Source organism: Amycolatopsis minnesotensis (assembly GCF_039529815.1).
Taxonomy (GTDB): Bacteria; Actinomycetota; Actinomycetes; order Mycobacteriales; family Pseudonocardiaceae; genus Amycolatopsis; species Amycolatopsis minnesotensis.
Window position 1 is genome coordinate 1 of sequence record NZ_BAAANN010000036.1, and the last position, 57,671, is coordinate 57,671.

Consider the following 57,671-nt stretch of genomic DNA (forward strand, 5'->3'; position numbering starts at 1 on the left):
ACGCCGGAGGGCCAAACCTCCATCTCCCACACAGCATCACTTCAAGTACCCGCACCTACCAAACGACTCCTCTCCATGTTCGCGACACAACAAAGCCATCTTTAAACCGCCACCCGTCGTGGCGACCGGCACCGAGACCTGAAGAAATGCCGTTTGAAGAAGAACGAATCACGCTCGCGCGTGCACGACCTCGACAACCCCGTTACGCGACTTGACCCCCAGCTTACCCAGCAGCCGAGCCACATGCGCCTGCACGGTCCGCCGGGGCAGCGCCAATTCCGAGGCGATGTCGGGATTGGATCGCCCCTCCGCCACCAGGTGCGCGATCTCGACTTCCACATCGGACAGTGACGCCCAGCCGGAGCTGGGCCGCACCTCGGGCCGCGCGCGTCCCGCGGTCACGCCGAGTGCGGACAGCCGGGTCTCCGCGCGCCGGATGTCCCATCGCGCGCCGAGCCGGGAGAACTCGCTGATCGCCTGTTCCAGCGCCGAGCGCGCGTTTTCCGGCCGGTTGTCGCGGGCGAGCAGCACCGCGGCGTCTTCCAGCGCCGAAGCCATTTCCAGGTACCTGCCGACCCGCCGGTAGTGCTCCGCGACGTCGAGCATCGGTTCCTCGTCGCCGGAGAGCAGGGCGCGGCACCGCGCGGCCGCGGCCGCCGCCCTCGCGGGGTGCACTTCCTTGGCCGCTTCCTCTTCGCAGACCCGCAGCGCGTGCTTCGCGGTCTCGATCTCACCGGTCTGGAGCGCGAGCCTCGCCAGGTCCGGCAGCCACTGGTGGCGCAGCATCATCTGGGCGTAGGTCGGGTCGAGTATCGGCGCGAGCAGCTCGATCGCCTTGCCGGGCTCGCCGCGCTGCTCGGCCGAAAGTGCCTGTGCGACAAGGAGGAAGTCGCAGCTTTCGCGTTCGGAGGAGGTGACGGGGGCGTACTCCTCGGCGGCGTCGAGGTGACCCGCCGCGATGAACGTCTCGTCGCGCCTGCCCGCGATCAGCGCGGCGACCCCGTGCAGCAGCAGCGCCGCGGGCCCCGGTTCGCGCAGGCCGTGGAAGGTGATGGCGGGGCCGTCCTCGGTGACGGTGTCGAGTTCGACCAGCGCCTCGTCCCACCTGCCCTGCCAGTAGTGCTGGACGGCCGCCGAGACCTGCAGCCCGTGCGGGAGCCGGTAGCGCTGGGCGACCTCGCGCGCCGACCGCAGGGTCGCTTCGGCGTCGTCGAGGCGGTCGAGGTTCTGCAGCGTGAAGATCCGGTTGTCCAGCAGGTCGAAGTGCAGCCCGGCGACGCCGGGACTGCTGTTCACCACCGAAAGCGCGGTGTCCACGTGTGCGAGCGCCTGCGGGTGGTCGCGCCGGATCGACTGCACCAGCCACAGGGTCTGCTGCGCGTGCGCGATCGGGTAAGGCTCCGCGCTGACCAGTGCGGCCTCGTACGCCCGGTGCGCGGCCTCCTCGGCGGCGTTCAGATCGCTGAGGTCGCCACGGCCGAAGTTGGCGGCCAGCGAGCGCCGCCGCTCGTTCCAGAGCGCGGGGACGTCCGGGTCGTCCTCGCCGAGCACTTCGAGCGCGGTCTTCGTCTCGCCGCGCCGGTGCAGCAGTGCGGCGAGGAGGTGCCGCAGCTCGATGGCGCGCACCGGATCGGTGACGACGGCGAGTGCCTGCCGCGCCAGGGTTTCCGGGTTCCGCTGCAACCGGAACAGCACCCGCACCAGCGCGAACAGCAGCACCTCGCGGCGGGGGTCGTCGATCCGGCCGGCGTCCAGCACCTGCTTGAGCAGTTCCGCGGCGATCAGCGGCGCCCGCGTCGCCACCGCGGTGTGGTTGTGCGCCAGCCAGTCCAGCACCCACGGGTCGGCGAGTGCGGGCACCGTGACGAGTTGCTCGGCGACCTGGCGGACCGGTGCGTCGGCCCTCGCGAGCGCCTCCGCGGCCTGCCGGTGCCACGAAACCCTGATGGCGCCGGGAATGCTGTCGTAGAGCGCCTGCCGCAGCAGCGGGTGCCGGAAGGTCAGCCTGGCGCCCGCGTCGATCACCACCCTGCCGGACACCGCTTCGTCGAACGCGCCGACGAGTTCCGATGGCAGCTTGCCCAGCACGGTCGCGACGTCGGACACGGCGAACTCGACCCCGAGCAGCGCCGCCCAGCGCAACGCGTGCTGCGTGCCGGGGGACAGGAACTCCAGGGTCCGGCCGACCGCGCCGCTGACCGATTTCGGCAGGGTGTAACCGGTGGGGTCCTTCAGATCCGCCGCGCCGCCGGTGAAGTCGACCGCATCGCCCTTGACCAGTGCCTCGGTGGTTTCCCTTACGTACAAGGGGTTTCCGGGTGCGCGGGCGGCGAGCGCGCGCAGGCCGGGCCCGAGCGGCGCGCCGATCACCGCCGTCATCAGCTCCTCGGCGTGCTGCTCGCTGAGCGGGTCGAGCAGGAGCACCTTGCCGTCGCGCGCTTCGACGCCACGGCGTAGCTGCGCCAGCTCCGGCCGGTCCGCGGCGGGCCTCGTCGCGGCGACGAGCAGGAGCGGCTGCTGCCTCGTGGCGGCGCAGAGCCGGTGCCACATAAGCACACTGGCCTCGTCCGCCCACTGCAGGTCGTCCACGACGAGCACCAGCGGCGCACGCGCGCACAGCTCGTCGACCATCGCCAGCAGAGTATCCACTGTGGACATGACGGGGTCGCCGTCGTCGTGGTCCCCGGCGAGCGGGCCGTCGGCGGTGTCCAGCCCGAGGCAGGCCGAGATGACCTGGAGCGGGAACCGCCTGCCCAGCTCCTCGGCGACCGCCCAGGCGAGCTGGCAGCCGCGCTCGCCCGCGTCGGCGAGCGCTTCGGCGAGCAGTTCCGACTTGCCGATCCCGGCCTCGCCCTCGATCCACACCGCCCGGCCCGTGCCGAGGAGCACGTCGTCGACGAGCTTCCGCAGCACCTCCGACTCGCGGCTCCTGCCGACGAAGAGCTGGTCCTGCGACGCCTTGCGCCCGCGCGCGACGTGCGTGGGGAGCACCTGCAGGTGACCGTCTTCGCCCGGGGTGAGCGCGGGATCGTTGGTGAGGATGCGTTCGTGGACGCGGCGCAGCGCTTCACCTGGCTCGGTGCCGAGTTCGGCGAGCAGGACCTGACGCGCGCGCTGGAACGTTTCCAGCGCTTCGGTCCGGCGCCCGCCGCGGTAGAGCGCGAGCAAAATGGTCTCCCACAACGATTCCCGCAGCGGGTGGCGCTGCACGACCGTGGTCAGCTCGGCGATCACCTCGGTGGTGCGGCCGAGTTCGAGCATGCTCGCGGCCCGGTGCTCGAAGACGTCGACGCGCTGCCCCGCGAGCCGCGTGCGTTCGGATTCGGCGTAGGGCCCGGGAATTCCGGAGTACGCCTCGCCCTGCCACAGCGCGAGCGCGGCGTCGAACGCCGCCACGGCACCGGCGTGATCGCCTTCTGCGGCAAGGCGTTCCGCGGCACGGCGGTGCTCGTCGAACTCCACGACGTCGGACGTGGCGACGTTGAGCAGGTAACCGGCGCCCTCGGACAGCAGGACGGCGCCAGCGGACCAGCGCGAGCGGTCGGGGTCGAGGCAGCGGCGGAGCCCGGAGACGTAGGTGTGCACACTGCCTTCCGCGCTCGCCGGCGCGGCGGAACCCCATACCGCGTCGATGACCTCCGCCCTGGTCACCACGTGGTTCGCCCGTGACGCGAGCACGGCGAGCACCGCGCGCTGCCGGGCGGGCCCCAGCGTCAGCTCGGCGCCGCCGCGCCAGGCCCGTACCGGCCCGAGCAGCGCGACCTCGAGTTCGGTGTCCGCCGGTTCAGCCATCGGTCCCCGTAGCGGCGACGGTGGCGATCGAGGTGACGGCGGGCGGGGTCATGCCGAAGGGGCGCAGCCTGGTTTCGGCGCGGCGCGCGTCCCAGCGCGCGCCGAGCCGGGTGTAGGCGCGCAGCGCCTTGCGGAAGGCGGCTTCGGCGCCCTCGTGATCGTCGCGTTCCGCCATCAGTACCGCGGCGTCCTCCATCGCGGTCGCGAAGGACAGCGGCGCGCCCTGCCCGAGGTAGTGCCCCGCCGCGGTCAGCACGCGCGCGGAATCGTGTTCGAGCAGGCCGCGGCAGTGCGCCGCCTCCGGTCCCGGGGTCGTTTCGCACAGCATCGTCGCATACCTCGCCCGCGCGCGGTCGCCGGTCTCCTGCGCGAGCCGCACGAGCACGGGGAGCCAGTGGTGGCGGTACCGCGTCGGCTGGAACCGCTTCTCGAAGCTCGCGGACAGCAGGTCGAGCGCTTCCTCGGCGTGCCCGAGCTGTTCGGCGACGACGGCGTTCGCGACGAGCAGGAAGTCCGCGCCCTCGAAGTCGGCGGTGCCGAGCCGCGGCTGCTCCTGCGCGGCGAGGAGATGCGCCTTCGCGGTGCCGACCTCGCCGCGGTGGCCCGCGATCAGCCCGGCGACGCTGTGCAGGAGCCGCACCGAACCCGGCGGCCCCAGCAGGTACGACGCGACCGCGGCGCCGTCGTGGACGACGTTCCCGAGTTCGGTGAGCACGGAATCCCACGAACCGTGCCAGTAGGCGCGCGCGGTCCGGCCGCACGAAAGGTCGTCGTCGGTGACGGCCCGCAGCGTCGGCATCATGTCGTCGAGCAGCAGGCGGTGCAGCGTGGCCAGTTTCGGCACCACGGACACCACTTCGAGCGCCCTGTCCAGCCCGGCGTCCGAGGCGGCCTGCTGGGCGGGAAGGAACGTGGCGAGCAGCGAGCCCGCGGGCATGACCAGCGACAGCAACGACTCGTGGTGCTGCCGCCACGACGACGGCATGGCCGGATCGCGCAGCGCGTCCTGCACCCCGGTGATCGCCGCGGGGATGTCACCGCGGCGGTAGTGCAGGTACGCCACGATCCACCGCAGTTCGGCCGCGCGGCCGGGATCGGTGGTCCTGGCCGCGGCGGAAGCGGCTTCGGCCATCGGTTCCCCGCCGAGCCAGAACCGCAGCCGCGTTTCGACCGTGGTGAGCGCGTCCCGCTCTTCGACGCCCGCGGCGGCCGACCCGGCGGCGAGGCGGAGCAGGCGCAGCGCCGACTGGGGCGTGCGGGTGGCTAGTGCGCCGATCTCGGCGGGAACCCAGTCCAGCACCCACGGTTCGACCGGTGCCCCGGCGGCGAGGAGCTGCTCAGCGACCCGGTCGGCGCGGCACCCGAACCGGGCCATCGCGTCGGCGAACTGCCGGTGCAGCGCCACCCTGACCCCGGCGGGCGTGTGGTCGTACAGCGCGCGCCGGACCACCGGGTGCCGGAATTCGAGGCGATCGTCCGGCGAGGTGAGCACCCCGCCGACGAGCGCCTCCAGCACCGCCGCCGTGGTGTCGATCTCGCGGTCGCCGAGCGCGGCCTCCAGCTCGGTGACGGTGAACCCGTCGCCGAGCAGCGCGGCGAGGCGCAGCACCTCCCTGGTGTCCTCGGTGAGGAAGGTCAGGTACTGCGCGGCCGGGAACACCGGTGACTGGCCGCCCGCGAAGTTCTCGGCGATTTCCTTGACGTAGCGCGGGTTTCCGGCCGCGAGCGCGCTGGAGGCGAGCAGGTCCGCGCCGGGCTCGGCGCCGAGCGATTCGACGAGGATGCCGTGCACCGCGTCGTCGTCGAGCGGGCCGAGGCTGATCCTGGCCGTGGTACTCGACAGCGTCGCGCGCAGGCGTTCCACCTCGGGGCGGCGCGGCAGCGGGCGGCAGGCGCCCGCGAGCAGCAGCGGCAGCCGCCCGGTCTCCCCGGCGAGGCGTTCCCACACCAGCAAGCTCGCGGGATCGGCCCACTGCATCTCGTCGCCGACGAGGACGAGCGGACCGTCTTCGCACAGGCGCTCGACGAGATCGAGCACGTCGTCAACGGCCTCGGTGATCGCTTCCGCGCCGGATTCGGCGAGATCGCGCACGCGTTCGGCGAGCTTCACCCGCCGCGGGTCGTCGCTCTGGAGCGAGACGCCGAGCCCGTCGAGCAGGAACCGCAAGGGAAAGCGCTGCCCGAGCTCGTCCGCGACGGCCGAGGCCACCGGGATCCCGCCGGTACCGGAAAGCCCTTCGGCCAGCAGCGCGGACTTCCCGATCCCGGGTTCGCCGTCGACCCAGACCGAACCGCCCCGGCCGGCGGACACGGCCTCGGCCGCGGCGCGCAGCACGGACAGCTCGGCGTCCCTGCCGACGAAGGACGGGGCCTCGTCGGGGGCGGTACCGGCGAGCATCTGGTCGTACAGGTGGGTCAGCGCGGTGCTCGGTTCGACGCCGAGCTTCGCCACGGTGGTGGTGTGGAAGTCGGTGTAGACGCCAAGCGCGTCCGTTCGCCTGCCCGCCCGCCACAGCGCCGTCATCAGCAGGCCGCGCAGGCCCTCGCGCAGCGGATGCCTTGCCACCAGGTCGAAGAGGTCGGTGAGCACGGTGGCGTGCTCACCGGCGTCGAGCGCGACCTGCGCGCGGAGTTCCTTGGTGTCCAGCCACATTTCGGTCAGCCGGTCGCGCTGCGCGGCGGCGAACGGGCCGGGGGTGCCGTCGAGCGCCTCGCCCTGCCACAGCGTGAGCGCGGCGTCGAGGTTTTCCCGGCGCCGGGCGGTGTCGGCGTCGCGGGACTGCTCGCGCAGCGCGACGAACCGGGACACGTCCAGCGCCTCCGGTTCGAGCCGGAGGCGGTACCCCGATCCTTCGGACACCAGCACGGTTCCCGCGGACCGGCGCGAGCGCCCCGGTTCGAGCGCCTGGCGGAGCCCGGAGACGTAGGTGTAGATACTGCCGCTCGCGCTCGCCGGCGCCGACTCGCCCCAGATCGCGTCGATCAGCTCGGCCCGCGGCACCACGGTGTTCGCCCGCAGGGCGAGCACCGCGAACACGGCGCGCCGGTGCGCGGAACCGAGCGCGATCTCCGATCCGTCGGGCTGCCACGCGCGCACGGGCCCGAGCAGCTGGGCCTTCACCGGGACTGCGCCCTAGATGCCACGCTCGTGGCGAGCGTCATCGGTCGTTCCTTCCGCGATTGTGTGGGGTCGCGGACCCTGGAGGAGTCCTGGTTCGCTCCAAAGTTAGCAGGCACACACCGGAATGGCGCCGGTACCGGCGACGCCTGCACATTTGAGCGCTTTTGACACTTAACAGGCCGACCGGAAGCGCCGGGGTTCGGTCGCTCCCGGTCGCGCTCAGTGGCGTCAGGCCCCGCGGAACCGGTTGATGCCGTCGAGATGCCGTTCGCGAAGCTGCTGGTCCCGCACGCCGAGACCCTCCTCCGGCGCCAGGCACAGCACGCCGACCTTGCCCTGGTGGGCGTTGAGGTGGACGTCGAGCGCGGCCTGCCCGGTCTCTTCGAGCGGGTAGGCCTTCGACAGCGTCGGATGGATGTGGCCCTTGGCGATCAGCCGGTTCGCTTCCCACGATTCCCGGTAGTTCGCGAAATGTGAACCTATTACTCGTTTGAGGTTCATCCACAGATAGCGGTTGTCGTACTGGTGCAGGTATCCGGACGTCGACGCGCAGGTGACGATCGTGCCGCCGCGCCGTGCGGCGTAGACGGAGGCGCCGAACGTCTCACGGCCCGGATGCTCGAAGACGATGTCCGGGTCGTCGCCGCCGGTCAGCTCGCGGATCTTCGCGCCGAAGCGCTGCCATTCCTTCGGGTCCTGCTCGTGCTCGTCCTTCCAGAACCGGTACCCCTCCGCGGAGCGGTCGATCACCAGCTCCGCGCCCATCGCGCGGCAGATGTCGGCCTTCTCCTGGCTGGAGACCACGCAGACCGGGATCGCGCCACCGTTGAGCGCGAACTGGGTGGCGTACGAGCCGAGCCCGCCGGAAGCGCCCCAGATGAGCACCACGTCGCCCTGCTTCATGTCCGCGCCGTTGCGCGAAACGAGCTGCCGGTAGGCGGTGGAGTTGACCAGGCCGGGGGAGGCGGCCTCCTCCCAGGTGAGGTGGTCCGGCTTCGGCATGAGCTGGTTCGCCTTGACGAGCGCGATCTCGGCGAGGCCGCCGAAGTTCGTTTCGAAGCCCCAGATCCGCTGCTCGGAGTCGAGCATCGTGTCGTTGTGCCCGTCCGGGCTCTCCAGCTCGACGTTGAGGCAGTGCGCGACGACCTCGTCGCCTGCCTGCCAGCGGTGGACGCCGGGGCCGGTGCGCAGCACGACGCCGGACAGGTCCGAGCCCACCACGTGGTAGGGCAGGTCGTGGCGCTTGGACAGCGGCGAGAGCTTGCCGTACTTCTTGAGGAACTTGAACGTCGGGATCGGCTCGAAGATCGACGTCCAGACGGTGTTGTAGTTGATCGCGCTGGCCAGCACGGCGACGAGCGCTTCGCCGGGACCGAGTTCCGGTGTCGGTACCTCGTCGACGTGCAGCGACTTGCGGGGATCCTTCTCCTTCGTGGGCAGGCCCTCGAAGAGGTCCACCTCGTCGGCGTGCACCGTGACGCCGCGGTAGTGCTCGGGGACCGCGAGCGATCCCAGCGAGGCGGGATCGCCGGACAGGATGGCCTGCCGGATTTCGCCGAGTTCGTCGTTGGCCATGGCGCCTCCGCGTGGCTTGGGTCGGGCAGCTGGTCTTCGAGGGAACTGCCGATGAAATTACTGGCCGGTAACTAGTGGCACAACTCTACGAGACGAGCGGCACTCGCACATCCGGAAGCTGTACCCGGGCCGTGTTCGACCGGCTGGCACGTCGTGGTCGCGGAGAGCCCGCACCGCCTCGTCGCGCAGGTGCGCGCGGTCGTCCTCGGCGCCGCCGCGGGCGGGGCGGGGGGCGGGGGGCGCTCGCCGTCGGCTACGCGGGCTTGTCCCCCGGCTGGACGAGTTCCACCAGCACGCCGCCGGTGCTCTTCGGGTGCACGAAGTTGGCCTTCGAGTTGGCCGTGCCGGGGCGCGCCTCGTCGTAGAGCACCTTCAGGCCCTTGCCGCGCAGGCCGTCGGCGGCCGCGGCGATGTCGGGGACGCGCAACGCGACCTGCTGGACGCCGGGGCCCTTGCGCTCCAGGAACTTGGCGATCGTGGAATCGGGGCCAAGCGGGGCCAGTAGCTGGATCGCCGTTCCGGTGCCGTCGTCGCCGGGGGCGCGCAACATGGCCTCGTGCGTCCCCTGGTCTTCGTTGACCTCGACGTGCCTGAGCTCGAACCCGAAGGAGTCGCGGTAGAACTCGATGGCTTCGTCGAGATCGGGCACCGCGATGCCGACGTGGTCGATGGCGCTGAGGGGGTGGGGGGACTTCGCATCCATTACCGAAGAGTAAGCACAGGCGGTCCGTTCGCACCGGTTGCGGAATCGTTGCAGCACCCGGTTGTGCCCCTACTCACAGCGCTACGGGCGCGACGAGGACAGAATATGGTGGCACCACGACGTCGCTTGGAGGCCTATTGTGTCCGGTTCCGTGATCCTGGGTGCCGCCCGTACCCCGATCGGTCGATTGCTCGGGTCCCTGAAGGACTTCTCGGGCGCTCAGCTCGGCGGTGTCGCGATCAAGGCGGCACTGGAACGAGCCGGTGTCGCGCCGGAACAGGTCCAGTACACGATCATGGGCCAGGTGCTCACCGCGGGCGCCGGCCAGATCCCGGCCCGCCAGGCCGCGGTCGCGGCCGGTATCCCGATGGACGTCCCCGCGCTGACCATCAACAAGGTGTGCCTGTCCGGGCTCGACGCGATCGCGCTCGCCGACCAGCTGATCAGGGCGGGCGAGTTCGACATCGTGGTCGCGGGCGGCCAGGAGTCGATGACCCAGGCGCCGCACCTGCTGCCGAAATCGCGGTCGGGGTTCAAGTACGGCGACACCGCGCTCGTCGACCACATGGCCTACGACGGCCTGTTCTGCGCGTTCGACCAGGTCGCGATGGGCGCGTCGACGGAGAAGCACAACGTCCGGTACGGGGTGACGCGCGCGGCGCAGGACGAGTTCTCCGCGCGCTCGCACCAGCGCGCCGCCGCCGCGATCGCCGAAGGCCGGTTCGACGCCGAGATCGCCGCGGTACCGGTGCCCCAGCGCAAGGGCGACCCGGTGCTGTTCAGCGCCGACGAGGGCGTGCGCGCCGACACCACCGCGGACGGGCTCGGCAAGCTTCGGCCCGCGTTCGCCGCCGACGGCACGATCACCGCCGGCTCGGCGTCGCAGATCTCCGACGGCGCGGCCGCGGTCGTGGTCGCGAGCAGGGCCAAGGCCGAGGAGCTCGGGCTCACCGCGCTCGCCGAGATCGGCGCGCACGGCGTGGTCGCGGGCCCGGACGCCAGCCTGCACGAGCAGCCGTCCAATGCGATCAACGCGGCACTCGCCAAGGCGGGCCTCGACGCGTCCGCGCTCGACCTGGTGGAGATCAACGAAGCGTTCGCCGCCGTCGGGCTGGTGTCGACCGAAAAGCTCGGCCTCGACCCGGAAAAGGTCAACGTCAACGGCGGCGCGATCGCGCTCGGTCACCCGATCGGGGCCTCCGGCGCCCGCCTCGCGGTGCACCTCGTGCACGAGCTGGCGCGCCGCGGCGGCGGCCTCGGCGCGGCGGCGCTGTGCGGTGGCGGTGGCCAGGGCGACGCGCTGCTCCTCCGCGTTCCGGCTCGGTAGTGCGGGTAGACGTCGGTGAGCTGGTCGATCGCGCGCGTGCCGGACAGCACCGCGCGATCGCCAGGCTGGTCTCGCTCGTCGAGGACGCGCATCCCCAGCTCCGGGAGATCGCCGCGGCGCTCACCCCGCACACCGGGCACGCGCGGGTCGTCGGGCTGACCGGCCCGCCGGGTGTCGGCAAGTCGACATCGACCTCGGCACTGCTCACCGCGCTGCGCAAGGCCGGGCTGCGGGTCGGCGTGCTCGCGATCGACCCGTCGTCCCCGTTCTCGGGCGGCGCACTGCTCGGCGACCGCGTCCGGATGGGCGAGCACGCGACGGACGCGGGCGTGTTCATCCGCTCGATGGCCACGCGGGGGCATCTCGGCGGCCTTTCGTGGGCGACGCCGCAGGCGGTGCGCGTGCTCGACGCGGCAGGCTTCGACGTGGTGCTCATCGAGACCGTCGGGGTTGGACAGTCCGAAGTGGACGTCGTACGGCTCGCCGACACCACCGTGGTGCTGCTGGCGCCGGGGATGGGCGACGGCATCCAGGCCGCGAAGGCGGGGGTGCTCGAAATCGCCGACGTGTTCGTGGTGAACAAGGCGGACCGGCCGGGCGCGGACGCCACCGTGCGCGAGCTGAAGCAGATGATGTCGATGGCGCGGCGGGAGATCAGGGGCCCGAGCTGGCGCCAGCCGGTGGTGCGCACGGTGGCCTCGGAGAACGACGGCGTCGACGACGTGGTGACCGCGCTGGACCAGCACCACGACTGGCTGCGGGCGTACGGCGAACTCGACCGCCGCCGCGCCGCGCGCGCCGCGGGCGAGGTGGAGGCGATCGCGATGCGGCAGCTTCGCGCCGAGCTGGAGGAACTGCGCGACGGGGACCGGCTGGCCCAGCTGGCCCGGCGCGTCGTCAACCGCGAGCTGGACCCGTACGCGGCCGCCGACGCGGTGATCAGCGACCTGCGCCGGTCACGGGGCGGCGGCTCGCAGGGGTGAGCCCGCCTTGGCGCGCAACGGAGCTCCGTGCCCGAAGCACGCGATGCCGATATCGAGCGCGGCCATCCGGTGGTAGGACTCCACGTCCCGCCGGTGATCGGCGACCTCGAAGGCGTCCACCACGTCAACCTAGCCGCGAAAACGTTTGCGCTGCCCGTGAATCCGCTCAGGGCAGGACGTCGGCGAGCAGGCCGAGGAAGGTGTCCAGCGTCGGCGCGAACGCGTGGTCGGCCGGGGCCGCGTACCCGCACACGATGCCCTGCGGCCTGGTCCCCGGCGCGATCCAGGCGCGGTGCAGGGTCTCGATCTCGATCGACCTGGCGCGCGCGGCGGCGCGCACCCGCTCCTCCGTGACGCCGTCCGGCAGCATCAACAGGAGCTGCAGCCCAGCCGAGATCCCCCACGGGGTGATCGGCTCCGGCAGCGCGGCGAGGAGCCGGTCGCGGCGGTCGCGGTACCGCGCGCGGGAGCGCCGGACGTGCCGGTCGTACGCGCCGGAGTCCAGCAGGTCCGCCAGCACCAGGTGGCCGAGCACCGGCGGCCGCCAGCCCGCGGCCGTCAGTGCGGCGCGCGCCGGCTCGACGAGCGCGCGCGGGAGCACCAGCCAGCCGATCCGGAGGCCGGGTGCCAGCGTCTTGCTCGCGGTGCCGACGTAGACGACCCGTTCGGGCGCAAGCGCCTGCAGCGCGCCGACCTGCTGCCGGTCGAAGCGGAACTCGCCGTCGTAGTCGTCCTCGATGACGACGGAACCGGTTTCCGTTGCCCAGCGCGCGAGTTCGGTACGCCGCGACGGTGCGAGCGTGGCCCCGGTGGGGTACTGGTGCGCCGGCGTCACCACCACCGCCGGACTGTCTATTTCGGACACCCGGACGCCGTGCTCGTCGACGGGGACCCCGGCGACGGTGATCCCGTTGCCCGCGGCCACCTGCCGGAACTCGGGCAGCGACGGGTCCTCGAAGGCGATCTCGGCCACCCCGCGCTCGCGCAGCACCCGGCTCATTATCGCGACGGCGTGCGAGAACCCGCCGCACACCACGATCCGGTCGGGATCGGTGACCACGCCGCGGCTGCGGGCGAGGTACTGCGAAAGCGCGCTGCGCAACGCGAACGGGCCGCCCTGCTCTTCGTAGCCGAACGCGGTCGCGGGGGCGTGCTGGAGCACCCGGCGGGTGGAGGCGAGCCAGTCGGCGCGGGGGAACGAGGACAGGTCGGGGCGCCCCGGCAGCAGCGTCCACCGGCGCGCGGGGGCGGGCCGCACGGAGGCGCCCGGTGCCGACGCCGGCGCGCTGCCCACCGGGGCGACCTGGGTCGGCGCACCCTGGCTGGTCCGCAGGTACCCCTCCGCGCGGAGATCGGCGTACACCCGCGTGACCGTGCCCCTGGCGACGCCGAGATCGGCGGCGAGCGCGCGCGTGGACGGGACCGTCGCCCCCGGCGCGAGCCTGCCGTCCCGGATCGCCGCGCGGATCGCCTCGGCGAGGCCGTGCCTGCCGTGCTCGGGGCGCCACCCGAGGTGGACGTCCCAGCCCGGACTGGACCACGATTGTGTCATGGAACTGGACCATACTCGTGTGCCAGTTTCGGCTAGCGTGGACGGCGTGAGTAAGAGAATCCAACTGTCGCAACGGCTTCCGGACGCGTACAAGGTGCTGGGCGGTTTGTACGGCGCGAACGGGAAGGCCGCCGTCGACGCCGGCCTCGACCCGAAGGTCATCGAGCTGGTGAAGATGCGGACTTCGCAGCTCAACGGCTGCGCCTACTGCTGTGATCTGCATTCGCACGACACGCTCAAACTGGGCGAGGACCCGAGGCGCCTCTTCGTGCTCAGCGCGTGGCGTGAAACGGATCTGTTCGACGACGTCGAGCGCGCCGCGCTGGCGCTCGCCGAGGCGATCACGCGGCTGTCCGAGACCCAGGACGTGCCCGACGCCGTGTACGAAGAGGCGACCTCGGTCCTCACCGAGGAGCAGTACCGCGCCGTCGTGTGGAGCGCGACCCTGATGAACACCCTCAACCGGCTCGGCGTCACGAGCCACCGACCCCTGCCGAGGACGAAATGAGCAAGCGAATTCTGGTCGGCGACCCGCAGCGCGAGGACTTCAAGCAGCTGGTGAAGCTGAACGCGGTCGTCGAGAAGAGCGCGAAGGACGCCGGGCTGCCGAAGTTGCTGATCGAGCTGGTGAAGATCAGGGCGTCGCAGCTCAACGGCTGCGCGTTCTGCCTCGACATGCACGCCAGGGACGCCGTCAAAGCAGGCGAGGACCCCCGCCGGCTCTTCGTGCTGAGCGCGTGGCGCGAGACGGACCTGTTCTCCGAGCAGGAGCGCGCGGCGCTGGAGCTCGCGGAGGCCATGACCACGCTTTCGCAGACCCAGGACGTGCCCGACGAGGTCTACGACCGGGCGACCGCGGTGTTCACCGAGGAGCAGTACATCGCCGTGGCGTGGGCGACCGCCGTGATCAACACCTTCAACCGGCTCGCGGTGACCGCCCGCAAGGACCTGCCGTGACGGCAGCCGACTGCGAGGCGCTGCGCGCGCTGCACGTGCCGGGGCGCCCGCTGATCCTGCCGAACGCGTGGGACGCCGACAGCGCGCGCCTGGTCGTCGAAGCGGGTTTCCCCGTGGTGGCGACGAGTTCCGCGGCCGTCGCGGCGGCGCTCGGTTACGCCGACGGGGAGCAGGCTCCGCCGGCGGAGATGTTCGCGGCCGCGGGGCGGATCGCTCGCGCGGTGGACGTGCCGGTGACCGCCGACGCGGAATCGGGCTACGGGCTCTCCGGCGCGGATCTCGCGGCCGCGCTGATCGACGCGGGCACGGTGGGCTGCAACTTCGAGGACACCGTGCCCGGCAAGGGAATCCGCCCGCTCGCCGAGCAAGTGGAGCTGCTCGGCGCGCTGCGGGAGGCGGCCGGTGACCGGCTCGTCGTCAATGCGAGGGTGGACGCGTTCCTCCGCGCGGAGGACGAGAACGACGCGCTGGACGAGGCGGTGGACCGGGCGCGCGCCTACCTGGCGGCGGGTGCGGACTGCGTGTTCCCGATCCACGTGCGCTCCGCGGACCTGCTGAAGTCCTTTGTGGATGCGGTTTCGCCCGCCGCGGTGAACGCGACTTACTTCCCGGCGGGGCCGCGGCTCGCGGAACTCGGCGCGCTCGGCGTGGCACGGGTGTCGCTGGGCACCGGCCTGTGGCGGCTGGCGCGTACCGCGATCGGCAACCACCTCGAAACGCTCGCCGCGGGGAACGACGTCTACTGAGCTGCCGGGCTGATCGGGGCATGCGGGGTCCCCGGCGCCGCGGGTTTCCTGTTCCGCCAGCTCTTCAAGGCCGATCGTGCAAGGTCGGTTTCGGTGCGCACTGGGCTGGGGTACGGATGTCATGTGGATGGTGGGTAACTGACTGTCCACATGGCATCGGCGTTAGTTCAAGACATGGAGGTGTTACCCGTGAAGACGGGCAAGCTCAAGGCCGCCGTGGCGGTGGGTATCGCCGGGATCGGCATCTCGTTCCTGGCCGTCGGTACCGCAGCCGCGAAACCCGTGATAGCAGGGGATCCCAACGGGTACGACACCACGGACGCGTGCATCCACGCCGTGCAGACCGTCCCGGGGACCCCGGGGCAGCAGGGCAGGGAGTGCCTGCAGGGCACGAACGAAGAAATCAAGGGCATGGTTCCGTTTCCGGACAAGTTCTACGTGGTCGACGACGTTCCGTGAGTCTGATGTCACCCGTGCAGACGGGCGAGCTCAGGTCCGATGAGTTCGAGGAGAACTTCTTCGTGGTCGACGACATGCCGGCCCCCCGCTGACCGGTTGTCGTGCCGGGCCGGCCGGAACCCTGGTGAGGGGCTCCGGCCGGCCTTTCGGTTCAAGGTTGCGGTCGGTTCAAGGTTGCCGTCGGTTTCAGGGTGCCGCCGGCAGGGTGACCCGGACGGTGAGCCCGCCTTCGGAGCGGGGGCGTGCGGTGACGGTGCCGTCGTGTGCTTCGGCGATGGCGCGGACGACGGAGAGGCCGAGCCCGCTGCCCGGTGGGGGGTCGGCGCGGTCGAAGCACAGGCGCTGGAACGGTTCGAACAGGGTGTCGGTGTCGGTGTCGTCGACGCGTGCGCCGCTGTTGGAGATTTCGAGCGTGCATTCGGTCCCGGAACTCGCGGTCCGGATGGCCACCCAGCCGCGGGATTTGTTGTGCACGAAGGCGTTGTCGACGACGTTGCGGACCAGTTGCTGCAGCAGCGTGGCGTCACCGCGGACCTTTGCCGTGCTGAGGTCCGAGCGGAGTTCGATGCGGTGCGCGGTCCGCGCGGACCGGTTCTTGGTGAGGTCGTGCGTGAGGTCGGCCAGGTCGACGAGGTCCTTCTTGCGTACGGTTTCGGCGTTCTGGGCCAGCGCGAGCAGTCCGGTGAGTACGCGTTCCTGGTGGTCGAGGTTGGCGAGGAGCTTCTGGCCGAGCGCGATGGTGCCGGCTTCGACGCCTGGCCGCGCGATCGCCACCTCGGTGACGGTTCGCTGTGCTGCCACCGGGGTTTTGAGTTCGTGGGCGGCGTTCGCGACGAATCTGCGCTGGCTTTCGAAGGAGCGTTCCAGGCGGGTCAGCATGTGGTCGAAGGTGTCGGCGAGTTCCTTGATCTCGTCGCTGGGGCCGAGCATGCGGATGCGCGTGCTGAGGTCGTGCCCGGCGGCCTGCTGGGCGGCTGCGGTGACGGAGCGGATCGGGCGCAGCGCGCGCCGGGCGGTGAACCAGCCGAGGACGGCGGCCACCGCCACCACGATCGTCAGCGCGATCGCGCCGGTTTCGAGCAGCGAAGTGCTGATGGTGCCTTGAATGTCGAGGTCCTTGAGGGGAGGCGGGGCGATTTGGGGCCCGGCGACCGCACCCAGTGGTGGCTGGGGCAGCATGGTGGTGGCTTCGGCGCGGGTGACCGGGTCCGACAACAGCATGACCAGGCCGAGCAGCCCGGCGCCGGTGAGCGCGGTCAGCAGCGTGTAGGCGAGGGTCAGTTTGACCCGCAGCGGCCACTGCCTCACGGGATCTGGTATCCGACGCCGGACACGGTGTGGATGGCCGAGGGGGTGCCGAGTTTGCGTCGCAGCGATGTCATGGTCACGCGCACGACGTTGGTGAAGGGGTTGATGTTCGCGTCCCAGGCCACTTCCAGCAGCCGTTCGGCCGAGACGACGGTGCCGTTCGCCCGAAGCAGTTCTTCGAGCACGGTGAATTCCTTCTTGGTCAAGGAAATCGGGCGGTCGTGGCGGACGACGCGGTGCCGTGCCGGGTCGAGCGTGACACCCGCTCGCTGCAGCAGCGGCGGCGTCGCTCGGGTGCTTCGCCGCCCCAGCGCGCGCACTCTGGCGAGGAGTTCGCCGAAGACGAAGGGCTTCGACAGGTAGTCGTCCGCGCCGAGTTCGAGCCCGGCTATCCGGTCCTGCACGGTGGAGGCGGCGGTGAGCATCAGGATCCGCGTCCCTCGCTGCTCGGCGATGAGGGAGCGGCAGATCTCGTCGCCGTGGACGAGCGGGAGCCCTCGGTCGAGTACGGCGACGTCGTAGTCGGTGTCGCGGGCTTTTTCGAGTGCGGCGGCGCCGTCGTAGACGACGTCGACGGCGAGCGCGTTGTCGCGCAGGCCTTCGCCTATCGCGTCCGCCATCATCCGTTCGTCCTCAGCCACCAGGATGCGCATGAAACCTCACTAGCACCGGCGCGCGAGCCCCGGCAAGGCAAAGGTGCATACGCACAACCAAGCCGGACCTTTCTTCCCTCGTGATCATCTTTCGAAATATCTCTACGCTGTGGAGTAAAAGGGACGAAGGCAATTCAGCGCTTCACGGGATCTGGTGTCCGACGTCGGATGCGGTGTGGATGGCCGAGGGGGTGCCGATGAAGGAACTCAGCCCGGCCGTACCGGATCGGTGGCCCGCTTGGTCGTCGCGGCGAGGAGCTGGAGGTGGGCGAACAGGCACTGCCGCGGATCGGCGAGGTCCAGTCCGCTGACGGTGACGGCCCGTTTTATCCGGTGGCGCAACGTGTTGGGGTGGATGTGCAGGTCGCGCGCGGCGGCGCGGACGTCGCCGAGCAGATCGAGGTAGGCGACGAGTGACGGGACGAGCACGGAGCCGTGTTCGAGGTCGTAGGTGATCAAGCTGGTCACGCGCGGATCCCGGAGGTGGGGGTTGCCGTCGATCATGGACAGCGTCTCGGACACCAGCACCTCGGCCCGGACGTCGGCCATGGTCGCGACGTCGTTCGCCCCCCGTGCCATCACGTTCATGACGCGGTCGGCGGTGTTGCGCGACTCGACGACGGCGTCGAGCTGGTCCACTGTGGATCCGATGGCCGCGCGGACCCGCCTGCCGAGCCGTTTGCGGGCGGCGGCAACGATTTCGCGGGCGAGGCCGAGCGCGAGTGCGTCCCCGCCGTCGGGCGGCAGGTCCGGCAACAGCACGTACACGTGCGAGCCGATGGTCGTGGTCAACGCGGTACGCCGGTAGGCGGCGGCGTGCACGGAGACGAGATTGCTGATGGCCGCGCTGTGCAGTTCCCTGGCGGGCCGGTCGGTTTCCGCCTGCCGATCGGCACCGTACGGGGCGAACACCGCCACGACGGCCTGCTTCGCCGGATCGGCACCGATGTGACTGGCCAAGGTGGTCGCGTCGACCCGGCTCTCGAACACGCTGTGCAGGAGCTCTTCCTGGATCCGCAGGCCGGAAGTCGTTTCGGTCTTCCGGCGCACCAGGTGCAGCGCGGCGACGCGAGCGGCGCCGAGCAGCGCGCCTTCGGCCTGCTCGGTCAGCCGGTTCCCGCCCTCCTGCACCCAGATCGAGCCGAGCAGTTCGGAGTCGGCGCGGATGCCGATCGCGAGCCGCCTGCAGACCCCGAGCTCCGGCCGCTCTTCGACGTGCACGACGTCGTCTCCGGCGTTCAGCCGATCCAGGATGCCCCACTCGCGCAACATCGCCAGGTGGCCGGCAGGTCCTTGCCTGCCGAGAATGGACAGCCGGCGCAGTTCGTCGACCTCGTCGTCCGATCGCGAGTACGCCAGCACGCGGTTCGCGCTGTCCTCGATGCTCACGCTGCCGCCGGTGAGCGCGGCGATGGTCTGCGCCAGCGAAAACAGGTCGTTCGCGTCGTCCGTGTCGAGAGGGGGCGTGGCTTTCGCCTCGGCGACCGCGCGCCGGGCCAGTGAGTCCAGCTGGTCCCAGCGGGCCTCGGGACGAACCGCGAGCACGGCGACGCGTTCGTCGGTGGCGGCCGCCCGGAGGTCGGCGACCGCGCCGTCGCCCTTGCCCACCTTGACGGCCACGACCGAGGCGCCCCGGCGTGCCGCGTCCCGGATCAGGCGCGCGGCCGCTCTGCCGCGCGAGCCGATGATCAGGACGAAGTCGCCAGCGTAGGAGTCGGGTTCGTCGTCGGGGTCGAGGATGACGACATCGTTGACTTCGACGTCGAGGCCGCAGGGGGCGGCGACCAGGTCGGCCACCGGCGTGCCGAGCGCGACCATCAGCTGGCGGAGGCTGGCGCCGCTCGCGGCGGCTTCGTGCGCTTCCATCGCCCTCCATCATCGTATTGCGACCGTGCGACATCGTCCGGCGATCGTGCATCGCCCAGCACTCTCGGATCGTCCAGCACTCTTGTGCGATCGGACAATGCTACCGGGGGAACGGTGTCCAAACGGACCGTCTGCGGTGGCCCGGCTGCCTTCTATGGTTCTCGGCAACGCGAAACGTTCACGAGCGAGGCAGGGCGATGCACCTACTTCTGATCGGCGACGGTGCTCTCACCGACGCGGTTGCCGATTACACCACGGCGTGGGGTGCGGATCTGCGACGCCTGAGTTCGCCCTCGGTCGACGACCTCCACCGCGAACTGGAAAACACCGTCGACGTCGTCGTGATCGTGTCCCGTGAGGACATCCAGGTGCTCCGCCTCGCACTGCTCGTCGAACACGTGCGTCCCGGGATTCCTTTGCTCGTAACGCTTTTCGACAAGACGGTCGCGGGGGAGGTCGTCCGGTCCGTGCCCAACTGCACGGTGCTCGGCATGACCGACGCGCTGGTCCCCGCGCTGCTCGGTCCCTGCGTCGCGGGGGAACTGGTGAGCCTGTGCGCGACGCAGGCCGGTGCACACCTCGGCGTGCACCGCACGGCGGACGGGCGGTACGCGGCACGACGGGTGTGCGCCGACTCCGTCGAGAAGCGCAAGGTGCGGCATTGGCTGCGCGCGCAGTTCCGGCCGCTGGACGGGACCAACCGCGCGCTGCTGGCCGGGCTGACCGGCCTGCTGTCCATTTTGGTCCTGGACACCGTGCTCGGTGTACTGGCGTTGCACGAAAACGTCCTCACCGCGTTGTGGCACGCGGCGAAAACGCTGACCACGGTCGGGCCCGCCACGGGGCCGGACCACGCTCCCGGCTGGTACCAGGCGCTGTCCGCGTTCACCTTGCTGTGCGTGCTCGGGTTCTCCGCGCTGTTCACCGCGGGACTGGTGGACCGCGTGACCTCCGGCCGGTTCACCGGAATCGTCGGCGCCCGCGCGGTGCCGAGGCGCGGTCACGTCATCGTGGTCGGGCTCGGCCAGGTCGGCATCCGGCTGTGCCTCGAACTGCAGCGGCTCGGCGTCGGCGTGGTCGCGGTGGAACGGGACGCCACCGCGGACTGCGTGCCGCTCGCCAAGTCCCTTGGCATACCGGTGATCTTCGGCCGCGGCGGCGATCGCTTCCTGCTGCAGAAACTGGCGCTGCCACGGGCGAGGGCGATCGTCGCGGTGTCCTCCGACGTGCTGGACAACATCGCGGTCGCGGTGGCGGCCCGCGCCGTCGCGCCCGATCAGAAGATCGTGCTGCGCTCCGGCGGGCACGAGGACGTCACCGCCGAATCGCAGTCCTTGTTCCGCATCGCGACCGCATGCGATGTCAACGTGATCGGAGGTTCCTTCATCGCCGCAGCAGCCATGGGATCCGATCCCCGCGCCACCTTCACCGCGGGCAGCAGGGTCTACGCCCTGCTCGCCGACGGCACGGTGCGCGACATCCAGGAATGGGAGGTAACCGGTCGTGAACCCCTCGGCCGGTCCGAGCCGTGTCTCGTCGGAGGTGAGGTTTCATGATCACCGAATGGGCGGCACCGCTCGTCCTGGTCACCGAACGGCAGGTGCGGGAGGGCGCGCACCTGTGCGTGTGCGGGAACCGGCTCACCCGGTGCACGGGCTGTGGCGACCGGCGGTGCCTTCGCTGCGATCCCTACCGATCCGAAGACTGTTCCAGCTAACGATCAAGCGCAATGGTGCGCAGTTAGGAAAAACAGCACATGACCACCACAACCCGGACGTCCAGGGCGACGTCGTCGATATTCCGCCGCAAACCGATAGAACAGATCGGCTCGTCACAGGGCAATCAGCCCGGTCTCAAGCGCGAACTCGGGTTGCGCCAGCTCACCGCGATCGGTGTCGGCGGGATCATCGGCGCCGGGATCTTCTCCTTGGCGGGCGCCGTGGCGAACGAGAAGGCCGGCCCCGCCGTGCTGATCTCGTTCCTGGTGGCCGGGGTCGCGAGCGCCGCGGCCGCGTTCTCCTACGCCGAGTTCGCCGGGCTGATCCCCAAAGCGGGTTCCGCCTACACCTACGGTTACGCGGTACTCGGTGAAGTCGTCGGATGGGCGATCGGGTGGGATCTGCTGCTCGAGTACACCGCCATCGTCGCGGTCGTGGCGATCGGGATATCGGGCTACTTCAACGATCTGCTCGGCTTCCTCCACATCGGACTTCCACAGTGGATGATGGGAGCGCCCGGCACCGAACCGGCTGGTGTCGAGCCCGGCAGCTACAAGGTCAACCTGTTCGCCGTGCTGCTGTGCCTGCTCATCGCCTGGATCCTCAACCAGGGCATGCAGAACGCGGCGCGCTTCGAAACCGCGCTGGTGTACCTCAAGGTCGCCGTCGTGCTCGTGGTGATCATCGTCGGCGCGTTCCACATCAACGCCGGGAACTACAACCCGTTCTTCCCGTTCGGCATGTCCGGCGCGTTCACCGGCGCCGCGACGGTGTTCTTCGCGGTGTTCGGCTACGACGCGATGAGCACCGCCGCGGAGGAGTCGAAGGACTCGCAGAAGCACATGCCGAAGGCGATCCTGTACTCGCTCGCGATCTCCATGGTGCTCTACGTGCTGGCCTGCCTGGTGCTGACCGGGATGGTCCCGTTCGCCGACATCAACTCCGAAAGCGCGTTCTCCAGCGCGTTCGCCTCCGTCGGGCTGCCGCTGATCGGGGCGATCATCGCGATCGGGGCGATTCTGGGCATTCTCACGGTGCTGTTCACCTTCATGATGGGTGCTTCGCGCGTTGGCTTCTCGATGAGCCGCGACGGCCTGCTGCCGAAGTGGTTCGGCAAGACGAGTCCGCGCAAGCAGGTCCCCGCGCGCATGACCTGGTTGCTCGGTGGTACTTCCGCGGTGCTGGCCGGTGTCCTGCCGATCGGGGAGGCCGCTGAGCTCACCAATATCGGGATCCTGCTCGCGTTCGTCCTCGTCTGCGTTTCGGTGATCGTCCTGCGGTACAAGCGGCCGGACCTGCCGCGCGGCTTCAAGTGCCCCGGAATGCCGGTGGTGCCGATCATCGGGATCGGCTTCTCCCTGTGGCTGATCACCTTCCTCGACCCGGCGACCTGGCTGCGGTTCGCGGTCTGGTTCGGGGTCGGGCTGGTGATCTACTTCGCCTACGGCCGCCGGAAGTCCCTGCTCGCGAAGCCCGCCGCGGAACCGGAGCCCGAACCGGAACCCGAGACCACGCACTAGCGCGAAAAGAGCGACCTGGTTGTCCCGGTGCCTGCACCGGGACAACCAGGAGCACTCATCAGTTCGTTTTAGGACGGCAATTCTTGAAGGCGCCAGATCTCCATCCGCCAGGACAATAGATCACCCTTGAGCCAAGGACGACGATGCATTCTACCGCGATTCTTTCCGGACTTCAGCAGCTCGGCTACGAACGGTACGACCTGGCGGCGCAGCTGGGTGTCTCCGCGTTGGACGAAGGATTTCACACCCTTGCCCTCGAGTTCGACAACCTGCCGGTCGATCCCTATGCGGAAAGCTCCGGCCGGTTCCGCCGCTTCGGCCGCGGGGTGCTGTTGCCGTGGAGCGGCGAGTTCGACTGGATGCCCGAGACCGCGGCGGACGCGTCGAGCGACGCGGTCAACCGTTACCAGCAGGGCACGCACAACCCCGAATACGCGGACCAGGTGCGGCAGCTTCCGTCGCTCACCGAGGCGATCAAGAACAGCTCCCTGCTCGCCGAACTGATCAGGTTCGACTTCGCCAGGACGAGCTGGCACGACGAGGACCGGTGCTGGCCGATCCACGTCGGGGTCCACCTGATCAAGCTGTCCGTGGCCGGTCCTGGCGCCCGTGCGGCCGCGACCCCGGACATGCTGCACCAGGACGGCGAGCCCTACACGTTCGCGCACCTGATCTACCGGTGCAACGCGAGCGGCGGGGAGAACGTCATCGCGGCGGCGCAGTGCGCGGGGAAGTCCCCCGACGACGTGCCGGAGGACAGCGTGCTGGCCCGTTTCACGTTGTCGCGCCCGCTGGATTCCTACGGCGTGAAGGACGACATGGTCAGCCACTACGTCGCTCCGGTCACCGCCGGCCCGGGCCCGGGCCCGTCCGAACGGGCGATCCTGCTGATCGACTTCACGCCGATGACCCAGCGGCCGCACGCGGGTCCGTGAACGCGCACGTCGTGGCGGACGGGAGCGCGCCGACGGCCGCCCCGCCCGTCGTCCGCCGGGGCGGGCCGAGCCTGCTCGCGGTGGTTTCGCTGGTCGGCGTCACCGCCATCTGGGGCGGGACGTTCGTCGTGGTCAAGGACGTCACCAGGGAAGCGTCGCCGATGGACTTCCTCGCGGTGCGGTTCCTGATCGCGGCCGGGGTGCTGGCGGTGTCGCGTCCGCGCCTGCTGCGGAAGCTGAGCCGCCGCCACCTCCGCCACGGCGCACTGCTGGGACTGGTGCTCGGCCTCGGCTACATCGCACAGACCTACGGCCAGCAGTACACCTCGGCGTCCATGTCGGGGTTCATCACCGGCCTGTCGGTGGTGCTCACCCCGGTGCTCGCCGGGGTGCTCCTGCGGCACCGGATCGGGGCGGCCACCTGGGCCGCGGTGGTGATCGCCACCGCGGGGCTGGGGGTGCTGTCGCTGCGGGGGTTCACCATCGGCCCCGGTGAGGGCCTCACGGTGCTGTGCGCGCTCTTCCTCGCCCTGCACATCGTCGGGCTCAGCGAATGGTCCGCGCCGGGTGACGCGCACGTGCTCACCGTGGTGCAGCTCGGTGTGGTCGGGGTGCTCTGCCTGGCGCTCGGGGCGCCGGACGGCATCGTCCTGCCAGCCGGGCGCGGGTTCTGGATCCCCGTCATCGGGCTGGCCGTGCTGGCCACGGCGGTGGCCTACCTGGTCCAGACCTGGGCGCAGGCTCGGGTGCCCGCCGCGGTCGCGGCCGTCACCTTGACGATGGAGCCCGTCTTCGCGGGTCTTTTCGGCGTTCTGGTCGATCACGACGAACTGACGATCCGCGTCATTGCCGGAATGGTGCTGGTGATCGGCGCGATGTACCTCGCGGAATTCCGTTGCGGGAAGGAAGTTCCCGATGGGTAGCCGGCTGACCGCGCGCAGTGTCCACGGCGGAGTGATCGTTACCCGAAAATGTTTCCGAATTAGTTCGCTGAGGTAGATTGTCGGCAGGATTGATTTCGCCTGCCGGTGCCGACCCACTCGCGCGGGGTGACCAATGTCCGAATTCGCTCCTCTGTGGTATCCGGTGAGGGGGTAGCCGTGCAGGTCGAGATCGGGGTGCTCGGCGCGGTCTCCGTGACCGTGGACGGCGAGCCGGTGCCCATGGGAAGCCCGTTGCAGCGCGCGGTGCTCGCCGCGCTGGCTCTCCGCTGCCCGAACGCGGTGCCCAGTGCCGAGCTCACCACGATGCTCTGGGGTGAAAACCCGCCTGCCAGCGCGAAGGGAAACCTGCAGTCCTATGTGGCCTCACTCCGGCGCGTGCTCGAACCGCGCCCGGTGCGGAACCAGCCGTTCACGATCCTGCTGACGATGGGGGCGGGCTACCGGCTCCGGCTGCCTGCCGACGCGGTCGACGCGCACCGGTTCACCGCCAGGGCCGACGCCGGAGCCGCGCTGTACACCGAGGGCCGCTACCGCGCGGCCGCCGCCGAGTTCAAGGCGGCGCTGGATTGCTGGCGGGGAACGGCCTTCGAGGACGTCCCCTGCCCGTTCGCGCGGTACCAGCGCGAGTGGTACGCCGAGCGCAGGCTGGACGTGCTGGAGTCGTGGTCCGCGGCGAAACTGCACCTCGGCCAGCACGAGGAGGTGGTGGAGCGGCTCCGGCGGCCGGTGGCCGAACACCCGCTTCGCGAGCGCCTCACCACCAGTCTGATCGAAGCGCTGACCGCGGGCGGGCGCACCGCGGAAGCGCGCGATCTGTGCGAGCGGTCCGAGTCGCTGCTGGCAGGCACCCTCGGCGGTGACTTCGCGGTGTCGCGCAAGCGTGGCAAGGACCCGGCGACGGGGAAGAAGCGCGCCGCGCCGGCGCAGCTGCCGCACGACATCGGCTCGTTCGTCGGCAGGGCCGCGGAGCTGGCCGCGTTGCACCGGCTCGCGAACACGGACGGTTCCCCGCGGCCGAGCCAAGGGGCGGTCGTCCTGCACGGCGACGGCGGCTCCGGCAAGACCGCGCTGGCCACCCGCTTCGGGTCGCAGGCCGCTGCCCGCTTCCCCGACGGCCAGCTCTACGTCGACCTCCGCGGAGTCGGGCCCGGTCAACGGCCGATGGCCAGCGAAGACGCCTTGGCGAGGCTGCTCGGCGCCCTGGGCGTCCCGGCGGAAAAGATGCCGGCGGGGCTCGAAGCGCGATCGGGGCACCTGCGGACGCTGCTGGCGGACGCGCGCGTGCTGCTGGTGCTCGACAACGCGGCCACCGCGGCGCAGGTGCGGCCGCTGCTGCCGGGATCGGACACCTGTTTCGCCGTGGTCACCAGCCGCAACCGGCTGCGCGGGCTCTCGGTGGCGGAGGGCGCCGCCGCCGTGCCCGTCGGCGTCCTCGGCGAGCGGGAGGCGATCGAGCTGCTCGGCGCGATCGCGGGCGAGCACCGGGTCGAACGCGAACCGGAGGCCGCGCGCGTGATCGTCCGCGCGTGCGGTCTGCTGGCCCTGCCCGTGCGCATCGCCGCGGAACGGGCGGCGATGCGACCACGGCACACCCTCGCCGAACTGGCTGCCGTGCTGAGCGTCGAAGATCGGCGCTTGGACCTGTTGTCGGCACAGGACGACCACTACACGGCGCGCGCGGTGTTCTCGTGGTCCTACGCGGCGCTGCCGCCGGACGCCGCCAGGGTCTTCCGCGTGCTGGGCGTGTTCCCGGGGGAGAGCCTCTCGATCGAGGCGATCGCGACCATGGCCGGAAGCGATCTCGACGCCGCGCGGCGCGCGGTGCGCATGCTGGTCAGCTCCCATCTGCTGAGCGAGCGCCTCCCCGGCCGCTACCGCATCCACGGTTTGCTGCGCAGCTACGCGCTGGAGAGGTTCGAGTCCGAGGAAACCGCGGCGCAGCGCATCCGTGCCGCACGGATGCTCCTGGACTGGTACCTGCAGGGCATCGCCCTCGCCGCCCGGCTGATGCCGTCCGGACCTCTTTCGCGGGAGCCGATCGAGCAGCCGCCGTTCTCCGTGCCGCCCCCGGAACTGCACGACCACGAGGCGGCGATTCGGTGGTGCGAAGCGGAGTCGGCGAATTTCGTCCAGGTGATCCTGCTGGCCGCGAAGTTCGGGTTCCGGGTGCACGCCTGGCAGATCGCGCGCTTCCTGGTCCCGTTCTTCCCGCTGCGCCGCGGCTGGCGGGAACGAGCCGATCCCCCGGAGGTCGCGGTGGCCGGGGAAGTCTCCGGGCGCCACCGGGAGGTCACGGCCGCGGGCGCGTGGCTGCTCGACGATGTCGTGCACGCGCAGTCGAACGTCCCGATCTGACGGCTCCCGATCAGGCCGCGTTCGGTCCGCGGGCGTAGAGGTGCAGCAAGGGCGTGATGAGGTACTGGTCCCAGGTGCCCCAGTCGAGCAGGCCGGCGATGGCGAGCTGGTCGAGGTGGTGCCGGGTCGGCGGTTCCGGCCATCCGGTGAGCCGGACGATACCGGCCACGTCGATGGTGGTCTCGGTTTTGGTGCCCAGCAACGAGAACAGCTTCTTTTCGTCCGGGTTCAACGCGTGCACCGCCGAGGCGAACACGTGCTGGATGCCGCGGTGCCCGTGCTGCCTGCCGAGCTGGTCGAGCCGGGTGATCCGGGTGCGTTCGTCGCGCAGCCAGGCGGCGAGTTCGGCGGGTTTTCGCGCTGGCTCCGCGGCGAGGTGGTGCGCGACGTGGCCGAGCGCGAGTGGCAGGTGCCCGCACAGGCGCGCCAGCTCGTCCAGCGCGCTCGTCTCCGATTCCGCCACGGCACCGGCGAGCAACCGGCGCGCGGCGTCGTGGGGCAGCACGTCGAGCGGAAGCCGTACGGCGCCTTCGGTCGCGACCAGGCCGCTGAGCCTGCGCCTGCTGGTGACCAGCACGGTGGTGCCGCCGCCGGGCAGCAACGGCCGGATCTGGTTGGCGTGGGAGGCATCGTCGAAGATCAGCAGGAGGCGTTTGCGCGCCAGCTCGGTCCGGTACGCGCCGAGCTGGTCTTCGAATCCGGCCGGGACGGTGACGTCCGGCCCGCCGATGGCGGTGATGAGCCGCCGCAGTGCCGCCGCCGCCGACAGCGGCGCCGTGGACGGCTGCGATCCGCGCAGGTCGAGGAAGTGGCAGCCGTCGGGGAACCGCGCGGCGACATCGCGGGCGAAGCGCAGGGCCAGCGCGGTCTTGCCGGCACCGGGCGGCCCGTCGACGGTCAGGATGCGCGATTCTCCCGGGGCCGCTCTCGTGAGCGCGTCCTCCAGGAAGCCGAGTTCGTCCGCCCGGCCCGCGAACGAGATCGGCGGCTCGGGAACGGGCAGTGCGGGCACGGCGTCGCCCAGTTCGTGCAGGGCGGACACCGTGTCGGTGACGATCTCGTCGTGGGCCTCGCGCAGCCGCCGATCCGGGTCGACGCCCAACTCGGCGGCGAGCAGCCGCCGGGTGGTCTCGTACTGCTCCAGTGCTTCGGCGCGCCTGCCCCTGCCGTGCAGGGCCCGGATGCGCATCTCGGCGAGCCGCTGATGCAGCGGGTACTCGCGCAGTGCTCGTTCGAGCGTGGTCAGTGCCGAGCGCGTGTCCGCCTCCGTGCCGCGGGTCAGCAGCGCCTGCACCAGGTCGGTGACCGCCGCGAGCACGAGGTTTTCCAGGCGGTGGCGTTCGGCGAGCGCATAGGGCGCGTCGATCCCGGCGAACGGGGTGGCCAGGCTCCGGCGCAGTGTCCGGTGCCAGGCGGCGATCGCCTCGGTGAGCTCGCCGGCCTCGGCGAACCGCGACGCCGTGCGGAGATCGCGTTCGACCTCGCGGAAATCGAGGTTCTCGTCCGGTACTTCGAGCCGGTAGCCCGCGCCGGCGGTCTGGAGCACGGTGGCGGCCGTGGCGGTGTCGGTCGCCGCCGCGATCGCGCGCCTGAGGTCCGAGATGTAGGTGTGCACGTTGCCCGCGGCCGATTTGGGCGGCTCTTCGCCCCACACCGCGTCGACGAGCTGGTCGCGCGAGACGACGCTCCTCGCGTTGATCGTGAGGAAGCCGAGCACGGCCTGCCGCCGCGGCGATCCCACCGCCACTTCCGCACCGCCCGCCCGCATCCGCAGCGGCCCGAGCACCGCGATCGAGATCGGCTCGGTGGATGCCAAGATGTGCTCCCTGTGGCGAATCTGAGCGGACCCAATACCGTGGTGATCGATTGCGACGCTCACCGCCGCTCATTTGAGCCTACCTTGCTGTCAACCGGTCATTCGTGAGCGATCGAGCACGAAGGGTGGTGCATCGCGTGGACGGGGGAGGAGCCGCGCCGCGGATCCGGTTGATCGGTGTGGTCTCGGTGACGCGGGGGGACCACGTCACCGAGGTGAGCCGGTCCAGGCAGGCCGCCGTGCTCGCGGTACTGGCGCTGCGGGCGGGCAAGCTGGTCCCCCGTGACGCGCTGCTGCGCGCGGTGTGGGGCGACGACGGACCCGAAAGCTCGGTGGGCAACCTGCACACCTACGTCTCCGGGCTGCGCCGCGGGCTGGAGCGCGATCCCGGTGACCGGCTCGTGCTGCGCGCCGAGGAAGGCGGGTACCGGCTGTGCGTGCCGGAGGGGCACGTCGACGTCCTGGAGTTCGACCGGCTCACCGGCGTCGCGAAGGCGGCGTGGGCCGAAGGGGACGCGGCCGGGTGCTTCGCCGCGTTGGACGCCGCGGACGAGCTGTGGCGCGGGACGCCCCTGCCGGGGACGGCGGGCCCGTTCGCCGAACAGGAGCGGTCGCGGTTGCAGCGTTCGCGCGTCGTGGCGCGCGGGTTGCGCGCCGAAGCCCTGCTCGGCTCGGGGCAGCCGGAGCGGGCCGCCGTGGAATGCTCCGGGCTGGTGCGCGAAAACCCCCTCGACGAACGGCTGGCCGCGCTGTTCAGCGCCAGCCTGTTCCGGAGCGGCAGGGTGGACGACGCGCTCGCCGAACTCGTGGCGCTCCGCGCGCGGCTGCGTACGGAACTCGGTGTGCGTCCAGGACCGGAAACCGTGCGGCTGCACGAAGAGATCATCGCCAGCCAGGAGGGCGCGGGCCCCGGCGCCGTGGTGTGCCGCCCGGCCCAGACCCCGCACCGGCCGTGGGGCTTCGTCGGCAGGGGCCGCGCGCTGGCGGATCTGTCCCGGCTGGTCAACCGCGTCGAGCGGGCGGTGCTGGTGACCGGGCACGCGGGTATCGGGAAGACCGCGATGGCGGTCGAGTTCGCCCACCGGAACCGCGACGCCTTCCCCGACGGCCAGACGTTCCTGAACCTCCGGGGGACGGTCGCGGGTGGCCCGCTTTCGGCGGACGGCGTGCTCGAGCACCAGTTGCGGGCGTTCGGCATCGACGCGCCGGACGGGGTCGAGGCGAAAGCCGCTCAATTGAGCGCGTTCTTGGCCAAGCGGCGCGCGTTGCTGCTGCTCGACGACGTCACCGATCTCGCGCAGGTGCGTCCGCTGGTGGCCGGCCACGGCCGGAGCACCCTGCTGCTCACCAGCAGGTACCAGCTCTCCGGCGCGGGCGCGGTCCGCCGGATCCCGTTGGCGGGGCTCGAACCGGAGGCCGCGCGGGACCTGTTGTGCGGTCACGCTCCGGCCGTTTCCGGGGACGAGCGGCTCGGCACGGTGGCTGCCCGCTGCGGGTACGTGCCACTCGCCCTCCGAGCCGCTTCCCTCCGGCTCGGCACGGAACTCGGTGGTTTCGCGAGCACGTCCTGCGCTGGTCTCCTCGACGAACTCGACGACGAGGCCATCGGCTGGGGCGCGTTGACCGTCGACGACGACGCGACCTCGGTCCTGCACGGCATCGAAGAGGTCTGCCGCGGCCTTTCCGCGCCGGCAGGCGAACTCCTCGTCCGCTTGAGCAAGCTTCCGGAGCCGGAATTCGACTGGGATCCGCTGCCCGTTTCGCCGGTGGCCGAGCTTCGCGAGGCCGGCTTGCTCGAACTCGGCGTACCGGGGCGGGGTCGTGTGCCCGCGCTGGTCCGCGGCTACGCGCTGGGCGGCCATCGGTTCCGCCGGTAGGGCTCTTCAGCCACGCATCGTGCACAGAAGCCCCGGTTCTCCGCACCGGGGCCGGTGGCGGGCCTAGGGTCGTCGGCAGGGGACGAGGTTTCGCGAACCCGGAAGGAATCCGATGTCCTTGCTGGCCAAGCTGCGCAAGCCCGCGCGCACCGGGGCCGGTCACGACGTGACGAGGGTCGGGGAGGTGCTCGTGGTACACGCCGGGGACGGCGGCACCGCTGAAGCCCGCTCGCTGGCCGCGTCGCTGCCCGCCGATCCGGAGCACCAGGTGGTGGTGGCGGATCTCCCGCCGGAGTCCCCGGTCGAACTGTGGGAGTCCTTCGCGGCCGCACTGCCGGACGGGCAGGGCCCGGTGCGGCTCGTACCCGGACGGCGTCCGCTCTGCTTCGGTTCGCACGTCGGGCCGTGGCTCGCCGAGCGGATCGCCCGGCCGGTGCTGGCGCCGTACGGGCTGGCGATCGAGAACGGCGCGGGCCTGTTCGTCCATTCCGGACCGCGCACCGGCTGGGGATGGTTCCGGCCGGGACGGACGCCGGAGTGGGCGGCGAAACGGTTTCCTTGTCCTGCTTGGGAAGCACCCGAGTTCGCGGAGACGAGGGCGGTGCGTGGCGGTGCCGTCGCCGAACCGCTGCCCGCCGGGGTGTGGCTCCGGCCGGGTGGCGCCGACGCGGTGTTCGAGCGCGGACGCGTGCGGCTGATCAGGACGGTGCCTTGCCTGCCCGACGCACCCACGATCGTGCTGGGCAGCCCGGACGTGCCGGGCCTGGACCTGGCTGAGGTCAAGGAGTTCTGGCGGACGCTGCCCGGCGAGGTGCGGGCGAGGGCCAGGTTCGTGGCCTTCGGCGGGCTGGCCCTTCCCGGGGACGTGTCGTTCGGGCAGGCACTCGCGGACGCGCTCGACGCGCCGGTGCTGTGCTGCACCGGGATTCCGGTCGGGTCGCCGCGAACGCCGGACGTGTTCGCCCTGCGGCAGGACGGTTCGCACGGCTGGCGGCCGTTCGCACGGGAAGTCGCCTACCTGCCCGGCGACGCCCAGCCGAGGGTGTGCGCGCACCGGGCGCCGATCGCGGGCCTGCCCGAGGTCGCGACGGGCGTCTACCGGTACGCGCCGGACGCGGTGGTCGAAGTCGTCGAGGCGGGGCTGTGGATCCGGCCGCCGGGCGGGGGTGCCGACGTGGTCACCACCAGGACGGCCCCGCTGGACCCGGCGCGCAACCTCGTGCGGTACGAGGCTTCCGATCCCGTGCGCGCCGGGCGGATGCGGAGTGTCGCGGAAAGCGTCATCGGCCGTCTCGACTACCCGACCCGCCTGGTGACCGGGCTGGTGCCCGTCGCGGGAAGCGCCGGTCACGAGCACCGCTGACCCTGCTGTCCGAATTGGACTGAGCACTCGGATTTCCCGCTGCTGTGGTAAAGCTGGTGCCGTCAGCGGTGTACCGTGCCGCGAAGCCGTGGCAAGTTGCCGACGAACTGCCGGTCCGAGGGGCCAATGTCTTGCGGTGGCTTATGAAAACCTTATAGAGCGTTCGTGGAGCGGCTGTGGAGAGCCGGTTGTCATGCTGGTCCGGCGAGGGCAGGACGACAGGGGCAGGAATGAGCACTCCCGATCTGACCGCGTTGGATCTGCACGAGATGTTGCTTCGGCTGGCCGGCTGGGTACCGGATGACGTGCTGGTCGAGGCGCGTGGTTTCCTGGCGCACGGTTTGCACGGCGAAGTCGCCCATATGGTGGCGTTCGCCGGGACCCGGTGCGCGCTGCCGCTGACCGCCGACGATCTGGGCATCCTCACCGACCTGCTGGAGATCGACGGCGCGGACCTGCACGAGCTGGACACCGTCGAGCTGATCGATCCCGGCTCGCCCTTGCCGTGGCGGTTCGCCCCGCTGCCACCGTTCGGCGGAGCTCACGGCGGTGCGGCGCTCGCCGGGGCACGGCTCGGCGAAGACCTGGCCGCGGCCTTGACCGACGAGCCCGCCGCGTGCCGCCTGTGGCAGGCGTGGCGGCGGCCGGTGCACGACACGCCGGACCCGCCGTGCCCGGTGTACCTCGTCGAAGTGGACGACGCGCGCGTCCAGCCCGCGCTGACCGGCCGCCTGCAGGAGATGCTGGCCGTCGCCGGGGAACGCGTTCCGTGCGTGGAGGTCGTGCGCGCCGGGAGCGAGGTGCCCGCGTACCAGCGGATGGTGTGCGCGCGGGGACGCGAGCTGTGGGCCGCGGCCACCCCGGCGATCCGGGTGGCCCGGATCTTCGACACGGCGGATTCCGCGGCGTGGCCGGCCTTCGCGCCGGAGCACCCCCTGATCGTCGACAGGGCCGCGCGGGAACGGGTGCTCGCCTATCTCAACGCGGGCGCGGAACTGGTGCTGACCATGAGCACCTGCGAGGACGTCGTGGATCCCGTACGGGGCGCCGTGGTGCCGATGAGCCTGCGCACCGACGGCACCTGGGTCTGGACCGACACGATCACCTACTACCTGCGGGAGTACCACCTCGCACCCGATCCGCGGCTGCTGGCGCACATCCGGCTTTCCGGCGGGCTTCCGGCCGCGGTGGGTGCCGCGTCGCTGCTGCGCGTCATGGACGCCATGACCGATCCGGCGCGCGCGGAATCGATCTGGTCGACGGATGGCGTGTAGCGCCTTGGCGACGCCGATCTTGGGGGGATTTCAGTGACTGACCTGAAGTGGTCGCCCGCCGACACCACCGACACCGCCGACACCGCCGAGGCGGTCGTGGCCGTCGCCGTGCACGCGCCGGACCCGATGACCGGGCTCGGCGCGGCCAGCATGCTTGGTGCTGATGAGCGGGTGAAGGTGCTCGTGGATGCCGATTCGGCGCGGGCCGAGGTGATCGTGGCTGTCGCGGATTCCATTGATGACAGTGTTTTCGCGTTCCTGCGCGAGGTTCGCGCCGCGTCGGAGCTCGAGTCGCCGCCGCGCTGTGTGATCGTCACCGAGCACTTTCGCAGTGACGTCCTGATGGCCGCGCTCGAATGCGGCATGGCCGCGTTGTTGCAGCGGAGCGCCACCGGTGCCGCGGAACTGGTGCGGACCGTCCTCGCGGTCAGCCAGGGCGTGGCGTACCTGCCGCCCCGGTTGCAGGGCAGCCTGCTCAAGCAGCTCAGCCGGATGCAGCAGGACGTGCTGGAACCCAACGGTCTGACGTTGTCCGGACTGTCCGCGCGGGAGCGTGAGGTACTCCGGATGGTGGCCGATGGCCATGGCACCGAAGAGATCGCGACCGCGCTCGCGTACTCGGAGAGCACGGTCAAGAACGTGCTGCACGGCATGATGAGCCGTTGTGGCCTCAACAACCGGGCGCACGCGGTCGCCTTCGCGCTGCGGGCAGGCGCGATCTGACACCTCGGCGCACCGCCTCCGGCGCTTCGCCTCGTGAGGGCGCCGGAGGCGGGTGACCGCGAACAGCGCTACCCGATTCGTTTGCCCGAAGGCACTCGATCGTCTGCGCGAACGCGCTCTCGCGCACCCCGGTGGTCCGCTACCTCGCGTAGGAAGCCGATCACTACGCGGAATATCCTGGTGCACGGCAGTATTTTCGGACTGTCTTGCTGGCGGAAGTACCTTGGGCCGGATTTTTCTGGGCCGTCGCCCCGTATTGTTGTTTCCGGCGAGACCTTTCCTGTCTGGACGGCAAGTGGCCGGCAGGCAGGTACGAGCCGAGGACCGCGTGTGGACGGTCGACATCAGTGCAGTGGATTTCTTCGGGTTCGGGGGAACGATCGCATATGTCTTCAGGTGAACGACGGCATTCAGGCGGCAATCGAATTTCGAACATCGGTGTTCGGGCAAAATGTCTGGCGGAACGGGCAGTGCCGATGAACCCGGGCCAGAGGGCCGGCGTCTTCCTTTGCGTCAACGACTTCTCGAAGCGGACCAGAAACGCCGAGGCACGATCATGACCACTTTGGAAGAGCACATCCAGGCACACGGCGCCGCGGTCCTGTCCTACGCCACCAGGGTGACCGGGGATCGGTATCTCGCCGAGGACGTGGTGCAGGAAACCTGGTTGCGCGCATGGCGCAACCTCGAGCGGCTCACCGAGGACCGCGGTTCGGTGCGGGCGTGGTTGATCCGCGTCACCCACAACCTCGCCGTCGACATGCACCGCAGCCGCCGGGCCCGTCCGGAGGAGGTCGAGCTGGTCGACCACGCGCTGGAGACGCTCACCCCGGTTTCGACTCCCTGCGAGGAAGTGGAGACCCGGATGGTCGTCGGCGCGGTGCTGGAAAACCTCTCCGCCCGGCACCGGCGCGCCGTCGTCGAAGTGTACTTCGCCGACCGCACGGCGTCTTCGGCCGCCGTAGCGCTCGGGGTGCCGCCCGGCACGGTCAAGAGCCGGGTCCACAACGCACTCCGCACGTTGCGGGAGGCGTTCCCGCAACCGCTTGCCGAAACGGCTTGAACCGAAAGGGATGCGCCGGGACTGTGCATTTTTTTCGTGATCCAGTTTCGCATTCCCGCGTTTCTCCGATGCGGACGGCGGATTTCGCTCCGGAGGGTGGAACATGTTCCGTGGATATCGACGAGGAAATTGGCATCGCGCTGAGCGGCGATGAGGTCGTCGCGGCACGAACGCCCTCATCCGGGGGCTGACGGCGACTCGTCCGGCCGAATTGGCCGGATCGTGAACCCCCGCGCGGGGCCCGGCCGTGTCGTAGCTGTCAGAGGAGGCATGGTGGAGGCATCGATCGAGGTCGGGCGGGTCGGGCAGGCCCTCGTGGTCGGCCGCCCCGGCGCCGACCGCGAAGCGATCGCGCTCGCGGAGGCGGCCCGGCCCGAGCGGGGCCGGACGACCGTGGTGGTCGGCGCGTCGGCGGTGGACGCGGTGGCCAGGATCGATCCGTGGGTGATCGCCGACATCGCCGAGACGACGACGGGCAGCCTGCGGCTGGTGGCGCCGAAGCTCGCCGTCGCCGCCGAGGACAAGGCGTGGCCGCCCGCGCGGTTGCTGTCGGAGCTGCTCGGCACCGAGGTCGTGGTGCCCGAGCGGATGCCCATCGCGCTCCCGGACGGCAGCCTGTTCGTGCCGGGGTCCGGTGCGGGCTGGGTCGCCTACCGGTCGGGCGGGCCGCCCTTCCGGGTCGGGCCGCGGTTGCCCGTGCCGCCCTGGCAACGGCACCTGCCCGTCGCGTTGCCGCCGGGCGTCGCGCAGATCCCGTTCGGGCTCTGGGTGCGTGCCGGGGGAGGACTGCCCCGCCCCGGCGACCCGTTGTTCCGGCAGCCGCCCGACCCGGACCGGATGTTCGTCGTCATCGGCGCCCCCGGCGAGTCCTCGCCCGGTCCGGAGGCGGTCGCGAGCCTGCTGCGTTCGCTGACCGAGGAAGGACGCGATCGGGCGGTGCTCGCCCACTACGGCTGCCCCGGGCTGGCCGACGAGGTCGTGGCCATGCTGGGCAGGCCCGTCCGGGTGGCGCACGGGGTTCCGTTCGAGCGGCGGCCGGTGGTGGTCGACGAGTCGGGGAACCGGGTTTGGCGGCCGTTCGCGGTGGAGAGCGTGTACCTGCCCGACCGCGGGCCCGTGCTGGACAGGTGGGTCGCGCCGGCCCCGGAGATGGTCCTGACCGGGCCGGGTTCGTACCGGCTGGTCGACGGGTGGAAGGTCGAGGTCGTGCCGCGCGGGCTTCTGGTCAAGCCGGAGTCGCTGCCGGCGGAGCCGGAGTGGGAGACGGGGACCGGCCCGAAGGCCGAGCTGGTGCTGGCTTCGGATCGCGAGGTGCCTGCCACCGTGGTGGCGGCGGTGGACGAACTCGTGCGCGGCCTGTCCGACGACGCCGTCGCGAGCCTGCGGATCGTCCCGCTGACCTGGCCGGCGGCACTGGCCGCGCGACGGCTCGAAGCCACCGATCGGGTCGTGTGGCCCGGCGCGCTGGAGGCGGCGCGGGAAGACCAGGCGGCTGCCGCGCTCGAAGCCGAAGACGTGGCGCCCCCGGCCGGCGTGGTGGTGACCGCGGACGGGCGAGTGCTGCCTGCCGAACCGGTCCTGACCGCGTCGTCGTGGGATTTCCGGTCGCCACCGGGGGAGCAGGCCATCGGTGCCCCGGCCGGGCGGGAAGCACCGGAGGAGTCCGCGCCCGCGGGCGAACCCGCGCGGCCGCAGCGTCCGGAACCGGCACCGGCACCGGCGACGGCGCCCCCGCGCCACCGGCACGTGCCGGTGGAAGTCCCGTCGCGTATCGAGTCCACCCTGTCCGCCACGGTTTCCGCCTCGTCCGCGAATCCGGTGGAGGAGGAGCCCGCGTTCCTCCCCCAGACCGAGCTGACGCCGCTGAGCCCCCACCTTCCAGCCGAACCCGTCCCGGGCAGACCTGGTTTACCCCCCTTGAGCCAGGTCTCCCCGAGTGGGCCGGTCCCTCCCCCGCCGGGACCGGCCCACGGGGACGACACGACGTCCGTCCCGCTGAGCGCGGTCGAACCGGCTCCGCCGACCAAGGTCCAGACCGTGCTGAACACGGTGCGGCACGCACGGGTGAGCCAGGCCGGGGCCAGGTCGGTCGCCACGACCCTGGGCACCGTCGTGCGCCGTGCGGAGGCGTTGCCCCCGCTGGTCGCCAGTGCCGAGTCGCGCACGTCGGAGGCACCGGTGGCGGCGAGCCCCAAGACACCGGAGCCCGAAGCGAAGGCGCCCGAGGCACCCCCGGTGTCTTCACCGGCTGTGCGAACCGAACCGGCGCCGCGAGCCGCGGTCGCGAGCAGTCCGGTGGAGGTGCCTGCGGACGCGCGGAGCACGCCCGAGCAGCGCAAGAACGTCCGCGACGCACTCGGCTCCAAGTACGACGTCGCCACGCGCGCGGTCACCAAACTGCTGTCCGAACGGCCGGGTCTGCGGGCGAGCCGGGGCGAAGAGGGCGCGTTGCTGGCGGAACTGGCCGCGGTCCGCGTGTTCGGGGAAGAGCCGGGAACGACCTACGACACCGATTTCCACGTGTGCCTCGCGGGCGGGCTGCGCAGGCTGCCGACGGTGCGGACCGTCGTGGTTCGCGGCGTCCCCGACGACGTGGCGCTTGCGCCGGAAACCCTGGTGCGCCTGCGCGAACCACTCGTCGCGGCCCCGTCCGACTCGCCGCACGCGGTGGGCGGGACGGAGGCGCTGATCTGGGCGACCACGGCCCGCAGGCTGCACGGCCTTGTGCACGTGGCCGGTCCGGACCAGCTCGACGTTTCCCGTGACGTGGTGCTGCCGGGCCATACCCGGCTCAGGGTGCTGGGGGTCGAAGGCGGGCCGGTGCGCCGGATCCTGCTCGCCGAAGAAGGCAGCGAAGGCGAAGAAGTGCTCGCCCGGCTGCGTGCGGCGGCCAAGGGGCGGGCGGCCGCCGAACTCGACGGCGGTCCGGCGGCGAACGGCCGGTGGTACGGCCCGCTTCCCGCGGCCTGAAGCGAAAGAGGTTCTTGACTGATGGACACCACGGTCGACCGGCGGGCAACGGCGGAAGCCGCGCTCGACCAGGACCCGCACGATCGGTTGCTCCGGCTGGCCGGCCGCGCCCCGGACGGCTGGCTCGCCGTGGCCAGGGAGGAACTGGGCGCCGGTGACTTCGAGCGGGTGACCGAGCTGTTCGCCGCGCTCGAGCCGGTGCTCGGCGCGCAAACCCCGCGGCGGTACCGGTTCGCCCCCGACGGCGACGTCCCGCGGGACGAGGCCGACGAGGCCGACGAGGCCGTGGTCGCGGCCGTGGCGGGCGATCCGGAGACGGTGGCGTGCTGGGCGGCGATGCGGGACGGCGCCGACCGGGTCTACCTGGTCCAGGCCGACTACGACGCGGACCTGGCCGGTATCACGCTGGACGTGCAGCGGGGCGTCGACGAGGACGCGATCCCGCGCGTGGAGGTGTTCGCCCCGGACACCGAGCTGCCCCGGTACCACGAGCGCGCGCTGCGTTCGGCCGTGCTGCTCTGGACGAGGGATCCGCTCGGCGAGGTGAAGGTCGCCCGTACCTTCGACGGGGCCTCCGCCGAGTCCGGCCCGTGGTTCGCCCCCGCGCGCGAGCTGGTGGCGGACCCCGGTGAACGCCGGCGGCTGCTGGACTTCTTCGACGCGGGCGAGGTGCTGGTGGAAACCGGTGCGCGGATGACCGACCTGCTTTCCGGTGCGGCCGGCGCGGTGCCCGCGGACCTGCGCACCGACGGTCGCTGGGTGTGGTCGGACGCGACGCGCTACTACCTAGAGCGGCACATGCTGGCCCCCGACATCGAGCTGGCCCGCTACGCGATGGCGACACCGTCCGCCCGCACGCCGCTGTCCCCATTGGACCGCTACCGCGCGCTCACCGCGCTGAACCCGGAAAACGAGGAGGGCCCGCTATGGCCAGCAGGATGACCGGCACGCGGGCGATGCTGAGCGTTTCGCCCAGCGAACCGGAATGCTTCCGCACCATCACCGACGCGATCGCGGCGGCCACCGACGGCGATGTCATCTCGGTGCGGCCCGGCGCGTACCACGAGTCGATCGTGCTGGACCGCGACATCAGCCTGTCCGGCGCCGGCACCCCTGGCCAGGTGCGCGTGGTGGCCGTCGGTGATCCGGTGCTGGCGCTGAACGCCGAGCACGCGAAGCTGTCCGGTATCGCGCTCGTGCACAGCGGCGGTGACATCGCGGTGGACCTGCGCGCCGGGGTGCTGGAGATGGGCGAGTGCGAGGTGTTCGCCGATTCCGAGGTCGCGATCACGGCGCGCGGCGGGACCGGGTTCAAGGCCAGCGACTGCGAGGTGCGCAACGCCGGTGGCGCCGGCCTGCTGGTGTACGACCACGCCAAGGCCGAGTTGCAGGGGTGCACGTTCGTCGCGGTCACCAGCACGGCGGTGGTGTCCCGCACCGGCGGGATGCCGACGTTGACCGACTGCGTCATCAAGGAAGCCGGTAGCGCGGTGCTGGTCGCCGCCCGCGGCCTCGGCACCCTGCACCGGTGCCGGATCGACGAGATCGGCGAGAACGCGATCGTCGTCGAGCAGGAGAGCGAGCTGGTGGTCAGTGCCACCGATGTGTCCAATGTAGAAGGTGTGGCGGTGCTGGCAGCCGAGTCGCGCCCGATCCTGCGCGACTGCCGGATCAGCGACACCGAGGCGCAGGCCGTGGTGGCCGTGCGCAACGCCACGATCGACCTGGAACAGGTGTCGATCGCCCGCGCCGGCGGGTACGCGGTGCAGGTGCGGGACGGGGCCGCGGCGCACTTGTCGACCTGCGCCATCACCGAATCCAAGCACGACGCCGTGTTCGTGGACACCGACGGCGCGGTCAAGCTCGTCGGGTGCGAGATCAGCGGTGGCGCGGGTGGCGGGCTCGTCATCGACGGGCAGGCCGAAGCTTCGGTGTCCGACAGCAGGATCACCCGGGTCGCCGCGGCGGCGCTCTCCGTTCGCGGCGAGGCCAAACTCGCCGTCGACGGCGGGATGTTCAGCGAGAACCGGTCCGGGGTCGAGTGGCTCGGGCAGGCCACCGGCGGGATGATCGCCTGCACCGTGCGGGACAACGAGCAGGACGGCGTCCTGGTGCGCACCGACGAGCCGGTGGAGATCCGGGCGTGCCGGATCGACGGCAACGGCACCGACACGCGGTTCCAGGGCGCCCATGTCGTCTTCGACGAATCCGGGAAGACCGCCGAGCCCGCGCAGCCCCAGTTGTCCGTGGTGCCGCGCCGTCCGGGAGGACGCGATGACGACCTCGCCGGGGCAGGCGATTTCAGCGCCGCCGGTGAGCTGGAAGGGCTCCTCGCCGAACTGGGTGACCTGGTCGGCCTGGACGGGGTGAAGCGCGAAGTGGAAACCTTGGTGCGGCTGCACCAGATGGCGGGGCGGCGGGTGGCTGCCGGGCTGCCGTCGCCGCCGATGTCCCAGCACCTGGTGTTCACCGGGTCACCGGGTACCGGCAAGACCACGGTCGCGCGCATGTACGGCCGCATCCTGACCGCGCTCGGCGTGCTGCGGAAGGGGCAGCTCGTCGAATGCGCCCGGCCGGATCTGGTCGCCGCCGTCGTCGGCGGCACGGCGATCAAGACCGCGGAGATGTTCGAAAAGGCGCTCGGCGGCGTGCTCTTCATCGACGAGGCCTACACCCTTTCGCAGGGATCGGGCGGCAGCGGCCCGGATTTCGGCCGCGAAGCGATCGACACACTGGTGAAACTGATGGAGGACCACCGCGACGACGTGGTGGTGATCGTGGCCGGGTACACCAACGACATGCGCCAGTTCCTGGCCGCGAACCCCGGGTTGTCCTCGCGCTTTTCCCGCACCATCGACTTCGCCGACTACTCCTCGTCGGAACTGGTCACCATCGTCGAAGGAATCTGCCAGCACAACCACTACCAGCTCGAATTCGAAACCCGCTCGGAACTGCACAGCTACTTCACCGCGTTGCCGAGGGACGCCGCCTTCGGCAACGGCCGCACCGCGCGCAAGGTCTTCGAGGAGATGGTCGGACGCCAGGCGTACCGGCTCGGTGATGTCACGGAGGTGACCGCGGACCAGCTGACCAGGCTGCTGCCCGACGATCTCGGACCGCTGCCGGGTGCTTCTGTCGGTGCGGGGGCAGGGAAGATCGACGAGGAACGCGTCGAACAGCTACTGGAGACATTGCGCGGCCTGGTCGGCCTGGCCGAGGTGAAGGCCGAGGTCGCGGCCATGGTCGACCTGCTGGCTTCGGCGCGGCGCCGGGCCGCCTACGGGCTGCCGTCGCCGCCGGTGGGCAGGCACCTGGTCTTCGCGGGTCCGCCGGGTACCGGTAAGACCACGATCGCCCGGCTCTACGGCTCGTTGCTGGCCGCGATGGGCGTGCTGGCGCAGGGGCAGGTCACCGAGGTGGCCCGCGCGGACCTGGTCGGCGAGTACGTCGGGCACACCGCGCGGCGGACCACCGAGGCGTTCGACCGCGCCCGCGGTGGCGTGCTGTTCATCGACGAGGCGTACGCGCTGTCTTCGGGCAGCGGGAGCGGCGGCGGCCACGACTTCGGCCGCGAGGCCATCGACACACTGGTGAAACTGATGGAAGACCACCGAGACGAGGTCGTGGTGATCGCCGCCGGGTACGAGCGGGAGATGGCCGGGTTCATCGCCGCCAACCCCGGTCTCTCCTCGCGGTTCTCGCACCGGATCCGGTTCGCGGACTACAGCGCCGACGAACTGGTCACCATCTTCAACCAGCACGCCGACACCTCGGGGTACGAGTGCACCGGGCCCACCGTGGCGGCCCTGCGCGCGCATTTCGCGGCGGTCCAGCGCGGAAACTCCTTCGGCAACGGCCGGTACGCCCGTCAGGTGCTGGACTCGGCCATCGCCTCGCACGCCCGCCGCACCCGCAGCATCCAAGAGCCCACAATGGACGATCTCTGCGTGCTGCTCCCCTCGGACGTCCCGGCGCCGCACCGGCCACAGGCGATGCCGGGGCGGGCGGAGGCCGGAGCGGGCTGAAAGGATGTTCCTGTCGAGTAGCCCGCCACGCGAGCGAGCCGCGACGCACCCGGCCCGGCACCGCGTTCAGGAATCCAGTGCCCCCAGGGTATCCCTGGCCCAGGTATCCCAGTCCTCGCGACCGAGCGGCGGCAACCGGGGCGGCCGGTCGTCCGATGTGGTCGGTGGCGTGCGGGTCTTGTCCCAGTGGCCGTTGAGCTTCTTGTCGAGGTAGTACGCGGGGTTCGTGGAGAACTTGCTGTGCGGGTTGAACGCGTTGTGCCCCGCGTCGCGCGCGCCGGTGAAGGCGCCGTTCTCCGCTCCGTACACCTCATCGCCGGTGGAACCGGTGGCCGCGTCTTGCGCGGCGGCCTCGGCGGCGCCGGTAGCGGCACCCCAGCCGATGTCGAGGGGCGCGTTGAAGGCGAAGTGCTTGCCGCCGTCCTTCCAGGTCTTCGGTGCGGTGCCGTCGAAGTGGCGAGCCGCGGGAATGTGCTCGCGCAGGGACTTCGCGGTTCCGGCCTTGGCGAGGCCGCCGAGCGCGCCGACGCCGAGGCCGACCGCGCCGCCGACGGTGGCGTTGATGGCGGCCGTTTTGAAGGTGTCGCCCCGGAATCCCGAGAGCTTGTGCTGGCAGATCAGGATGAACTGGTCGAGGAACACCACGCCGACCTGTTCGAGCAGGGACGCGGCCAGGTGGCTGATCAGCCCGATCACGGCCCTGCGGAGCACGGTGACGACGACCGCCCTGGTCGCGGCCATTTCGCCGGGGATGCTTTCCAGCGACGCGCCGAAGGTGAAGGGCGCGGCGGCTATTTCGGCGGCGATCTGGATGGCGAGCAGGACGAGGAGTTCGATGATGAGGATGCGCAGCATTTCGATCTGCACGGCCATCTCGTCCAGCGCGTCGGCGAGGCCGAGGCAGGTCTGCCGGATCGCGTCGAGGTAACCGCTTTCGGCCGTCAGCGGTGCGATGAAAGCGTCGAACTCTTCTCGGGTCCGCCCTTCCAAGGCGCTGTCGACTTGACGCACGCCCGCGCGAACCAGGTCCTGAACGGTCTCGACCTTCTTCGCGGTGGCGCGCCACTGGTCCGCGATCTGCCGGAGTTCGCCGGGATCGCCTCCCGGCCAGTCGCTGCCGACCAGGACTTCCAGCAGGTGCTGGACACCGGCGGGGACTTCAGTCGCGGGCATGGTGCTTCACCATGGCGGCGGCTTGATCGTCGGCGTCGACGAAACCGCGGGTGGTGCGACCGAGCCGATCGGCCGTCTCGTGGAGCACCTTCGCGAGCGCCTCCAGCGCGGCGGGCACCTGCCGGGCGGGTTCGGTGTACCGGCTGCCGAAGGCCGCCCCTAGCGGGTCCGCTCCCCACGGCGCGGTGTCCGATGTGACTGTGTCCGATAGCGACGTGGTGTGCGGCGCGGTGTTCGCGGCCTGCGATGCCGCCGCCGCGGCTTCCTGGAACGCCGACACCGCGTGCATCAATTCGGTGGGACGCACCGAAAGCACCCCGCCCGGCAGCCCTCCTCCCCACGCGGGAGGAGGGCTGCCGGAAAGGGCGTTCACCCCGGGTGCGGAGACGGGTGCGTTGCGATAGCCGCCGGTCGGGCCGTCGAGTGCGGAAGGAGCCACGAAACCCAGTCAACAACCCGAATCCGGTCGGGGGCCACGATCTTCACGCATTCCCAACGCGGTCGCCGTCGTCTTTACGCAGTTTTGGCCGGAAACCCGCACAACGGTACTGGGCGACTACAGCTTGGTGTACTTGAACGCGGTGAAGATGTACTTGGTCGTGATGGCTGTCGAGGGCCCGTTGTTCGCGTTGTCGACGGGGGTGGTGAAGGAGGCGGGGTTGTCCGTGCGCTTGACCTCGAGGTAGAAGCTCTCGCCGGGAGCGACCTTGCCCTCCCAGCACGGACCGTAAGAGGAGACCACCAGGGACGAGCGGCCACCGTGGCCGGGGAAGACGGCCTGCACGGTGTAGTCACTGCCGTGGTTGCACAGCTTGAACGTCGCGTCGCCGGTCGTCGCGGCCTGCGCGGTTCCGGGCACTACACCGGCGGCGATGGCGCCGAGCGCGGCCGTACCCAGGAAGATCTTCTTGGTCGCGGAGGGCATCGTGAGTGATTTCCTTTCACCTGAATGAAGCGATCGTGTGGATGCTCCACCAGATTTGCACCGTGCGCGACGATCGGACAACGTATCCGTGGTCGATCTGCCCGTTCGACGACTGTCGGATAACTGTGCGGACATGGAACTGGTGCTTGCGATTCGCCGTGCCCTGCGGTCCGAAAAGGACGGCGCTATCCGACGAAACCGAGCCCGGCCTCGTTCGCGTCGCCGCGCACGAGCGGCTGCGACGGGATCGACGGGGTCGACGGCCCCGGTGCCCCCGCCCCGGGCTCCTGCGTTTCGGAGGCGAGAAGGAGCAGCACGGTGGTGACCGCGGCGATCACCACGAGGACGCTGGCGGCGATCACCGGCACGAGCCACTTCTTGCGGGCGGGTTCCGCGAGGTAGCTTTCGTCGGAGGCGAGTGGCGGCAGCGGCCGGACGAAGGGCAGCGCCACGGTGTCCTGTTCGACCGGAGCCGACGAGGGCAGCGCCACGGTGTCCTGCTCGAAAGCGGGCGGTTTGGCCGGGGCGGGTGCCTTGGCGGGACTGGTCGCCGCGATCGCCGCGGCGCCCAGCGCGACGGTGAACTTCGGGTGCAGGGTGACCCGGACCGGCTTGCCGAACTCCCCGAACACGAGCTGGGACACGAGCGGGATCCGGGAGGAGCCACCGGTGAGCAGGATGGCGGAGATGTCGTCGGGGCGGAGCCCCGCCGAGGTGATGGTGCGGCGGAGCGCGTCGATGGTCAACCGGACCGAAGGTTCGATCATCGCGTCGAAATCGGCGCGGGAAACGGAGATCTCGCGTGCGCCGGACGGTAACGGGACGGACAGCTCCGCTTCCTGTGCTACGGACAGGGTTTCCTTGGCTCTGGTGCACAGGGCGCGGATGGAGCCGAGCGCGGCCGCGGCGGCGGGCTCCGCCGGGTCGAGTGCGCTGATGGCGCCGCCGAGCCGCCTGTCGAGGTCGGTGAACAGCACGTCGTCGAAATCGATGCCGCCGAGGTGCTCGATGCCTTCGGGCGTACCGAGGATTTCCATACCGCCGGGGCGGATGCGCAGGATCGTGGTGTCGAACGTGCCGCCGCCGAGGTCGTAGACCGCGACGGTTTCGCCGTCGCCGAGCCTCCGTTCCCGCGAGTAGTGGGTGGCGGCCGCCTCCGGCTCGGTCACCAGCCGGTAGTCGCGCAGGCCCGCCAGGCGGGGGACTTCGGCGAAGTGCTCGCGGCGGTACGGGCCCCAGACCGCGGGGCAGGTCAGCACGACCGAATCCGGGGGACCGCCCTGGGTCTTGGCGACCTCGGAGAGGACGTCGCGCAGTTGCGCGGCCATCAGTTCGGGCGGGGAATACTGCCCGGCCCCGACGGGGAGCCGGGAAGGATCGCCGAGCCGTCGTTTGAAGCCGCGGGCAAGCGCGGCGGGACCGGCCGCGCGCGCCAGTGCGACGGCACCGGTCAGCAGCGATCCGTCCGGCGTGGTGCCCGCCACCGAGGGCACGACCACCCTCGACGACAACGGCACGACGTTGATCCCCCCGGACCCGCTCGCGGCGGCCGAGGTGAACGATGTCCCCAGATCGATGCCAACGCCGTACCCCACGGCATGTCCCTTCGTCGCACGCATGCCTCTGCGTGGAGGCTACGGCGATGCGGGGGCGAGCACCCCTCCCGCGAGCGAACAGGCAGGTTTTCCTGTCCCTTCGCGCGGTGCGGCGGCGGTTTCCGCGTCCGGCTGAACCGGTGGGGCGGGGTGAACCGTGTGGTGTGTGGGTACCACACGCCGTGAGGAGCCGACGCGATGACGACGACGCTTTTCCGCCGCCCCGGGCGGGAGAAGCCGCCGGAGATGCCGACCGGTGAGCTGTCCATCGAGGAGCCGCCGACCCTGCCGGAGAGCGGCGGCAGCAAGGACATCATGTCCTCGCTGATGGTCATGCCGATGATGATGGGCACCGGCGTGTTCATGCTCGTCTACATGGGACGGACGAACCCGTGGCTCGGCATCGGCATGTTCAGCCTGATGCTGCTGATGGCCGTCGGCATGTTCCTGATGCAGATGGGCAGGGGCGGGGCCGAACGGCGGCACAAGCTGCGCGGGGACCGCAAGGACTACCTGCGCTACCTCGGCCAGATCCGCAAGCAGGTGCGCACCGCCGCGGTCGACCAGCGCGCCGCGCTGTCCTGGCGCCATCCCGACCCGGCCGGGCTGTGGTCGGTCGCGATGACCAGCCGCCTCTGGGAGCGCCGCGCGGCGCACGCCGACTTCGCCGAGGTGCGGCTCGGCACCGGTCCCCAGCGGCTCGCGCTGAAGGTGACGCCCCCGTCCAGCAAACCGATCCAGGACCTCGAACCGCTTGCCGCCCGGTCGCTTCGCCGGTTCATCAACGCCTACACCACGGTCTCGAACCTGCCGATGGCGTTGTTCCTGCGCGGGTTCTTCCGGATCCGCTTCAGCGGTGACGCCGACGCGATCCGCGGCACCGTCCGGTCGATGCTGGCCCAGCTCACCACCTTCCACTCCCCGGAGGACCTGCGGGTGGCGGTGTGCGCGTCCCCGGAACTGGCCGGGTCGTGGGAATGGGTGAAGTGGCTGCCGCACGCGCAGCACCCGCAGGAGCAGGACGACGCCGGCCAGGTGCGGTTGCTCGCGGACGGCGTGGACGCGTTGACCGAGCTGCTCGACGCCGAACTCGGCGAGCGGGGCCGGTTCGAGGCGGCCGCTTCGCCGAACCGCGAAGAACCGTACGTCGTGATCGTGCTGGACGGGGTCACCGTGCCCGCCGAGTCGCGGCTGGCCGGCGCGGGGTACCGCAACGCGATCGTGCTCGACCTCAGCGGCGGGCTGGAGGAGGTCAGCGGCGCCACGGCGCTGCGGCTGGACGTGTCGGAGAAACAGGTCGAAATGGTGCGCACCAACCGCACCGGCAAGGAGGTCCGCACCCCGCTGTGCACCCCGGACCTGCTCAGCGTCGCCAGGGCGGCCGCGCTCGCGCGCGTCGTTTCGCCGTACCGGCTCGGTGGCGGCACGACCGACGTCGCCGAGCCGATGCAGACGAACTTCGAACTGACCCGCCTGCTCGGCATCACCGACCTCGACGACTGGGACCCGAGGACGATCGCGCGGACCGGGCTCACCAGGGACCGGTTCCGCATCCCGCTCGGCATCGCCGAGGACGGCACACCGGTCGAGCTGGACATCAAGGAGTCCGCACAGGGCGGGATGGGCCCGCACGGGCTGCTCATCGGCGCCACCGGTTCCGGCAAGTCCGAGCTGCTGCGCACGCTCGTGCTCGGCATGACGATGACGCACTCGTCGGAGATCCTCAACTTCGTCCTCGTCGACTTCAAGGGTGGTGCCACCTTCCTCGGCCTGGACAAGCTGCCGCACGTGTCCGCGCTGATCACCAACCTCGCCGACGAGGCGCCGCTGGTCACCCGCATGCAGGACGCGTTGCACGGGGAACTGGTGCGCAGGCAGGAGTTGCTGCGCTCGGCGGGGAACTACGCTTCGCTGCTGGACTACGAAAAGGCGCGGCTGTCCGGTACGCCGCTCGATCCGCTGCCGACGCTGTTCGTCATCGTCGACGAGTTCAGCGAGCTGCTCCAGTCCAATCCGGACTTCGCCGAGCTGTTCGTGATGATCGGGCGGCTCGGCCGTTCGCTCGGCGTGCACCTGCTGCTGGCCAGTCAGCGCATCGACGACGGCCGCATGCACAAGCTGGAAAGCCACCTGTCCTACCGGATCAGCCTGCGCACGTTCTCCGCGATGGAAAGCCGGTCGGTCATCGGGGTGCCCGACGCCTACCAGCTCCCCGCCGCGCCGGGCAACGGCTTCATCCGCACCGACGTCGCGATGCTGGTGCGGTTCAAGGCGGCCTACGTCTCCGGCCAGCACCGGCGGCGGACGCGCGAGGAACGCCAGGAGGAGGTGCGGCGCCAGGTCGTCCTGTTCGGCATGCACAAGCAGGTCCGCGACGAACCGCTGAAGTCCACCGTGGTGCTGGAAGACGAAACACCGGACACCGGCGTCGATCGCGCCGCCACCGGTGAATCGGTGCTGGACGTGACCGTGGAAAAGCTGCTGGAGCACGGGCCCCCGGCGCACCAGGTGTGGTTGCCGCCGTTGGAGGACCCGCCCGCGCTGGACCACCTGCTGCCGCCGCTGGAAGTGGACCCGGTGCGCGGGCTGGTCGCGCGGGACTGGCCGGGGTGCGGGCACCTGGAGGTCCCGATCGGCGTGGTGGACAAGCCGTTCGAGCAGCTTCGCGACCTGTACCTGGTCGACCTGGAGGGCGCCGGCGGGAACGTCGGTATCGCGGGCGGCCCGCAGGCGGGCAAGAGCACGCTGCTGCGCAACCTGATCGCCGCGCTCGCTTTGACGCACTCGCCCGCCGAGGTGCAGTTCTACTGCCTGGACTTCGGTGGTGGCACGCTCGCCGCGCTGGAGCGGCTGCCGCACGTCGGCGGTGTCGCGGCACGGATGCAGGAGGAACAGGTCTCGCGGACCATCGCGGAGGTCCAGACTCTCCTCGCGCACCGCGAGCGGTTGTTCTCCGAGCACCGGGTGGCGGGCATGGCGGCTTACCGCGAACGCCGTGCCATGGGCGAATTCGCCGGCGAACCGCACGGCGACGTGTTCCTGGTCGTGGACGGCTGGGGCCTGCTGCGCACCGACTTCGAGCAGCACGACATGTCGCTGCGGCAGCTCGCGCAGCGCGGCCTCGCCTACGGCGTGCACCTGATGATCACCGCGAACCGCTGGTCGGACGTCCACAGTGGACTGCGCGACCAGCTCGGCACCCGGGTGGAGCTGCGGCTCGGTGACTCCATCGACTCGATGATCAACATGCGGGCGGCGGCGCAGGTGCCGCAGATCCCCGGCCGCGGGCTGACCGCCGACCAGCGCCACTTCCTCGGCGGGGTGCCGCGCGTCGACGGCATGGCCGGCATCGCGGGCCTGCAGCAGGCGACCGCCGATCTGGTGGCCGCCGTCCGGGACGCCTGGCACGGCCCGAACGCGCCCGCGGTGCGGATGCTGCCCGAGGTGCTGCCGGTCGAGGCACTGCCCGATCCGGAGCCGGGGCCGCGCGTGCCGCTCGGGGCGGGCGAACTCGATCTGATGCCGGTGTGGCACGACTTCCGCACCAGTCCGCACCTGACCATCGTCGGCGACAGCGGCAGCGGGAAAACGGGCGCGCTGCGGCTCATCACGCGGGCGATCACCGGTCTGTACAACCCGGACGAACTCCGCATCATCGTGATCGACCCGCGCCGGACGCTGATGGAGTCGGTTCCCGAGTCCTACCGCGAAGGGATGGCCGTCGCGATGGCCGCCGCCGAGAACCTCGTCAACGGGGTGGCGGCGCGGCTGAAGGAACGGGTGCCCGATGCCGACATCACCCCGGCGCAGCTTCGCAGGCGGGACTGGTGGAGCGGGCCGGAGTACTTCGTGCTGGTCGACGACTACGACCTGGTGCTCAGCGGGATGGGCGGGCCGCTCGACGCGATGATGGAGCTGATCCCGCAGGCCGGGGACATCGGCCTGCACCTCGTGGTCGCGCGAGCGGGCGCGGGCGCGGGCCGCACGAGCATGGATTCGGTGATCCGCCGCATGCAGGAGTCCAACAGCCCGGAGCTGACGCTGTCCATGCCACCCGGCGAGATGCCGTTGCTCAACGGCGCGCGGGGCAGGCAGCTCCCCCCGGGACGCGCGGTCCTGGCCAGCCGCCGCGAAGGCATCGGCCTGCAAATCGGCTGGCTGGACGAGGTGGCGGAATGAAGCGGGTACTGGCGATCGCGGGCGCGGCCGTACTGATGTTGTCGGTGGCGCCCCCGTCCTCCGCCGCGGGGGACGACGAGCCGACCGGTCAGTGCGCGCCGCCCGCGAAAACCGTGATCCCGCAGGAATCATGGGCGCAGAAGCGCATCGCCGCCGACCGGGTATGGCCGCTCACCACCGGCTCCGGCGTGGTCGGGGTGATCGACACCGGGGTCGCCGCCGGTGCCCAGTCGCTGAACGGTGCCGTGCTGCCGGGCACCGACCTGCGCGGGGGGAAGGGTGACGGCGACTGCTACGGGCGCGGCACGTTCATCGCAGGGCTGATCGCCGCGCGGCCCGGCACCGGGCCGTTCGTCGGGGTGGCACCCGGTTCCCGGATCTACCCCGTCCGGGTGAGCGACGACCCACCGAAGATCCAGGACCACGCGGGCCTGTCACGCGATATCGGCCAGGGCATCAAGTCCGCTGTGGACGGTGGCGCCACGGTGGTCGCGGTGGGCCTGCAGGCCACCATCGGCACGCCCGAACTGCAGCAGGCCGTCGAGTACGCGGCCGCGAAGGACGCGGTGGTGATCGCCCCGGCCGTCGTACCGAAGCAGGGTCAATTGGCTTTCCCCGCAAGGCTTCCCGGCGTGGTTTCGGTGGCCCCGCTGACGGCGGGCGGACCGGTCACGAACCAGCCCTACGGTGCCGATCCGTCGGTGGCCGCGCCCGCGGGCGACCTGGTGAGCGTCGCCCCCGAAGGGACGGGCAACCGCGCGGGCTCCGGTACCGAACTCGCCGTCGGCTACGTGGCGGGCACCGCCGCGCTCATCCGCACCTACCACCCGACCCTGTCCGCCGCGCAGGTGAGGGACCGGCTGCTGAGGACGGCCGATCACCCGAGCGCGCGGCTGCCGGACAAGTACGTCGGCTACGGCGTCGTCGACCCGTACGCCGCGGTGAGCACCGTGCTGGACAACGACGCGCCCGTACGCCCCGCGGCCGAACAGCTTCCCATCACGCTGCCGAAGGAGCGGGATCCGGAGCCGGGCAACCGCGCGATGTTGTTCGCCGGCATCGCTGGTGCGGTCGCGCTGCTGATCGCCGGGCCCGCGGTGATCGCGGCCGCGGAGAAGAAGAAGCGGAAGGCCGCGAAGTCCACATAGGACGTTTGCCATCGCGGCGGGGGTTTCCCGAAGGGTGCTCCCGCTCGATCGGCTGGTGCGGGGCGTATGCCCTGGGAGTGGCCTTCGGGGACTTGAGCGCCGCGAACTCCACTCTGGTAAGGGCTCCGTGCTTCCTCGGCGGGTTCCGGTGGATGCCGTGAAGGGCGCCTTGGGGGAATCTGATGCCGCGGTCTTGGCTTTCGTGGTGGGTGGGGTGGCAGCGCCGATGCCCTGAAGGTCGCCTTTGCGGCGTTGGATTCGCTCAGGGGCCCTTTCGGGGCATGTGGTTTGGCGTGGAGCGGGCGTGCGCAGGCTTCATCCGCGGCTTTCGTGTCCCGCAGGCGCCTCTTTCGGGGTGCGGGCGTGGGGTCGAGGAAGGGATGTGAGCTGTGAAATCCTGTGGATGCTGTGAAGGGCGCTTTGGGGGAATCTGATGCCGCGGTCTTGGCTTTCGTGCTGGGTGGGGTGGCAGCGCCGATGCCCTGAAGGTCGCCTTCGCGGCGTTGGATTCCCTCAAGGGCCCCTTCGGGGCATGCGCAGCGTCTCGCCGGTTGCCGCGAGGGTGGAGAAAGTGGCGCTGGATTCCCCGAAAGCCGCCTTCGGGGCATCGACAGGACCGGATGCGGTCAGGGCGCCGATCCGTAGGTGGCTTCCTTGATCTTGCGGCGGGTGTAGTCGTCCATCGTCTTGCTGCCGGACTTCCACAGCGTTTCTTCGATCCCGCCGGCGGGGAACGCCTTGTTGTTCGCCACCGAGTTCACCCCGCCGCGCACCGCGCCCGTGGCGCCGCCGAGCAGCGCGTCCTTCCAGATGTCACTGCTGTTGCCGTTGCCACGGGACACCTCGGCGGCGGACTTGGCCCCGCCGTTGGCGGCGCCCTTGATCGCGTCCTTGGGGATGTCGTAGAAGACGGTCTCCTGCCACTTCTTGGGACTGCCGAACGAGGTCCGCCACTCGTTGTTCCGCAGCACGAACCTGAACTTGTCGCTGAAGCCCGTCTGGTCCCACGCGAGCGCGCGGCTCGCGTCGCGCCCGATCCACGCGTTCGCTTCGTCCCTCGCGAGCCGGTGCGCCGCGTCGGTCGAGTCGACGGTGTGGTTCGCGAGCGTCTCGTTCCGCTGCGCGTCGGACAGGTTCCGACGTGACGTGCTCAACGCGTTTTCGGTGGTGCGCAGGCCATCGGTGGCCGCGGTGAACTCCGCGCGCGCGTCCGCCAGCTCGCGGGCGGCGTCGTCCACCCAGTTCGGGTTCCCGGACGCCCGGTACATGTCCAGGCGCATAGCGGTCGTTTCGACGCGGCTGCCAGCCCGGTCCGCCGCGTTCCGGTACGCCCGTGCGGTCTGCTCGTGCGTCCGCACCTCGTCGGTGAGCCGCCGGACCTCTTCGTTCGCCCTGGTTCGCCCGCGCAACGCGGTGTCGTAGGCACCTCGGGTCGCCGAAAGGTTTCCGGCGAGGTTGACGTTCTCGCCCGGCTTGTCCGTGACGCCGAGGTTCCTCGCCCGGTCGTAGGAGTTCTTGGCGTTGCCGAGCAGGCGGTGCGCGTCGGAGGGCGGTGGCCCGTCCGGCCTCGGCCGTGGTTGCGGGCCGATCTTCTTCACGAAGTTCTGCACCTGCTTGACGAACGGGACGAACTCGGGAGTGCCGTCGGCGCGGCGCTTGACGTTGCCCGCTTCGTCGACGGCCTTCTTGAGGCCGCTCTTCTCCAGCGCGCCGCCGAGCCCGCCGATGCCGCCGCTGATCCCGGCGCTGATGAACAGCTGCGCCGGATCGATCTTCTTGTGCTGGATGCCGGCCGAGACCAGGTTCGCGGTCAGGTCGATCGCGATGTCGCGGACGCCCTCGGTGATCATGCGGCCGTAGCCGACGCCGAACTTCGAGGTGTTCCAGGTCAGTTCGTTGACCGCGTTGACCCACGTCCTGGCCTGGTTCAGGAAGCGCACCAGCGCGTTCAGGGCCTCGGCGAGGATCCGCAAGACCCGGGCACCGGTGGCGACCAGGTAGTTCAGCCACGCCTGCGCCCAGGCGAGCAGTGCCGGGAACGCGGCCGCCGCGGCGTAGAAGGCCAGCATGGCGGCGATCTGGACGCTCAGCTCGATGATGATCTGCAGGACCGACTGGTGGGTCTTCGCGTGCTGTTGCTGCCTGGCCGCGATCGCCGCGGTGCGCTGCGCCTCCTCCTCCGCGTTGCGCATCAGGGGGATCGCGCGTTCGGCGAAGGCGTTCGCGGCCTCGCCCCGCCAGTCCCGCAGGCCGGACGCGGTCAGCTTGGCGAGGTGGTCGCTGTGCTCGTTCAGGTACGCCGAGATTTCCGCCCAGCTCTGCGCGTTGTGGTCAAGGGCAGCCGGACTGCCGCCCGGGTTCGTGAGGCCGACTTCGGCCAGCGCGCTCTGCGACATCACTTCGCCCGGTGGATTTCGGTGGCGGCGGACTCGGCATCGCTCGTGGTGTTCTTGAAGTGCTTCGCCTGTTCCGCCAAGGCATCCGCGGTCTCCGTGAGACGGCGGCGCATCTTCTCGAGCCGTTCGAGGGTCTGAGCGACGTTCTCCCGGTAGGCCCGTTCGGCCGCTTCGGCGTTCGGCGTCTCCCCGTAGGCACCGTTGGTGCCCGCGGCTTCCGCCCGGAATCTCTCGATGCGCGTACGCAGCTCTTCCGCGGAAGCCCGGAACTCCTGGCTCAGGAGCCAGAGGCGCTCCACGTCCACCGAGACCAGATCAGGCACCGGTCATCCTTTCGTTGGCCTGCACCGGAATCGACGCTACTGGCGATCGGAAGCGGTCCCTGGCCACTTCGCCCAACGGACCGGAGCAGGCCGGTCAATGTTCACTCCCAGGTCACCGGGCGGGGAAAGCGGCCAGTGTTTCCAATCGAACGGGCAAAACCCTTGCGTGCGGCGCCGTTGCCCGATCGTTTAACGGCGGGTTACCGGAATCACCCGCGTTCGCGCGGTCACGGCCGGCGGTGAACCGTGAACGGGATCTGTGCCGTGTACGTGGCATGGAGGCGACTAGCACGAGCACCGCGGCCACGAGCCCGGCTGCCGGTGGATCGAGTGAGATGTGCCGGCTCACCATCACCGGCCCGTCCTCGCGCGTCGAACTGGCCGTTCCCGCGCACGTGGCGATCGCCGATCTCATGCCGACCGTGCTCGGGCACCTCGATCCCAGCCTGGCCACCTCCGGTATGGAGCACGGCGGCTGGGTGCTGCAGCGGCTCGGCGAGGAACCGCTCGACGAGGACGTCGGTACCGCCGAAGCCGGGCTGTACGACGGCGATCACCTCTACCTTCGTCCGCGCGACGACCAGTTGCCCGCGGCCGATTTCGACGACCTCGTCGACGGTGTGCACACCGGCCTGTCCGGCCGCCGTGACACCTGGCGCCCGGCGTTCACCCGCCGCACCAGCATCATCGCCGGTGTCTTTTGCGCGCTGCTGGCGGTGTTCCTCTGCACCTACGCGGCAACGGGAACCGACGTCGCCATCGGCGCGGCCGTCGTCTGCGTGCTGCTGCTCGCCGGTGCCGCGGGTCTCTCCTGGTACGTAGCCGAAAGCGACGGGCGAGCGGTGACGCTGGCCGGCGTCGGCGTGTTCGCGGCCGCGGTGGCCGGGCTCGCGTTCCCCGGTGGTGGCGGGCCTCCGGACTGGTTCGACGGCTCCGGCATCCTCGGCGCCGGGGTGGCGATCGCGGTCGCCGCGACCGTGGCGAGGGTGTCGGTGAAGACCGCCCAGCCGGTGTTCCTGGCGGTGGCCGGGGGTGGGGTGCTCACCGCGCTCGGCGGTCTGCTGAGCGCGCTCACCGGTATCGGCGACGTTCCGACCGCGGGCATCGTCGTCACGCTCGCGCTCGCACTGACCAGGTTGGCCCCGAGTATCGCCGCCTGGCTGGGAAAGCTGACGGTGGAGCCGGTGCCGACCACGCTCGACGAGTTCCAGGAAGGGCTCGATCCGCTTCCCGGCGACGACGTCCTCCGCCGCGCCGCCGAGACCGACGCGCACTTCACCGCGATCCTCGCCGTGGTCGGTGCCGTGTGCGCCGGGGGACTGATCGCGCTGGGCATGGGCGGCCGGTGGGACACCACCCTGCTGACCGCGCTGATCAGCCTGCTGCTGCTGTTGCAGGCCCGCGAGGTCGTCGGCGTCTGGCACCGGCTTTCCGCACTGGTGCCCGCCGGGATCGGGCTGACCACGTTGTTGCTCGGGGCGAGCGCCGAGCTGCCGACGGTCGGGCGGCTGGGCGTGTTGCTGGGGCTGCTTTCCCTGTGCGGGCTGGCCATGGCGGCCGCGCAGACCCTGCCAGGCAAGAAGCTGATCCCGCGCTGGGGCCGGTGGGGTGACATCTTCCAGTGGATCTTCGCGCTGGCCGTGCTGCCGATCCTGTTGTCCGTCACCGGTGTCTACGGCTGGATCGCCAGCCTCTTCTGAACCGTTTCCAGCACCGAATCCGTGCCAACGATGGGAGGTGAGTGATGTACACCAGGCGGGACCAGGTGGACGCGTATTCGTTCGTCACCGGCAGGCTGGCGTCGGCGGTCCTGCGCGCCGACCCGGACGGCCCGGAGCGCCCGCTGCGGCGCACCGGGATCGGGCTCATCGTCGGCATCATGATCAGCTTGCTGGTCGTCGCGATCATCGTGGTGCTCCACCTGTTCACCGGGATGGGCGCGGGCCGAACCGCGTGGAAGCAGCCGGGCGCGCTGATCGTCGCGGAGGACTCCGGCAGCCGGTACATGATGGTCGACGGCCTGTTGCGGCCGGTGCTGAACCAGGCTTCCGCCCGCCTGATCACCGGGAAGGCGCCCGCGGTCGTCACGGTCAAGTCGCCCGAACTCGCCGACGTGCCGCGCGGTGCGCCGATCGGGATCCTCGGCGCACCGGACGCGCTGCCGGGCGGATCGGCGGACAGCCCGTGGACCGTCTGCGCGGGGAATGACCAAAGTGGATTCAAGCTGTCGGTGACGGTGGGCGCGGCGACCGGCGCCACCGAGGCGACCGACCGCCAGGGCGTGCTGGTCTCCGGGGACGGGCAGCTCTACCTCGCCTGGCAGGGCACGAAGCTGCGGATCGTCGCCCCGTGGGTGCCGCGCGCGCTGGGCATGGACGCGGCGCAGGCCGTCCCGGTGGATTCCTCGTGGCTCAACGCGTTGCCGTCGGGCCCGGACATCGGCTCGCCGCCGCTGGCGCGCGACGAAGGCAAGGCGGGGCCCACCATCAGCGGAACGTCCACTGTGGTCGGTCAGCTCGTCGTCGTACCCGAGGCGGTCGGTGGGAACTCGTTCGTGGCGCAGGACGGCGGTCTCGTCCCGGTGACCCCGACCGTGGCCGCGCTGCTCAACGCCGACCCGGCGTGGTCGAAGAAGGAGGCGCTGCGGATCGCGCCTTCGGAACTGGCGACGCAGGCCGTGCTGCCCGCGCCCGTGTGGCAGGCGGCGTTGCCCGCCACGCCGCCGAACGCGCTGGACCTGACCGGCCGCGTGCCTTGTGTGCTCTGGCACGGGGAATCGTCGCGGCTGGTGACCGCGCCGCCGCCGCGCGGGAACGCGCAGAGCAACCAGACCGCCGGCGTGGTGCGCGACGGCAGGGTCGCCGACCGGGTCGAAGTCCTTCCCGGTGCGGGTTTCCTGGCGCGGACGCGCCCGGCACCGGGCGTTCCCGGCGCGGGGAGCTACCTCGTCACCGAATCGGGGGCCAAGTTCCCGGTGGCCAGCGCGGACGCTGCCACCGCGCTCGGGTTCTCCGCCGACAGCGCTCGGCTGGTTCCGGCCGAGCTGCTGGCACTGCTGCCGACCGGCCCAGTGCTCGAAAAAATCAACAGTACGCCCAAGGAATAGGAGAATCGGGTGGCCCAAGGTTATCTGTCCGATGAAGCGGTGCTGGCGCAGGCCGTCAACGCGGCCAACGCGGCGGTCAGCGAAATGCGGACCGTCTACAGCAAGGTGAACATGCTGTCCCCCGAGATCGCCATCGTCAACGCGTCGGGGTCCGGCAACATGCTGACCCAGCGGTTCGATTCGTGGAACATGAAGTTCAAAGAGGTCGTGGCCAAGCTGGACGAGCTGAACGCCAAGCTCAACAAGGTCCGGACTGAAAACATCCAGCGGGATCACGAAACCCAAGGCCAGACTCGCTGACCACAGCGGTAAAGGAGAAACCCGTGTCGCGGTTCGACGTAAATCATGACGGATACATGGATGTCAACGAGAGCCTCCGGCAGTGCCACGTGGCTACCGGCGTGATCCTCGAGGAACTCAACGCCAAGTTGCGGAACATTTCGGAGGGTTTCGGCGGAAAGGCCGCCACCGTGTGGGCTCCGCTGCAGGCGGACTGGACCAAGATCTACCAGTCGATGCAGAGCGACTTCAACGACAGCGTGACCAGGTCGTTCAATGTGCACGAAATCTTCAAGGAAGGCGACAACATGGGCGCCAGGATCATGAACAGCTGATCCGGCCCCCGCCTGTGGGCCCGCGTCACCGCGGGCCCACAGGCATCCCCTCTCCCGAAACGTCTGAGAAAGGAACCTTCGCCATGACCGGCAATCCGCCCGCCGACGGCGGCCCCAAGCGATCCGGGCGATTGACGGATGGCAACTCCACGAACCAGGGATCGCTCATTCCGTCGCGCGACGGATCACCGGTGATCCCGGCGAACCAGAATCCGATCATGCCCTCGCACGACGGATGGCCGACCACTCCGGGCGAGGGGCAGACCGAAAAACCGCTGGGCCCGTTCAGGTTCCCCGACCCGGACCCGAACGACGGGGTCCACCAGGAGTGGGTTCCCGCGGACCAGCAGGTCGAATGGGTGGAGGACGATCCGGCCAACGCGGTGCAGCGGCACCTGGCGGAACAGCGCCCGCAGGGGTCGCCCATGCCGGTCAACCACGGCCCCCAGATGCCGTCGGATCATCCGGTCGACTGGTCGAAGGTGCATTTCCCGGGGCCTGACGGGTGGTCGGGCGGGCACCACCAGTGGAACCCGGTGACCAAGCAGGTCGACTGGATCCGGGATCCGATCACGAAGGCGCCGCCG

The 57,671-nt window shown here is 70.8% G+C and carries 43 protein-coding genes (1 of these 43 running past the window's edge); 27 read left to right on the forward strand and 16 right to left on the reverse strand.

Going from position 1 to position 57,671, the window contains the following annotated elements; genetic code table 11:
- Positions 1-168 precede the first annotated feature (168 nt).
- The 4 genes from ABD256_RS34085 to mce all read right to left on the reverse strand — a co-directional run bounded on the left by ABD256_RS34085 (position 169) and on the right by mce (position 9,191).
- Positions 169-3,792: a BTAD domain-containing putative transcriptional regulator gene (locus ABD256_RS34085; protein WP_344428694.1), complete on the reverse strand. Its 3,624-nt coding sequence runs from the start codon at positions 3,790-3,792 to the stop codon at positions 169-171.
- The gene (locus ABD256_RS34090) at positions 3,785-6,913 is read right to left on the reverse strand and encodes an ATP-binding protein (RefSeq protein WP_344428696.1); all 3,129 of its coding nucleotides are present in this window, start codon (positions 6,911-6,913) and stop codon (positions 3,785-3,787) included. The genes ABD256_RS34085 and ABD256_RS34090 overlap by 8 nt, the downstream gene beginning before the upstream one ends.
- Before the next feature lie 228 nt (positions 6,914-7,141).
- Complete coding sequence (gene ccrA, locus ABD256_RS34095) at positions 7,142-8,488, reverse strand: crotonyl-CoA carboxylase/reductase (RefSeq protein WP_344428697.1); 1,347 nt, start codon at positions 8,486-8,488, stop codon at positions 7,142-7,144.
- Between the two features lie 253 nt (positions 8,489-8,741).
- The gene (mce, locus tag ABD256_RS34100; RefSeq protein ID WP_344428698.1) at positions 8,742-9,191 is read right to left on the reverse strand and encodes a methylmalonyl-CoA epimerase; all 450 of its coding nucleotides are present in this window, start codon (positions 9,189-9,191) and stop codon (positions 8,742-8,744) included.
- A 139-nt stretch (positions 9,192-9,330) separates the two neighbouring features.
- Here mce and ABD256_RS34105 point away from each other — a divergent pair, with 139 nt between their 5' ends.
- Both ABD256_RS34105 and meaB read left to right on the forward strand, forming a co-directional pair.
- On the forward strand, positions 9,331-10,518 hold the full coding sequence (locus ABD256_RS34105) for an acetyl-CoA C-acetyltransferase (RefSeq protein WP_344428700.1): 1,188 nt from the start codon (positions 9,331-9,333) through the stop codon (positions 10,516-10,518).
- Positions 10,518-11,501 carry a methylmalonyl Co-A mutase-associated GTPase MeaB gene (meaB, locus tag ABD256_RS34110; RefSeq protein WP_344428702.1) on the forward strand — a complete coding sequence of 328 codons (984 nt, stop codon included), beginning with the start codon at positions 10,518-10,520 and terminating at the stop codon, positions 11,499-11,501. Before ABD256_RS34105 ends, meaB begins: the two co-directional genes overlap by 1 nt.
- On the opposite strand, the gene ABD256_RS34115 is transcribed toward meaB, so the two are convergent.
- Both ABD256_RS34115 and pdxR read right to left on the reverse strand, forming a co-directional pair.
- On the reverse strand, positions 11,475-11,621 hold the full coding sequence (locus ABD256_RS34115) for a hypothetical protein (protein WP_344428703.1): 147 nt from the start codon (positions 11,619-11,621) through the stop codon (positions 11,475-11,477). The two genes, meaB and ABD256_RS34115, sit on opposite strands and share 27 nt — an antisense overlap.
- A 46-nt stretch (positions 11,622-11,667) precedes the next feature.
- Positions 11,668-13,053 carry a MocR-like pyridoxine biosynthesis transcription factor PdxR gene (gene pdxR, locus ABD256_RS34120; protein WP_344428705.1) on the reverse strand — a complete coding sequence of 462 codons (1,386 nt, stop codon included), beginning with the start codon at positions 13,051-13,053 and terminating at the stop codon, positions 11,668-11,670.
- On the opposite strand from pdxR, the gene ABD256_RS34125 reads away from it, so the two are divergent.
- The 4 genes from ABD256_RS34125 to ABD256_RS34140 all read left to right on the forward strand — a co-directional run bounded on the left by ABD256_RS34125 (position 13,052) and on the right by ABD256_RS34140 (position 15,215).
- Positions 13,052-13,561 carry a carboxymuconolactone decarboxylase family protein gene (locus ABD256_RS34125; RefSeq protein WP_425546572.1) on the forward strand — a complete coding sequence of 170 codons (510 nt, stop codon included), beginning with the start codon at positions 13,052-13,054 and terminating at the stop codon, positions 13,559-13,561. The two genes, pdxR and ABD256_RS34125, sit on opposite strands and share 2 nt — an antisense overlap.
- A complete protein-coding gene (locus ABD256_RS34130; RefSeq protein WP_344428708.1) occupies positions 13,558-14,010 on the forward strand; it encodes a carboxymuconolactone decarboxylase family protein in 453 nt (150 codons plus the stop codon). Before ABD256_RS34125 ends, ABD256_RS34130 begins: the two co-directional genes overlap by 4 nt.
- Entirely contained in the window at positions 14,007-14,756 is a 750-nt protein-coding gene (locus tag ABD256_RS34135; RefSeq protein WP_344428709.1) for an isocitrate lyase/PEP mutase family protein, read from the forward strand. The genes ABD256_RS34130 and ABD256_RS34135 overlap by 4 nt, the downstream gene beginning before the upstream one ends.
- A 189-nt stretch (positions 14,757-14,945) precedes the next feature.
- The gene (locus ABD256_RS34140; RefSeq protein ID WP_344428711.1) at positions 14,946-15,215 is read left to right on the forward strand and encodes a hypothetical protein; all 270 of its coding nucleotides are present in this window, start codon (positions 14,946-14,948) and stop codon (positions 15,213-15,215) included.
- Between the two features lie 186 nt (positions 15,216-15,401).
- On the opposite strand, the gene ABD256_RS34145 is transcribed toward ABD256_RS34140, so the two are convergent.
- From ABD256_RS34145 to ABD256_RS34155, 3 genes are all read right to left on the reverse strand, one after another.
- The gene (locus tag ABD256_RS34145; RefSeq protein WP_344428713.1) at positions 15,402-16,523 is read right to left on the reverse strand and encodes a sensor histidine kinase; all 1,122 of its coding nucleotides are present in this window, start codon (positions 16,521-16,523) and stop codon (positions 15,402-15,404) included.
- Positions 16,520-17,176, reverse strand: coding sequence for a response regulator transcription factor (locus tag ABD256_RS34150; protein WP_344428714.1), 657 nt, complete (start codon positions 17,174-17,176; stop codon positions 16,520-16,522). Before ABD256_RS34150 ends, ABD256_RS34145 begins: the two co-directional genes overlap by 4 nt.
- A gap of 207 nt (positions 17,177-17,383) precedes the next feature.
- Entirely contained in the window at positions 17,384-19,042 is a 1,659-nt protein-coding gene (locus ABD256_RS34155) for a helix-turn-helix domain-containing protein (RefSeq protein WP_344428716.1), read from the reverse strand.
- Between the two features lie 197 nt (positions 19,043-19,239).
- Here ABD256_RS34155 and ABD256_RS34160 point away from each other — a divergent pair, with 197 nt between their 5' ends.
- The 6 genes from ABD256_RS34160 to ABD256_RS34185 all read left to right on the forward strand — a co-directional run bounded on the left by ABD256_RS34160 (position 19,240) and on the right by ABD256_RS34185 (position 26,514).
- The gene (locus ABD256_RS34160; RefSeq protein WP_344428717.1) at positions 19,240-20,598 is read left to right on the forward strand and encodes an NAD-binding protein; all 1,359 of its coding nucleotides are present in this window, start codon (positions 19,240-19,242) and stop codon (positions 20,596-20,598) included.
- On the forward strand, positions 20,595-20,759 hold the full coding sequence (locus ABD256_RS34165; protein ID WP_344428719.1) for a hypothetical protein: 165 nt from the start codon (positions 20,595-20,597) through the stop codon (positions 20,757-20,759). Before ABD256_RS34160 ends, ABD256_RS34165 begins: the two co-directional genes overlap by 4 nt.
- A gap of 39 nt (positions 20,760-20,798) precedes the next feature.
- Complete coding sequence (locus tag ABD256_RS34170; RefSeq protein ID WP_344428721.1) at positions 20,799-22,280, forward strand: amino acid permease; 1,482 nt, start codon at positions 20,799-20,801, stop codon at positions 22,278-22,280.
- Positions 22,281-22,423: 143 nt separating this feature from the next.
- Positions 22,424-23,215 (forward strand): 2OG-Fe dioxygenase family protein, encoded by a 792-nt coding sequence (locus tag ABD256_RS34175; RefSeq protein ID WP_344428723.1) that lies wholly within the window; start codon positions 22,424-22,426, stop codon positions 23,213-23,215.
- Entirely contained in the window at positions 23,212-24,138 is a 927-nt protein-coding gene (locus ABD256_RS34180; protein WP_344428725.1) for a DMT family transporter, read from the forward strand. Before ABD256_RS34175 ends, ABD256_RS34180 begins: the two co-directional genes overlap by 4 nt.
- 177 nt (positions 24,139-24,315) lie before the next feature.
- Complete coding sequence (locus ABD256_RS34185) at positions 24,316-26,514, forward strand: AfsR/SARP family transcriptional regulator (RefSeq protein ID WP_344428727.1); 2,199 nt, start codon at positions 24,316-24,318, stop codon at positions 26,512-26,514.
- 10 nt (positions 26,515-26,524) lie between these two features.
- Here the strand turns inward: ABD256_RS34185 and ABD256_RS34190 are convergent, their stop codons facing one another.
- Entirely contained in the window at positions 26,525-28,330 is a 1,806-nt protein-coding gene (locus ABD256_RS34190) for an AfsR/SARP family transcriptional regulator (RefSeq protein ID WP_344428729.1), read from the reverse strand.
- A 137-nt stretch (positions 28,331-28,467) separates the two neighbouring features.
- Between ABD256_RS34190 and ABD256_RS34195 the strand changes: the two genes are divergently transcribed.
- From ABD256_RS34195 to ABD256_RS34230, 8 genes are all read left to right on the forward strand, one after another.
- Positions 28,468-30,207 carry an AfsR/SARP family transcriptional regulator gene (locus ABD256_RS34195; RefSeq protein ID WP_344428731.1) on the forward strand — a complete coding sequence of 580 codons (1,740 nt, stop codon included), beginning with the start codon at positions 28,468-28,470 and terminating at the stop codon, positions 30,205-30,207.
- 112 nt (positions 30,208-30,319) lie between these two features.
- Positions 30,320-31,570: a hypothetical protein gene (locus tag ABD256_RS34200; RefSeq protein ID WP_344428733.1), complete on the forward strand. Its 1,251-nt coding sequence runs from the start codon at positions 30,320-30,322 to the stop codon at positions 31,568-31,570.
- Positions 31,571-31,800: 230 nt separating this feature from the next.
- On the forward strand, positions 31,801-32,844 hold the full coding sequence (locus ABD256_RS34205; RefSeq protein WP_344428735.1) for a hypothetical protein: 1,044 nt from the start codon (positions 31,801-31,803) through the stop codon (positions 32,842-32,844).
- A 33-nt stretch (positions 32,845-32,877) separates the two neighbouring features.
- A complete protein-coding gene (locus tag ABD256_RS34210; RefSeq protein WP_344428737.1) occupies positions 32,878-33,567 on the forward strand; it encodes a helix-turn-helix transcriptional regulator in 690 nt (229 codons plus the stop codon).
- A 556-nt stretch (positions 33,568-34,123) separates the two neighbouring features.
- Positions 34,124-34,630, forward strand: a complete 507-nt coding sequence (locus ABD256_RS34215) for a sigma-70 family RNA polymerase sigma factor (RefSeq protein WP_344428739.1) — start codon at positions 34,124-34,126, stop codon at positions 34,628-34,630.
- A gap of 270 nt (positions 34,631-34,900) precedes the next feature.
- Positions 34,901-37,600 (forward strand): hypothetical protein, encoded by a 2,700-nt coding sequence (locus tag ABD256_RS34220; RefSeq protein WP_344428741.1) that lies wholly within the window; start codon positions 34,901-34,903, stop codon positions 37,598-37,600.
- Positions 37,601-37,621: 21 nt separating this feature from the next.
- Complete coding sequence (locus ABD256_RS34225; protein ID WP_344428743.1) at positions 37,622-38,542, forward strand: hypothetical protein; 921 nt, start codon at positions 37,622-37,624, stop codon at positions 38,540-38,542.
- A complete protein-coding gene (locus tag ABD256_RS34230; protein ID WP_344428745.1) occupies positions 38,527-41,625 on the forward strand; it encodes an AAA family ATPase in 3,099 nt (1,032 codons plus the stop codon). Before ABD256_RS34225 ends, ABD256_RS34230 begins: the two co-directional genes overlap by 16 nt.
- A gap of 66 nt (positions 41,626-41,691) precedes the next feature.
- Here ABD256_RS34230 and ABD256_RS34235 read toward each other — a convergent pair whose 3' ends face one another.
- The 4 genes from ABD256_RS34235 to ABD256_RS34250 all read right to left on the reverse strand — a co-directional run bounded on the left by ABD256_RS34235 (position 41,692) and on the right by ABD256_RS34250 (position 45,318).
- Positions 41,692-42,798: a WXG100 family type VII secretion target gene (locus tag ABD256_RS34235; protein ID WP_344428746.1), complete on the reverse strand. Its 1,107-nt coding sequence runs from the start codon at positions 42,796-42,798 to the stop codon at positions 41,692-41,694.
- Complete coding sequence (locus ABD256_RS34240; RefSeq protein WP_344428748.1) at positions 42,785-43,237, reverse strand: hypothetical protein; 453 nt, start codon at positions 43,235-43,237, stop codon at positions 42,785-42,787. Before ABD256_RS34240 ends, ABD256_RS34235 begins: the two co-directional genes overlap by 14 nt.
- A gap of 117 nt (positions 43,238-43,354) precedes the next feature.
- Complete coding sequence (locus ABD256_RS34245; RefSeq protein ID WP_344428750.1) at positions 43,355-43,723, reverse strand: hypothetical protein; 369 nt, start codon at positions 43,721-43,723, stop codon at positions 43,355-43,357.
- A gap of 185 nt (positions 43,724-43,908) precedes the next feature.
- The gene (locus ABD256_RS34250) at positions 43,909-45,318 is read right to left on the reverse strand and encodes an Hsp70 family protein (protein WP_344428752.1); all 1,410 of its coding nucleotides are present in this window, start codon (positions 45,316-45,318) and stop codon (positions 43,909-43,911) included.
- Between the two features lie 198 nt (positions 45,319-45,516).
- Between ABD256_RS34250 and eccCa the strand changes: the two genes are divergently transcribed.
- Together eccCa and ABD256_RS34260 are read left to right on the forward strand one after the other, a co-directional pair.
- Complete coding sequence (gene eccCa / locus ABD256_RS34255) at positions 45,517-49,497, forward strand: type VII secretion protein EccCa (protein ID WP_344428754.1); 3,981 nt, start codon at positions 45,517-45,519, stop codon at positions 49,495-49,497.
- Positions 49,494-50,645, forward strand: a complete 1,152-nt coding sequence (locus ABD256_RS34260; RefSeq protein WP_344428756.1) for a S8 family serine peptidase — start codon at positions 49,494-49,496, stop codon at positions 50,643-50,645. The genes eccCa and ABD256_RS34260 overlap by 4 nt, the downstream gene beginning before the upstream one ends.
- Before the next feature lie 626 nt (positions 50,646-51,271).
- Here ABD256_RS34260 and ABD256_RS34265 read toward each other — a convergent pair.
- Both ABD256_RS34265 and ABD256_RS34270 read right to left on the reverse strand, forming a co-directional pair.
- A complete protein-coding gene (locus ABD256_RS34265; protein WP_344428758.1) occupies positions 51,272-53,041 on the reverse strand; it encodes a hypothetical protein in 1,770 nt (589 codons plus the stop codon).
- Positions 53,041-53,364, reverse strand: coding sequence for a hypothetical protein (locus ABD256_RS34270; RefSeq protein ID WP_344428760.1), 324 nt, complete (start codon positions 53,362-53,364; stop codon positions 53,041-53,043). Before ABD256_RS34270 ends, ABD256_RS34265 begins: the two co-directional genes overlap by 1 nt.
- 335 nt (positions 53,365-53,699) lie before the next feature.
- Between ABD256_RS34270 and eccD the strand changes: the two genes are divergently transcribed.
- The 5 genes from eccD to ABD256_RS34295 form a co-directional block, all read left to right on the forward strand.
- Entirely contained in the window at positions 53,700-55,064 is a 1,365-nt protein-coding gene (gene eccD / locus ABD256_RS34275; RefSeq protein WP_344428761.1) for a type VII secretion integral membrane protein EccD, read from the forward strand.
- Between the two features lie 44 nt (positions 55,065-55,108).
- Positions 55,109-56,470, forward strand: coding sequence for a type VII secretion protein EccB (eccB, locus tag ABD256_RS34280; protein WP_344428762.1), 1,362 nt, complete (start codon positions 55,109-55,111; stop codon positions 56,468-56,470).
- Positions 56,471-56,479: 9 nt separating this feature from the next.
- On the forward strand, positions 56,480-56,770 hold the full coding sequence (locus ABD256_RS34285; protein ID WP_344428763.1) for a hypothetical protein: 291 nt from the start codon (positions 56,480-56,482) through the stop codon (positions 56,768-56,770).
- A gap of 23 nt (positions 56,771-56,793) precedes the next feature.
- Positions 56,794-57,084 (forward strand): hypothetical protein, encoded by a 291-nt coding sequence (locus tag ABD256_RS34290; protein ID WP_344428765.1) that lies wholly within the window; start codon positions 56,794-56,796, stop codon positions 57,082-57,084.
- A gap of 218 nt (positions 57,085-57,302) precedes the next feature.
- A protein-coding gene (locus tag ABD256_RS34295; protein WP_344428767.1) for an atrophin-1 family protein crosses the window boundary here: on the forward strand, positions 57,303-57,671 show its 5' portion. The gene runs 2,031 nt beyond the window's last position; only the first 369 of its 2,400 coding nucleotides appear in the window; the start codon lies at positions 57,303-57,305; its stop codon lies beyond the right edge, outside the window.

Excerpts from the sequence above, each read along its gene's own strand:
- ABD256_RS34085 (WP_344428694.1), bottom strand. The coding sequence starts at position 3,792 with ATGGCTGAACCGGCGGACACCGAACTCGAGGTCGCGCTGCTCGGGCCG.
- ccrA (WP_344428697.1), bottom strand. The coding sequence starts at position 8,488 with ATGGCCAACGACGAACTCGGCGAAATCCGGCAGGCCATCCTGTCCGGC.
- mce (WP_344428698.1), bottom strand. The coding sequence starts at position 9,191 with ATGGATGCGAAGTCCCCCCACCCCCTCAGCGCCATCGACCACGTCGGC.
- ABD256_RS34125 (WP_425546572.1), top strand. The coding sequence starts at position 13,052 with ATGGAACTGGACCATACTCGTGTGCCAGTTTCGGCTAGCGTGGACGGC.
- pdxR (WP_344428705.1), bottom strand. The coding sequence starts at position 13,053 with ATGACACAATCGTGGTCCAGTCCGGGCTGGGACGTCCACCTCGGGTGG.
- ABD256_RS34130 (WP_344428708.1), top strand. The coding sequence starts at position 13,558 with ATGAGCAAGCGAATTCTGGTCGGCGACCCGCAGCGCGAGGACTTCAAG.
- ABD256_RS34150 (WP_344428714.1), bottom strand. The coding sequence starts at position 17,176 with ATGCGCATCCTGGTGGCTGAGGACGAACGGATGATGGCGGACGCGATA.
- ABD256_RS34155 (WP_344428716.1), bottom strand. The coding sequence starts at position 19,042 with ATGGAAGCGCACGAAGCCGCCGCGAGCGGCGCCAGCCTCCGCCAGCTG.
- ABD256_RS34160 (WP_344428717.1), top strand. The coding sequence starts at position 19,240 with ATGCACCTACTTCTGATCGGCGACGGTGCTCTCACCGACGCGGTTGCC.
- ABD256_RS34165 (WP_344428719.1), top strand. The coding sequence starts at position 20,595 with ATGATCACCGAATGGGCGGCACCGCTCGTCCTGGTCACCGAACGGCAG.
- ABD256_RS34170 (WP_344428721.1), top strand. The coding sequence starts at position 20,799 with ATGACCACCACAACCCGGACGTCCAGGGCGACGTCGTCGATATTCCGC.
- ABD256_RS34175 (WP_344428723.1), top strand. The coding sequence starts at position 22,424 with ATGCATTCTACCGCGATTCTTTCCGGACTTCAGCAGCTCGGCTACGAA.
- ABD256_RS34200 (WP_344428733.1), top strand. The coding sequence starts at position 30,320 with ATGTCCTTGCTGGCCAAGCTGCGCAAGCCCGCGCGCACCGGGGCCGGT.
- ABD256_RS34205 (WP_344428735.1), top strand. The coding sequence starts at position 31,801 with ATGAGCACTCCCGATCTGACCGCGTTGGATCTGCACGAGATGTTGCTT.
- ABD256_RS34215 (WP_344428739.1), top strand. The coding sequence starts at position 34,124 with ATGACCACTTTGGAAGAGCACATCCAGGCACACGGCGCCGCGGTCCTG.
- ABD256_RS34220 (WP_344428741.1), top strand. The coding sequence starts at position 34,901 with ATGGTGGAGGCATCGATCGAGGTCGGGCGGGTCGGGCAGGCCCTCGTG.
- ABD256_RS34225 (WP_344428743.1), top strand. The coding sequence starts at position 37,622 with ATGGACACCACGGTCGACCGGCGGGCAACGGCGGAAGCCGCGCTCGAC.
- ABD256_RS34230 (WP_344428745.1), top strand. The coding sequence starts at position 38,527 with ATGGCCAGCAGGATGACCGGCACGCGGGCGATGCTGAGCGTTTCGCCC.
- ABD256_RS34235 (WP_344428746.1), bottom strand. The coding sequence starts at position 42,798 with ATGCCCGCGACTGAAGTCCCCGCCGGTGTCCAGCACCTGCTGGAAGTC.
- ABD256_RS34245 (WP_344428750.1), bottom strand. The coding sequence starts at position 43,723 with ATGCCCTCCGCGACCAAGAAGATCTTCCTGGGTACGGCCGCGCTCGGC.
- eccCa (WP_344428754.1), top strand. The coding sequence starts at position 45,517 with ATGACGACGACGCTTTTCCGCCGCCCCGGGCGGGAGAAGCCGCCGGAG.
- ABD256_RS34260 (WP_344428756.1), top strand. The coding sequence starts at position 49,494 with ATGAAGCGGGTACTGGCGATCGCGGGCGCGGCCGTACTGATGTTGTCG.
- ABD256_RS34265 (WP_344428758.1), bottom strand. The coding sequence starts at position 53,041 with ATGTCGCAGAGCGCGCTGGCCGAAGTCGGCCTCACGAACCCGGGCGGC.
- eccD (WP_344428761.1), top strand. The coding sequence starts at position 53,700 with ATGTGCCGGCTCACCATCACCGGCCCGTCCTCGCGCGTCGAACTGGCC.
- eccB (WP_344428762.1), top strand. The coding sequence starts at position 55,109 with ATGTACACCAGGCGGGACCAGGTGGACGCGTATTCGTTCGTCACCGGC.